The 57671-nt window shown below is 63.3% G+C and carries 45 protein-coding genes and 6 pseudogenes (2 of these 51 running past the window's edge); 12 read left to right on the top strand and 39 right to left on the bottom strand.

Annotated features, from left to right (window positions below):
- Positions 1 to 1579, bottom strand: the 5' portion of a protein-coding gene (locus AB0O58_RS01105; protein WP_366237750.1) for an alkaline phosphatase D family protein. 41 nt of this gene lie to the left of the window's left edge; the window shows 1579 of its 1620 coding nt (coding positions 1–1579); it begins with the start codon at positions 1577 to 1579; its stop codon lies beyond the left edge, outside the window.
- 78 nt (positions 1580 to 1657) lie between these two features.
- Positions 1658 to 2152, bottom strand: a complete 495-nt coding sequence (locus AB0O58_RS01110) for a MarR family winged helix-turn-helix transcriptional regulator (RefSeq protein ID WP_283314430.1) — start codon at positions 2150 to 2152, stop codon at positions 1658 to 1660.
- Between the two features lie 68 nt (positions 2153 to 2220).
- Between AB0O58_RS01110 and AB0O58_RS01115 the strand changes: the two are divergent.
- Positions 2221 to 2544, top strand: a pseudogene (locus AB0O58_RS01115) (nuclear transport factor 2 family protein); the annotation flags it as partial.
- Between the two features lie 77 nt (positions 2545 to 2621).
- On the opposite strand, the gene soxR reads toward AB0O58_RS01115, so the two are convergent.
- The gene (soxR, locus tag AB0O58_RS01120; RefSeq protein WP_283314816.1) at positions 2622 to 3059 is read right to left on the bottom strand and encodes a redox-sensitive transcriptional activator SoxR; all 438 of its coding nucleotides are present in this window, start codon (positions 3057 to 3059) and stop codon (positions 2622 to 2624) included.
- Between the two features lie 67 nt (positions 3060 to 3126).
- On the opposite strand from soxR, the gene AB0O58_RS01125 reads away from it, so the two are divergent.
- Positions 3127 to 4512 (top strand): MFS transporter, encoded by a 1386-nt coding sequence (locus tag AB0O58_RS01125; RefSeq protein WP_366237751.1) that lies wholly within the window; start codon positions 3127 to 3129, stop codon positions 4510 to 4512.
- A gap of 17 nt (positions 4513 to 4529) precedes the next feature.
- Here the strand turns inward: AB0O58_RS01125 and AB0O58_RS01130 are convergent, their stop codons facing one another.
- The 3 genes from AB0O58_RS01130 to rpoB form a co-directional block, all read right to left on the bottom strand.
- Positions 4530 to 4919 carry a VOC family protein gene (locus tag AB0O58_RS01130; protein WP_283314425.1) on the bottom strand — a complete coding sequence of 130 codons (390 nt, stop codon included), beginning with the start codon at positions 4917 to 4919 and terminating at the stop codon, positions 4530 to 4532.
- 166 nt (positions 4920 to 5085) lie between these two features.
- Positions 5086 to 9042 carry a DNA-directed RNA polymerase subunit beta' gene (locus AB0O58_RS01135; protein ID WP_283314423.1) on the bottom strand — a complete coding sequence of 1319 codons (3957 nt, stop codon included), beginning with the start codon at positions 9040 to 9042 and terminating at the stop codon, positions 5086 to 5088.
- Between the two features lie 97 nt (positions 9043 to 9139).
- Positions 9140 to 12646: a DNA-directed RNA polymerase subunit beta gene (gene rpoB / locus AB0O58_RS01140; RefSeq protein WP_027498214.1), complete on the bottom strand. Its 3507-nt coding sequence runs from the start codon at positions 12644 to 12646 to the stop codon at positions 9140 to 9142.
- 656 nt (positions 12647 to 13302) lie between these two features.
- On the opposite strand from rpoB, the gene AB0O58_RS01145 reads away from it, so the two are divergent.
- Positions 13303 to 15474 (top strand): MMPL family transporter, encoded by a 2172-nt coding sequence (locus AB0O58_RS01145; protein WP_366237752.1) that lies wholly within the window; start codon positions 13303 to 13305, stop codon positions 15472 to 15474.
- Here AB0O58_RS01145 and AB0O58_RS01150 read toward each other — a convergent pair.
- From AB0O58_RS01150 to AB0O58_RS01225, 16 genes are all read right to left on the bottom strand, one after another.
- Positions 15468 to 18044, bottom strand: coding sequence for an aminotransferase class III-fold pyridoxal phosphate-dependent enzyme (locus tag AB0O58_RS01150; protein WP_366237753.1), 2577 nt, complete (start codon positions 18042 to 18044; stop codon positions 15468 to 15470). The genes AB0O58_RS01145 and AB0O58_RS01150 overlap by 7 nt on opposite strands.
- Positions 18045 to 18267: 223 nt before the next feature.
- Positions 18268 to 19197 carry a hypothetical protein gene (locus AB0O58_RS01155; RefSeq protein WP_366237754.1) on the bottom strand — a complete coding sequence of 310 codons (930 nt, stop codon included), beginning with the start codon at positions 19195 to 19197 and terminating at the stop codon, positions 18268 to 18270.
- A 58-nt stretch (positions 19198 to 19255) separates the two neighbouring features.
- The gene (locus AB0O58_RS01160) at positions 19256 to 19975 is read right to left on the bottom strand and encodes a hypothetical protein (RefSeq protein WP_366237755.1); all 720 of its coding nucleotides are present in this window, start codon (positions 19973 to 19975) and stop codon (positions 19256 to 19258) included.
- Between the two features lie 84 nt (positions 19976 to 20059).
- Positions 20060 to 21307, bottom strand: coding sequence for an MCE family protein (locus AB0O58_RS01165; RefSeq protein WP_366237756.1), 1248 nt, complete (start codon positions 21305 to 21307; stop codon positions 20060 to 20062).
- On the bottom strand, positions 21304 to 22572 hold the full coding sequence (locus AB0O58_RS01170) for an MCE family protein (protein WP_027498220.1): 1269 nt from the start codon (positions 22570 to 22572) through the stop codon (positions 21304 to 21306). The genes AB0O58_RS01165 and AB0O58_RS01170 overlap by 4 nt, the downstream gene beginning before the upstream one ends.
- Before the next feature lie 29 nt (positions 22573 to 22601).
- Positions 22602 to 23885 carry an MCE family protein gene (locus tag AB0O58_RS01175; RefSeq protein WP_027498221.1) on the bottom strand — a complete coding sequence of 428 codons (1284 nt, stop codon included), beginning with the start codon at positions 23883 to 23885 and terminating at the stop codon, positions 22602 to 22604.
- On the bottom strand, positions 23885 to 24883 hold the full coding sequence (locus tag AB0O58_RS01180) for an MCE family protein (RefSeq protein WP_008713869.1): 999 nt from the start codon (positions 24881 to 24883) through the stop codon (positions 23885 to 23887). Before AB0O58_RS01180 ends, AB0O58_RS01175 begins: the two co-directional genes overlap by 1 nt.
- On the bottom strand, positions 24880 to 25947 hold the full coding sequence (locus AB0O58_RS01185; RefSeq protein WP_027498222.1) for an MlaD family protein: 1068 nt from the start codon (positions 25945 to 25947) through the stop codon (positions 24880 to 24882). The genes AB0O58_RS01180 and AB0O58_RS01185 overlap by 4 nt, the downstream gene beginning before the upstream one ends.
- A complete protein-coding gene (locus tag AB0O58_RS01190) occupies positions 25944 to 27299 on the bottom strand; it encodes an MCE family protein (protein ID WP_008713865.1) in 1356 nt (451 codons plus the stop codon). Before AB0O58_RS01190 ends, AB0O58_RS01185 begins: the two co-directional genes overlap by 4 nt.
- Positions 27296 to 28156 (bottom strand): ABC transporter permease, encoded by an 861-nt coding sequence (locus tag AB0O58_RS01195; RefSeq protein ID WP_027498223.1) that lies wholly within the window; start codon positions 28154 to 28156, stop codon positions 27296 to 27298. The genes AB0O58_RS01190 and AB0O58_RS01195 overlap by 4 nt, the downstream gene beginning before the upstream one ends.
- Before the next feature lie 5 nt (positions 28157 to 28161).
- Entirely contained in the window at positions 28162 to 28956 is a 795-nt protein-coding gene (locus tag AB0O58_RS01200) for an ABC transporter permease (RefSeq protein ID WP_027498224.1), read from the bottom strand.
- Positions 28957 to 28961: 5 nt separating this feature from the next.
- Positions 28962 to 30137, bottom strand: coding sequence for an ABC transporter ATP-binding protein (locus AB0O58_RS01205; protein WP_366237757.1), 1176 nt, complete (start codon positions 30135 to 30137; stop codon positions 28962 to 28964).
- 443 nt (positions 30138 to 30580) lie between these two features.
- On the bottom strand, positions 30581 to 30967 hold the full coding sequence (gene rplL / locus AB0O58_RS01210) for a 50S ribosomal protein L7/L12 (protein ID WP_008713856.1): 387 nt from the start codon (positions 30965 to 30967) through the stop codon (positions 30581 to 30583).
- A gap of 90 nt (positions 30968 to 31057) precedes the next feature.
- The gene (gene rplJ, locus AB0O58_RS01215) at positions 31058 to 31639 is read right to left on the bottom strand and encodes a 50S ribosomal protein L10 (protein WP_008713855.1); all 582 of its coding nucleotides are present in this window, start codon (positions 31637 to 31639) and stop codon (positions 31058 to 31060) included.
- A gap of 328 nt (positions 31640 to 31967) precedes the next feature.
- The gene (locus AB0O58_RS01220; RefSeq protein ID WP_228139272.1) at positions 31968 to 32444 is read right to left on the bottom strand and encodes a class F sortase; all 477 of its coding nucleotides are present in this window, start codon (positions 32442 to 32444) and stop codon (positions 31968 to 31970) included.
- Between the two features lie 155 nt (positions 32445 to 32599).
- Positions 32600 to 33376 carry a CHRD domain-containing protein gene (locus AB0O58_RS01225; protein ID WP_027498227.1) on the bottom strand — a complete coding sequence of 259 codons (777 nt, stop codon included), beginning with the start codon at positions 33374 to 33376 and terminating at the stop codon, positions 32600 to 32602.
- A gap of 144 nt (positions 33377 to 33520) precedes the next feature.
- On the opposite strand from AB0O58_RS01225, the gene AB0O58_RS01230 reads away from it, so the two are divergent.
- Together AB0O58_RS01230 and AB0O58_RS01235 are read left to right on the top strand one after the other, a co-directional pair.
- Positions 33521 to 34054 (top strand): sigma-70 family RNA polymerase sigma factor, encoded by a 534-nt coding sequence (locus tag AB0O58_RS01230; RefSeq protein WP_045840763.1) that lies wholly within the window; start codon positions 33521 to 33523, stop codon positions 34052 to 34054.
- Positions 34051 to 34767, top strand: a complete 717-nt coding sequence (locus tag AB0O58_RS01235; RefSeq protein WP_027498229.1) for a hypothetical protein — start codon at positions 34051 to 34053, stop codon at positions 34765 to 34767. Before AB0O58_RS01230 ends, AB0O58_RS01235 begins: the two co-directional genes overlap by 4 nt.
- Here the strand turns inward: AB0O58_RS01235 and AB0O58_RS01240 are convergent.
- The 6 genes from AB0O58_RS01240 to AB0O58_RS01265 form a co-directional block, all read right to left on the bottom strand.
- Positions 34749 to 36968 carry an MMPL family transporter gene (locus tag AB0O58_RS01240; RefSeq protein WP_366237758.1) on the bottom strand — a complete coding sequence of 740 codons (2220 nt, stop codon included), beginning with the start codon at positions 36966 to 36968 and terminating at the stop codon, positions 34749 to 34751. The two genes, AB0O58_RS01235 and AB0O58_RS01240, sit on opposite strands and share 19 nt — an antisense overlap.
- A complete protein-coding gene (locus AB0O58_RS01245; RefSeq protein ID WP_121873415.1) occupies positions 36969 to 38123 on the bottom strand; it encodes a hypothetical protein in 1155 nt (384 codons plus the stop codon).
- Complete coding sequence (locus AB0O58_RS01250; RefSeq protein WP_228139274.1) at positions 38120 to 38824, bottom strand: phosphatidylserine decarboxylase; 705 nt, start codon at positions 38822 to 38824, stop codon at positions 38120 to 38122. The genes AB0O58_RS01245 and AB0O58_RS01250 overlap by 4 nt, the downstream gene beginning before the upstream one ends.
- Positions 38825 to 38859: 35 nt before the next feature.
- On the bottom strand, positions 38860 to 39057 hold the full coding sequence (locus AB0O58_RS01255; RefSeq protein WP_027498233.1) for a hypothetical protein: 198 nt from the start codon (positions 39055 to 39057) through the stop codon (positions 38860 to 38862).
- Between the two features lies 1 nt (position 39058).
- Complete coding sequence (locus tag AB0O58_RS01260; protein ID WP_366237759.1) at positions 39059 to 40297, bottom strand: SDR family oxidoreductase; 1239 nt, start codon at positions 40295 to 40297, stop codon at positions 39059 to 39061.
- Positions 40298 to 40641: 344 nt separating this feature from the next.
- Positions 40642 to 41346 (bottom strand): TetR/AcrR family transcriptional regulator, encoded by a 705-nt coding sequence (locus tag AB0O58_RS01265; protein WP_027498235.1) that lies wholly within the window; start codon positions 41344 to 41346, stop codon positions 40642 to 40644.
- Between the two features lie 186 nt (positions 41347 to 41532).
- On the opposite strand from AB0O58_RS01265, the gene AB0O58_RS01270 reads away from it, so the two are divergent.
- Entirely contained in the window at positions 41533 to 43026 is a 1494-nt protein-coding gene (locus tag AB0O58_RS01270) for an MFS transporter (RefSeq protein ID WP_080736373.1), read from the top strand.
- Between the two features lie 16 nt (positions 43027 to 43042).
- Here the strand turns inward: AB0O58_RS01270 and AB0O58_RS01275 are convergent, their stop codons facing one another.
- A complete protein-coding gene (locus AB0O58_RS01275; RefSeq protein WP_366237760.1) occupies positions 43043 to 43597 on the bottom strand; it encodes a PaaI family thioesterase in 555 nt (184 codons plus the stop codon).
- A gap of 572 nt (positions 43598 to 44169) precedes the next feature.
- Here AB0O58_RS01275 and AB0O58_RS01280 point away from each other — a divergent pair.
- Positions 44170 to 44685, top strand: a pseudogene (locus AB0O58_RS01280) (transposase); the annotation flags it as partial.
- Between the two features lie 31 nt (positions 44686 to 44716).
- Here the strand turns inward: AB0O58_RS01280 and AB0O58_RS01285 are convergent.
- A complete protein-coding gene (locus AB0O58_RS01285; protein WP_094629853.1) occupies positions 44717 to 45469 on the bottom strand; it encodes a TetR/AcrR family transcriptional regulator in 753 nt (250 codons plus the stop codon).
- Positions 45470 to 45602: 133 nt separating this feature from the next.
- Between AB0O58_RS01285 and AB0O58_RS01290 the strand changes: the two genes are divergently transcribed.
- Positions 45603 to 45995 carry an AMP-binding protein gene (locus AB0O58_RS01290; RefSeq protein WP_141214700.1) on the top strand — a complete coding sequence of 131 codons (393 nt, stop codon included), beginning with the start codon at positions 45603 to 45605 and terminating at the stop codon, positions 45993 to 45995.
- On the opposite strand, the gene AB0O58_RS01295 is transcribed toward AB0O58_RS01290, so the two are convergent.
- From AB0O58_RS01295 to AB0O58_RS01315, 5 genes are all read right to left on the bottom strand, one after another.
- The gene (locus AB0O58_RS01295) at positions 45973 to 46896 is read right to left on the bottom strand and encodes an alpha/beta hydrolase (RefSeq protein ID WP_094629832.1); all 924 of its coding nucleotides are present in this window, start codon (positions 46894 to 46896) and stop codon (positions 45973 to 45975) included. The two genes, AB0O58_RS01290 and AB0O58_RS01295, sit on opposite strands and share 23 nt — an antisense overlap.
- The gene (locus tag AB0O58_RS01300; RefSeq protein WP_032370854.1) at positions 46886 to 47956 is read right to left on the bottom strand and encodes a ferredoxin--NADP reductase; all 1071 of its coding nucleotides are present in this window, start codon (positions 47954 to 47956) and stop codon (positions 46886 to 46888) included. Before AB0O58_RS01300 ends, AB0O58_RS01295 begins: the two co-directional genes overlap by 11 nt.
- On the bottom strand, positions 47953 to 48822 hold the full coding sequence (locus tag AB0O58_RS01305; protein WP_027498241.1) for an SDR family oxidoreductase: 870 nt from the start codon (positions 48820 to 48822) through the stop codon (positions 47953 to 47955). Before AB0O58_RS01305 ends, AB0O58_RS01300 begins: the two co-directional genes overlap by 4 nt.
- Before the next feature lie 39 nt (positions 48823 to 48861).
- Positions 48862 to 50376, bottom strand: coding sequence for an NAD(P)/FAD-dependent oxidoreductase (locus AB0O58_RS01310; protein WP_032370853.1), 1515 nt, complete (start codon positions 50374 to 50376; stop codon positions 48862 to 48864).
- Positions 50377 to 50534: 158 nt separating this feature from the next.
- The gene (locus tag AB0O58_RS01315; protein ID WP_027498243.1) at positions 50535 to 51503 is read right to left on the bottom strand and encodes a diiron oxygenase; all 969 of its coding nucleotides are present in this window, start codon (positions 51501 to 51503) and stop codon (positions 50535 to 50537) included.
- A 132-nt stretch (positions 51504 to 51635) separates the two neighbouring features.
- Between AB0O58_RS01315 and AB0O58_RS01320 the strand changes: the two genes are divergently transcribed.
- Complete coding sequence (locus tag AB0O58_RS01320) at positions 51636 to 51977, top strand: DUF4873 domain-containing protein (RefSeq protein WP_027498244.1); 342 nt, start codon at positions 51636 to 51638, stop codon at positions 51975 to 51977.
- Positions 51978 to 52192: 215 nt separating this feature from the next.
- On the opposite strand, the pseudogene AB0O58_RS01325 reads toward AB0O58_RS01320, so the two are convergent.
- Positions 52193 to 52366: pseudogene (locus AB0O58_RS01325) on the bottom strand (IS3 family transposase); the annotation flags it as partial.
- A gap of 107 nt (positions 52367 to 52473) precedes the next feature.
- On the opposite strand from AB0O58_RS01325, the pseudogene AB0O58_RS01330 reads away from it, so the two are divergent.
- The 3 genes and pseudogenes from AB0O58_RS01330 to AB0O58_RS01340 all read left to right on the top strand — a co-directional run.
- Positions 52474 to 53499 (top strand): annotated as a pseudogene (locus AB0O58_RS01330) (helix-turn-helix domain-containing protein); the annotation flags it as partial.
- 109 nt (positions 53500 to 53608) lie between these two features.
- Complete coding sequence (locus tag AB0O58_RS01335) at positions 53609 to 55384, top strand: IS481 family transposase (protein WP_045840685.1); 1776 nt, start codon at positions 53609 to 53611, stop codon at positions 55382 to 55384.
- A gap of 51 nt (positions 55385 to 55435) precedes the next feature.
- A pseudogene (locus tag AB0O58_RS01340) lies at positions 55436 to 55802 on the top strand (IS30 family transposase); the annotation flags it as partial.
- 221 nt (positions 55803 to 56023) lie between these two features.
- Here the strand turns inward: AB0O58_RS01340 and AB0O58_RS01345 are convergent.
- The 3 genes and pseudogenes from AB0O58_RS01345 to AB0O58_RS01355 form a co-directional block, all read right to left on the bottom strand.
- Positions 56024 to 57304, bottom strand: a pseudogene (locus AB0O58_RS01345) (IS3 family transposase).
- A 49-nt stretch (positions 57305 to 57353) separates the two neighbouring features.
- The gene (locus tag AB0O58_RS01350; RefSeq protein ID WP_155288583.1) at positions 57354 to 57521 is read right to left on the bottom strand and encodes a hypothetical protein; all 168 of its coding nucleotides are present in this window, start codon (positions 57519 to 57521) and stop codon (positions 57354 to 57356) included.
- A protein-coding gene (locus tag AB0O58_RS01355; protein WP_027498250.1) for a hypothetical protein crosses the window boundary here: on the bottom strand, positions 57505 to 57671 show its 3' end. The gene runs 529 nt beyond the window's last position; only the last 167 of its 696 coding nucleotides appear in the window; the start codon falls outside the window, past its right edge; it ends in the stop codon at positions 57505 to 57507. The genes AB0O58_RS01350 and AB0O58_RS01355 overlap by 17 nt, the downstream gene beginning before the upstream one ends.

A 57671-nucleotide genomic window follows, 5' to 3' on the forward strand; every position in this document is an offset into this window, starting at 1 on the left:
CCGTCATGGCTGTGCGAACCGGCTTACCCGGCGTCGACACGGCATCGAGAACCCTGACCTCCGAACGCCATTCGGTGTTCGTCAGCGTGCTGCGAAGATAGCCGCGACGGGCATTTCCGTACTTGACGTGCGGCGAACCGTCGGCGATGGCAGCTCCGGTGGAGTCGACATCGGCACCGTCCTTGCCCGACGCTATGGACGTGGTTGCGATCTCGACACCTTGGATCGGCGACACTTGATCCTGGTAGTCGCGGCGCAATTCCGACACGATCGTGCGGTGAATGTCGCCCACGATGGATGCCACGTTCTTCGTGCCCCGATTCCGGGCTCCGTCGAGAATGCGATGACGCGAGGCCTCGTACCCGCTCCACGGATCCATCCCGACCTTGCGATCGTCACCCTGTCCCCGCGCCAGATCGGCGATGACCGTCTGGTGCGCCAGGAAGTTCCACTTCGACGGTGAAGCGAATCCATCGAGAATCCATTGTTCCTGTGCCGCACCGGTAATGGTGCGCGACGAATCGGCCGTCTCGGCATCCTGGGCATGCTCGCCGTCCCCATGCGCCTGATCGCTGCGATACTGCCGGGTGTCCAGCACCGAGAAGTCCACCAGATCACCGAACGAGAACCGGCGATAGACCTTCATGTCCGGGCCTACGGGCTTCAGATTCGCGCGCACCGGGGTGTTCTCCCACCACGCCTTGAACGCATCGGCCCTGCGTAGCAGGAACTCTCGTGGATCGTCGTTGTCCTGGCTGATCTGCGAGGCCCAGTTGTTGTCCACCTCGTGGTCGTCGAACGTCGAGACGAACGGTGCCGACGCATGTGCGGCAGCCAAGTTCTCGTCTGCCTTGTACATCGCGTACCGGTCGCGATAGTCGCCCAGCACCATGGTTTCTCGAGCGGCCGACTCGGTGCGAGGCTCGCCCGCCCGCGCACCCTCGTTCTTGATCGCGTACTCGTAGATGTAGTCGCCCAGAAAGAACACCACATCGAGATTCGAGGCCGCCAGGTCCTGGTACGCACCGAAGTAGCCGTCCTCCCATTTCTGGCACGACGCCCAGGCGAAATCGAGCTTGCTCAGCGGCTGCCCAAGTGCAGGTGCAGTTTTGGTGCGACCGACGGGACTCGCATGTGGGCCGACCAGGAAACGGTAGAAGTATTCGCGCGCCGGCTCGAGCCCGCGCACGTCGACGTGAATGGACCAACCGTCGAATTCGGTCGCCAGCTCGATGCCCTGCGCCACGATGCGGCCGAATTTCTCGTCGGCGGATATCTGCCACTGGACGGGCACCACGCCCGGCGTCATCCCGCCCAGCGGGGCGAACGGGTCGGTGGCGAGTCTGGTCCACAGCACCACCGAATCGGGCAACGGATCGCCGGAAGCAACACCGAGACGGAAGGGATAGTCGGGGGTGATCACCGACTGCGCACCTACCGTCGCAGATGTCCCCGCGATCTCCGGTGTGAAGGCCAGCGCCCCCACCAACGCACTCCACGTCAGAAACTGTCGACGCGTTGCGCCGGCCCGCAGAGAAATGTCGCGACCGATCCTGACGTCGTTACCTCGGTTCACCATTGTCCGAGACTCTCGTGCGACCGACAACTGGATTCGTCATCGATCCGACGGGCAGGTGAACTCCGTGTGTCGCCTCGGTCACTGCGGCCGCGGCAGCGTCCCGTTGGCTCGCACATGGTCGCGCAGACGAGTGAGTAGCGGTTCGAGAGTGGCGATGTCCTCGGGTGCGAGCCCGTCGAAGAACAATCGCCGAACCACGTCGACGTGACCCGCCGCCGATGCGTCCAGAGCGGCCCTGCCCGCCTCGGTGAGCACTGCGTCCGTGGCGCGCCCGTCGGTAGTCGACACCGTGCGATCGGTGAGCCCTCGTGCGGACATCCGCGCGAGATGATGGGAGGCCCTGCTGCGCTCCCAACCGATCTCCGCAGCCAGTTCGGCCACCCGGCGACGCCCGTCGGGACTGTCCGCCAGTGCGACCAGCACCGAATAGTCGGCCAGGGACAGACCGTGATCCTCGGTCAGCTGCCGGTTCATCTCGAACGTCATCTGCAGCGACAACCCCATGTAGGCGCGCCACGCCGATTCCTCGGTGGGCGTCAACCACGGAGTGGTTTCAGGGTTACTGGGTGACATGTCACGTACTTTCTGCGATGCTGGGTCCGGGGCACCGAACCCCCCACCACCAACCCTAGGGGTACACCATGGATCGCAGCACTCCCGCAGAGCTGGCACGCCGCAACGTCGTCGAAGTATTCAACACGAACGACGACGCGAAACGACGCGAACTCATCGAGTCCATGTATCACCAGGACGCGGTGTTCTACGACGCCGAGAACACCGCCACCGGGAGAGAGTCGGTCATCGAGGCGATTCGAGCGCTGATCGGGCCGTCCGAGGGTCTGACATTCGCCGTCACTGCCGAGCCCACCGCCCTGGGTGACGTCGCCCGAATCTCCTGGGCACTGTCGCCGCCCGACGCCCCCGCCGTAGTCTCGGGCCAGGACTTCGTCGTCGTGAAGGACAACCTGATCACCGAGCTGTACACGTTCATCGACCAGGCGGCGCCCGCTACCCACAAGACTCGACACCGCCGACGTACGCGTCAGATGAGCCGCGCCCCGGGGCCCGCCTTGCCCAGCTCGTCGCCTGGATTGAGCAGACCGCATTTGTTCAGGGAGAGACATCCGCAGCCGATGCAGCCGGTGAGTTGCTCCTGCATCCGCGCAATCGACTGCTTCCGATCCTCCAACCGCTGGTTCCATGCAACCGAAATCTTGGCCCAGTCGCGCTTGTTCGGGGTGCGCCCCGACGGTAGGGACGCAAAGACCTCGGCCACCTCGGCAAGCGGTATTCCGAACCGCACCGCCACCTGAATCAGCGAAATCCGCCGAATTGCGTGACGGGGAAACTTTCGGACGTTGCCCGCCGTCCGCTCGGCGGGAACGAGCCCGAGAGTCTCGTAGTACCGGACCGCAGACACTGCGGCACCGGTTCTGGCCGCGACCTCCCCGATGGACAGCAGTTCGTCACTGATACGGATCATGCTGCCTCCCAGCCGACACGACGATTTGACCTCGAGTGCACTCGAGATCCTAGCCTTCCACACCATGCACTCCCCCACCGAATCCACGACCGGAACCTGGCGACAGCTACTCGGCGCTCGCTACCTCGGCACCGCAACCGTTCTCGCCGGCGGCGTCGCGCTGTACGCCACGAACGTCTACCTGACGACCAGCCTGCTTCCCACGGCCATCGACGAGATCGGCGGCCAACGCTACTACGCCTGGACCGCAACGGTTTTCCTCGTTGCGTCCGTCATCTCCTCGATGTTGGTCAGCAAAGTTCTGGCCACTCGCGGACCTCGCGGTGCCTACCTGATCGGCCTGACGGTCTTCGCTCTCGGGACCGTCGTGTGTGCCGTCAGCCCCACGATGGAACTCTTACTGGTGGGCCGCACAATTCAGGGCGCAGGAGGTGGCCTACTGGCCGGACTCGGCTACGCCGTCATCAATGCCGCACTGCCGCAACATCTCTGGACGCGAGGTGCGGCTCTGGTCTCGGCCATGTGGGGCGTGGGAACGTTCGCCGGACCGTCCGTCGGCGGCATCTTCGCGCAATTCGGAGCCTGGCGAATGGCCTTCGGCGTGCTCGTTCTCGCAGCTCTGGCCATGGCCGCCCTCGTCCCGCGAGCACTGCCCGCCCACACCGGTCAGGCCACCGAACCCAGCCCGGTACCGACACTGTCGTTGACCCTGCTCACCACAGCTGCCCTGCTGGTGAGCATCGCCGGAGTGGTCTCCAACCTCGCGATCACCGCCGCAATGGTCCTGGGAGGAGTACTCCTCCTGATCGCCTTCGTGGCCGCCGACCGTCGCGCAGCGCACGGCGTGCTCCCCCCGTCGACCTTCGGCGCGTCCACGCTGAAATGGATATACCTGACCATCGTCGTCCTCGCCGTCGCGTCCACGGTGGAGACCTTCATCCCACTGTTCGGTCAGCGCCTCGCCGGATTGGCACCGCTGGCCGCCGGATTTCTCGGGGCCACACTGGCGCTCGGATGGACCCTCGGCGAAATACCGAGCGCCTCGGCCACCGCTCCACGCGTCGTACGACGCATCGTCATGGCCGGCCCGATCCTCGTCGCGGCCGGATTGTGCATCGTGGCAGCGTTTCTCACCGACCAGGCAGGTCCCGGTTCGATCGCCACGTGGGTAGTGGGTCTGATCGTCGCGGGCGTCGGCATCGGAATTGCGTGGCCACACTTGGCAGTCGGAGCCATGACATCGGTCGCCGAACCGGGCGAAGGCGCACGAGCCTCGGCCGCCATCAACACTGTTCAGCTGATCGCCAACGCCTTCGGAGCAGCTCTGGCGGGAGTACTGGTGAACCTCGGAGAACCATCGACGCTGCGGTCGGCTCAGTTGCTGCTGTTCACTTTCGCGGCGCTGGCATTCATCGGTGTGGCAGCGGCGGCGCGATCGCAGCGCGCATAGGTTGTCGGCTGACCGGATCAGGTCTGTACGACCCAGATCGAATTGCCGTCGAGGTCTCGCAAGGCGAACATCGGCGGCACACCGTCCACCTCTTCCATGAAATCGTCGAGATCGACGCCGCCGAGAGCGCTGAGCCGCTTGTGCTCGGCCGCGACGTCAGCTGTCTCGACACCGATGGACCCGCCACCGGGCGTACCTCCCATCGGCGGGTTGAGAGCGAGCCGCGCCGTCGATCCCGGCGGGGCCACTTCCAACCACCGATACTCGCCTTCGGGGCCGAAGCGCAGATCACCGCGAATCTCGAACCCCAGAACGCGGGAGTAGAAATCGAGGGCTGCGTCCTGATCGGCGACGGTGAACATGGCCACGCCGATGTTCACGATGGTGCTGGGTGTTTGATCGGTCATACCGGTACCGACCCGAGTGCCGCGGGAAACTCACCGCGTCCCCTCCACTTAGAACAAAGCCCCGCACCGACCGAGGTCGATGCGGGGCTTTGCCTGCTGACTATGTCGTCGTGAGTGGAAACTCGTAGTGGGCTACGAGTTTCTGCTCACGTGCGACGGAGTCGCTCTAGCGGTATTCGTTGGAGAAACCGTAGTCGTCGAGCGGCACAGCAGCGCCGGTTCCCTGGCCGAAGCCGTCCGGGCTGTAGTACTGATCGTCGTACGACGGCACCGCGTATGCCGCGGCACGTGCCTCTTCGGTCGGCTGCACCGTGATGTTCCGGTACCGGTTGATGCCGGTACCAGCCGGGATGAGCTTACCGATGATGACGTTCTCCTTGAGACCTATGAGCTTGTCGCTGCGGCAGTTGATCGCCGCATCGGTGAGCACACGAGTGGTCTCCTGGAAGGACGCAGCCGACAGCCACGAGTCGGTGGCCAGCGACGCCTTGGTGATACCCATCAGGACCGGACGTCCGGCTGCGGGCTCGCCACCCTCGGAGACGACGCGACGGTTGCTCGACTCGAATTCGCTGCGCTCGGTGAGTGAACCGGGCAGGAATTCGGTGGAGCCGCTGTCGATGATCGTCACGCGACGGAGCATCTGGCGCACGATCGTCTCGATGTGCTTGTCGTGAATCGACACACCCTGCGACCGGTACACCTCCTGGACCTCGTTGACGAGGTGGATCTGCACCTGACGGGGACCCATCACGCGCAGGACCTCGTGCGGATCGGCAGCACCTTCCATGAGCTGCTGGCCGACCTCGACGTGGTCACCGTCCGCCAGAAGGCGCTCGGTGCCGTCGTCGTGCTTGAAGACGCGCAGACGCTGACGCTTGGAGAGCTTGTCGTAGACAACCTCTTCGCCGCCGTCGTCCGGGACGATGGTGATCTTGTAAAAACGATCGCCGTCCTCGAGCTGGATGCGTCCCGACACGTCCGCGATCGGAGCCTTGCCCTTCGGCACACGTGCCTCGAACAGCTCCTGCACGCGAGGCAGACCACCGGTGATGTCATCTCCGGCGACACCACCCTGGTGGAAGGTACGCATGGTCAGCTGGGTTCCGGGCTCACCGATCGACTGTGCGGCGACGATACCGACGGCCTCACCGATGTCGACCAGCTTGCCGGTGGCCATCGAGCGGCCGTAGCAGGTGGCGCAGACGCCGGTGCCGGTGGTGCAGGTCAGCACCGAGCGAACCTTGACCGACGTGATGCCCGCAGCGAGCAGCGCGTCGATGGCCGGATCACCGAGATCGTGTCCGCGAGCGACGATGACCGTGCCGTTCTCGTCGACAGCGTCGTTCGCCAAGGTGCGGGCGTACGTGCTGGTCTCGACGTGAGCGTCGCGGATCATCTTGCCGTCGGCGGTCTTCTCGGCGATCGTCGTGACGATGCCGCGCTCGGTGCCACAGTCGGTTTCCCGAACGATGACATCCTGCGAGACGTCGACCAGACGACGCGTCAGGTAGCCCGAGTCGGCGGTACGAAGCGCCGTGTCGGCCAGACCCTTACGAGCGCCGTGCGTGTTGATGAAGTACTCGAGGACCGTCAGGCCTTCCTTGAAGGAAGACTTGATCGGACGCGGGATGAACTCACCCTTCGGGTTCGTCACCAAGCCCTTCATGCCGGCGAGCGAGCGAACCTGAGTCATGTTTCCGGCTGCGCCGGACTTCACGATCATCGGGATCGGGTTGTCGTCGGGGAAGTGGGCCTCCATGGCCTTACCGACCTGCTCGGTCGCGTCCTGCCAGATCTTGACCAGTGCGGAGTTGCGCTCGACCTTGTCGAGTGCGCCACGCTGGTACTTCTTCTCGATCTGATCGGCCTGAGCCTCGAAGGTCTCCATGATCTGCGGCTTCTCCGGCGGCACGAGGACGTCGGAGATCGAGATGGTGACACCCGAACGCGTGGCCCAGTAGAAGCCTGCGTCCTTGAGCTTGTCGACGGTCTGAGCGACGACGATCATCGGGTAACGCTCGGCGAGATCGTTGATGATCGTCGACTGACGCTTCTTCGGCATCTGCTCGTTGACGAACGGGTAGTCCGCCGGAAGCAGCTCGTTGAAGAGCACGCGTCCCAGAGTGGTCTCCGCGGTCCATGCCTCGCCGCGGTTCCAGCCCTCGGGGAACAGCTCGTTCTCGATGTCACGCGGCGGGCGCTGCGTGGTGAGACGAACCCGAATCTGCGACTGCACCGTGAGCGATCCACGATCGACGGCCATCTGAGCCTCGGCCGGGGAGGAGTACGCCCCGAACTCGGCCTGATCGGTCGATGCGTCGACGCGCTCGCCGACAGCACCGGCGTCCAGACGCGTCAGGTGGTACAGACCCGTCACCATGTCCAGACGCGGCATGGCGAGCGGACGGCCCGAAGCCGGCGAGAGGATGTTGTTCGACGACAGCATCAGCACGCGTGCCTCGGCCTGAGCCTCGGCGGACAGCGGGAGGTGGACAGCCATCTGGTCACCGTCGAAGTCGGCGTTGAACGCCTCACACACGAGCGGGTGCAGCTGGATGGCCTTGCCCTCGACGAGCTGCGGCTCGAACGCCTGGATGCCCAACCGGTGCAGGGTGGGTGCACGGTTCAGCAGCACGGGGTGCTCGGCGATGACCTCTTCGAGAACGTCCCACACCTGCGGACGCTGACGCTCGACCATGCGCTTGGCCGACTTGATGTTCTGCGCGTGGTTCAGATCCACCAGACGCTTCATCACGAACGGCTTGAACAGCTCGAGAGCCATCAGCTTCGGCAGACCACACTGGTGCAGCTTGAGCTGCGGGCCGACGACGATGACCGAACGGCCCGAGTAGTCGACGCGCTTGCCGAGGAGGTTCTGACGGAATCGTCCCTGCTTGCCCTTGAGCAAGTCGGAGAGCGACTTCAGCGGACGGTTACCCGGTCCGGTGACCGGACGTCCACGACGGCCGTTGTCGAACAGGGCGTCGACCGACTCCTGCAGCATCCGCTTCTCGTTGTTGACGATGATCTCGGGAGCACCGAGATCGATCAGACGCTTGAGGCGGTTGTTGCGGTTGATGACGCGGCGGTACAGGTCGTTGAGGTCGGACGTCGCGAAACGGCCACCGTCGAGCTGCACCATCGGACGAAGCTCCGGCGGGATGACCGGGACAGCGTCGAGAACCATGCCCATCGGCGAGTTACGGCCGGCCTGGAACGCAGCGACGACCTTCAGACGCTTGAGCGCGCGCAGCTTCTTCTGACCCTTGCCACTGCGGATGGTCTCGCGAAGAGACTCCGCCTCGGCGTCGATGTCGAAGGTCTGCATGAGCTTCTGGATCGACTCGGCACCCATGGCACCGGTGAAGTACTCGCCGTACCGGTCGATGAGCTCGCGGTAGATGAGCTCGTCGACGATGAGCTGCTTGGGAGCAAGCTTGGTGAACGTGGTCCAGATCTCTTCGAGACGATCGAGCTCACGCTGCGCGCGGTCACGGAGCTGACGCATCTCGCGCTCGCCGCCGTCCTTGACCTTGCGGCGCACGTCGGACTTGGCACCCTCGGCTTCGAGCTCGGCGATATCGGCTTCGAGCTTCTGCGCACGAGCCTCGAGATCGGCGTCGCGCTGATCTGCGACGGCCTTCTTCTCGACCTCCATCTCGGCCTCGAGCGTCGAGAGCTCGTTGTGACGGAGCTCGTCGTCGACCGTGGTGATGACGTAGGCAGCGAAGTAGATGATCTTCTCGAGATCCTTCGGAGCCAGGTCGAGCAGGTAGCCCAGACGCGACGGCACACCCTTGAAGTACCAGATGTGCGTGACCGGAGCGGCCAGTTCGATGTGGCCCATGCGCTCACGACGCACCTTGGCGCGAGTGACCTCGACGCCACAACGCTCACAGATGATGCCCTTGAAGCGGACGCGCTTGTACTTGCCGCAGTAGCACTCCCAGTCCCGGGTGGGGCCGAAGATCTTCTCGCAGAAGAGGCCGTCCTTCTCGGGCTTGAGCGTGCGGTAGTTGATGGTCTCCGGCTTCTTGACCTCGCCGTAGGACCACTGACGGATGTCGTCCGCAGTGGCAAGGCCAATGCGAAGTTCATCGAAGAAGTTGACGTCGAGCACGTAACTTCCTTTCCCCGTTATGGGTGTTGTGATACCGAATCAGAAAAAGCGTGATCACCCCCGTGCCTGCGGTGACGCAGGCACGGGGATCACAGAACTACTGAGCGAGGTCGTCGACCGTGGCAGCTTCGTTGCGGGAGAGGTTGATTCCCAGATTGGCTGCGGCACGCTCGAGGTCTTCGTCGTCACCGTCGGCCATCGTGATGGCAGCGCCGTCCGAGGACAGCACCTCCACGTTGAGGCACAGCGACTGGAGCTCTTTGAGGAGCACCTTGAAGGACTCGGGGATACCGGGCTCGGGAATGTTCTCGCCCTTGACGATCGCCTCGTACACCTTCACGCGGCCGACAACGTCGTCCGACTTGATGGTGAGAAGCTCCTGCAGCGTGTACGCGGCACCGTAGGCCTGCATGGCCCAGCACTCCATCTCACCGAAGCGCTGTCCACCGAACTGAGCCTTACCACCGAGGGGCTGCTGAGTGATCATCGAGTACGGCCCGGTCGAACGAGCGTGGATCTTGTCGTCGACCAAGTGGTGCAGCTTGATGATGTACATGTAGCCCACCGACACCGGGTACGGGAACGGCTCGCCGGAGCGGCCGTCGAACAACGTGGCCTTTCCGTCGGATCCGACCATCTGCTCGCCGTCGCGGTTGGGAATCGTGCTCTCCAGCAGGCCGGCGAGCTGATTCTCCTTGGCACCGTCGAACACCGGGGTGGCGATGTTGCTGTCGGCCGGAGCCGCCAGCATCTCCTCGGGCAGACGTTCGGCCCAATCGGGCTTGCTGCCGTCCGCGGCGATCTGCACGTTCCAACCGGTCTTGCCGATCCAACCCAGGTGGGTTTCGAGGACCTGACCGATGTTCATACGACGCGGAACACCGTGGGTGTTGAGGATGATGTCGATCGGGGTGCCGTCGGGCAGGAACGGCATGTCCTCCTGCGGGAGGATCTTGCCGATGACGCCCTTGTTGCCGTGACGGCCGGCGAGCTTGTCGCCGTCCTGGATCTTGCGCTTCTGAGCCACGTAGACGCGGACCAGCTCGTTGACGCCGGGAGGCAGATCGTCGTCGTCGTCGCGCGAGAAGACGCGGATACCGATGACCTTTCCGTTCTCGCCGTGCGGAACCTTGAGCGAGGTGTCGCGAACTTCGCGAGCCTTCTCACCGAAGATGGCGCGCAGCAGGCGCTCTTCGGGGGTCAGCTCGGTCTCGCCCTTCGGCGTGACCTTTCCGACCAGCACGTCGCCGTCACGAACCTCGGCACCGATACGGATGATGCCGCGCTCGTCGAGGTCTGCGAGGACCTCGTCGGAGACGTTCGGGATGTCGCGAGTGATCTCTTCGGCACCGAGCTTGGTGTCGCGAGCATCGATCTCGTGCTCCTCGATGTGGATCGAGGTGAGAACGTCCTCTTCCACGAGGCGCTGCGACAGGATGATCGCGTCCTCGTAGTTGTGGCCCTCCCACGGCATGATCGCCAGCAGCAGGTTCTTGCCGAGTGCCATCTCACCGTTCTCGGTGCAGGGGCCGTCGGCGAGGACCTGGCCGGACTCGACGCGCTGTCCCTCGTCCACGATCGGACGCTGGTTGGCGCACGTGCCCTGGTTGGAACGCGCGAACTTACGCATCCGGTAGGTCTTGCGTGATCCGTCGTCGGCCATGACCGTGACGTAGTCGGCGGAGACCTCTTCGACGACACCGGTCTTCTCGGTGATGACGACGTCACCGGCGTCGACAGCGGCACGCAACTCCATACCGGTACCGACGATCGGAGCCTCGCTGCGAACCAGCGGGACAGCCTGACGCTGCATGTTCGCACCCATCAGGGCACGGTTTGCATCGTCGTGCTCGAGGAACGGAATCATCGCGGTGGCGACGGACACCATCTGGCGAGGCGAGACGTCCATGTAGTCGATGTCGTCGGACGAGACGAACTCGACCTCTCCACCCTTACGACGGACGAGAATCTTGTCCTCGATGAAGTGACCCGAATCGTCGACCGGAGAGTTCGCCTGCGCGAGCGTGTGGCGATCTTCCTCGTCGGCGGTTAGGTAATCGACATCGTCGGTCACCTTGCCGTCGACGACCTTGCGGTACGGGGTCTCGATGAAGCCGAACGGGTTGACGCGTGCGTACACCGACAGCGATCCGATCAGGCCGATGTTCGGGCCTTCCGGGGTCTCGATGGGGCACATGCGGCCGTAGTGCGAGGGGTGCACGTCGCGGACCTCGAGGCCGGCGCGCTCACGAGAGAGACCGCCGGGTCCCAGTGCCGACAGGCGACGCTTGTGCGTCAGACCCGACAGCGGGTTGTTCTGGTCCATGAACTGCGAGAGCTGGGAGGTTCCGAAGAACTCCTTGATCGCAGCGACGACGGGACGAATGTTGATCAGGGTCTGCGGCGTGATCGCCTCGACGTCCTGAGTCGTCATACGTTCGCGCACGACGCGCTCCATGCGGGACAGGCCCACGCGGATCTGGTTCTGGATGAGCTCACCGACGGTACGCAGACGACGGTTGCCGAAGTGGTCGATGTCGTCGACCTCGACGGGAACCTCGACGCCCTCGGGTGCGGTCATCGAGGTCTCACCTGCGTGCAGACGCACCAGGTACTCGATGGTCGCAACGATGTCTTCCTCGGTGAGGGTCGACGCCACGATGGGCTGGCCCGAGTTGAGGCCGAGCTTCTTGTTGATCTTGTAGCGACCCACGCGAGCGAGGTCGTAGCGCTTGTCCTTGAAGAACAGGTTCTCCAGCAGGGTCTGCGCCGACTCCTTGGTCGGCGGCTCGCCCGGACGCAGCTTGCGGTAGATGTCGAGGAGAGCCTCGTCGGTACCGGCGGTGTTGTCCTTCTCCAGCGTGGCCATGAGGATCTCGGAGAAGCCGAAGCGCTCCGTGATCTGCTCGGTGGACCAGCCGAGAGCCTTCAGCAGCACCGTGACGGGTTGGCGACGCTTGCGGTCGATACGCACACCGACGGTGTCGCGCTTGTCGACGTCGAACTCGAGCCAAGCACCGCGGCCGGGGATGACCTTGACGCTGTGCAGGTCCTTCTCGGTGGTCTTGTCGATCGAGTGATCGAAGTAGACGCCCGGAGAACGCACCAGCTGCGAGACGACGACACGCTCGGTGCCGTTGATGATGAAGGTGCCCTTGTCGGTCATCATCGGGAAATCACCCATGAAGACCGTCTGGCTCTTGATCTCGCCGGTGTTGTTGTTGATGAACTCGGCGGTGACGAACAGCGGAGCTGCGTACGTCATGTCCTTGTCCTTGCACTCATCGGTCGAGGCCTTGACCTCGTCGAATCGTGGGTCGGAGAAGGAAAGCGACATCGAGCCCGAGAAGTCCTCGATCGGAGAGAGCTCGGTCAGGATGTCCTCGAGTCCGCCGGAGACACCACTGTCTCCGCGGGCGGCGGCACGGTCGCGCCAACTCTGCGCACCTACCAGCCATTCGAACGAATCCGTCTGTACATCGAGGAGACCGGGTACCTCCAACGGCTCGCGAATGTTCGCGAACGAAACCCTCCTCGGGGCTCCCGGTGTTCCGACAACTGCCTTGGTCTGGCTAGAGACTGCCAAGATGCGTCCTTCCAGCACCTCACGCGGGTCGCGCCGTTCCGTCGACTGACAGGACCTGTCAGCTGACACGACATGGCGACCGCCGCTGTATCTGTTTGCTATATGTGGGGCGAATTTCGGCTGGTCGCAACCAGACCGAATCCCCATCACAGCGGCCCGAAAACGTGCTTTCGGGTAACAGCGATCGAGAGGTGGACAGGAGGCAGCCAGCGCAACGTCCAAAGGTACCCCAAATGTGCGCACAGCGCAACGGGGGCATCAAAAGTAGCACCCGAGGTCCGTTCGCGCGCCGAGTCGGCAGCAGCGTGTCGGCCTTCCTCGCCGAGGCCCGAACGAACAGCAACGGTGACAGAAGACTGTGGCTGACGACCGGCAACGGTCGGTCACCACGGGGGTGCTCCTTCACGACAAGAGTGACCCCTGCGCCTTCCTTCGTCAAGAGGTCCGCGGGAATCCGCTGCCGCTATGGCAATCAGCCGCTGCTTCTGATTGTATTTCTTCTGTCGCAACCGGGGGCGGCGTCGTTCTGTCATCGGACGTGCTGTGTGACAGATCTTCCTCTGTGCCACAGACAGATTCACGGAGCACTCACATCACGTCTCGCGGGGGGACAACATGGTCACGGTGGTAAAAATCGGCGCTGCATGCAGGTGTCGAGCCCTCGGCAGCCCCGCGTGAGCAGGGGTTCGCCCGTCGTCGAGTTCGTCATCGCCCGTGCGCGCTGGGTCCTCGCTGCCGTGGTGGCAACCGTCCTGCTCGCCGGAACCTGGGGCCTGGGCGTCGTCGACGAACTCAGCATCGGTGGCTACAGCGATCCCGGGAGCGAGTCGGCGAAAATCGACGCACTCGTCGAATCCCGGTTCGGTCGCGACGTTCCGGACATCGCGGTGATCTACACCCAGACGGACGGGCGGACGGTCGACGGGATCAGGGACGCGGTGGCGGCAAGCCTGGCCGGAATCGACGCGGGTGTACTGGCCCGCGACCCCGTCACCTACTGGACGGTGCCCGACGCCTTTGCTCCCGGACTTCGATCGTCGGACGGCAACTCTGCCCTCGCGGTGCTGACTCTGACCGGCGACGAGGATCGGCGCGTCAAGTCCTACCAGGACCTGCGTGAGAAGTTGACGATCGATGGCGCGGACGTGCAGCTCGGTGGATTCTCGGCCGTCTTCGACGCGTACAACGAGCAAGCGCGGGCAGATCTGGTGCGAGCCGAGATCATCACCTTCCCGATTCTGCTGGTCCTGCTCCTGATCGTGTTCGGCGGACTCGTCGCCGCAGGAACTCCGCTGGTGATCGGCGGACTGAGCGTGCTGGCCTCCCTGGCCGTGCTGCGAGCGGTGAACAGCGTCTCCGAGGTGTCGGTGTTCGCGACCAACATTGCATCCCTCGTCGGACTCGGAATGGCCGTCGACTACAGCCTGTTCGTGATCACGCGGTTTCGCGAGGAGCTGCGCAACGGGCACGGAACGGTGGATGCGGTACGCTGCACGATGTCCACCGCCGGCCGAACCGTGGCGTTCTCGGCACTGCTGCTGATCTGTGCATTCATCGGCATGCTCATCTTCCCGCAGGCAATGATTCGCTCACTGGGCATCGGCGGCATGGCAGCGGTGGCCGTCGCCGCCGTGATCTCGCTGACCGCGTTGCCCGCCGCACTCGCCCTCCTCGGCCCCCGCATCGATTCGCTGAGCTGGCGCACTGGTGCGATCGACCGCGGCGAGGCACGGGCGCAGAGGTTCTGGGGCACAGTCGCAGACCGCGTGATGCGCAGGCCCGTCCTCGTGGCCGTTGCCATCATCGGCGTGCTGGCCGTCCTCTGCGCACCCATCTCCGGAGTAGCTCTGGGCGACCTCGACCACACGGGTCTGCCGGCGGACTCACCCGCCCGGATCGCCACGCAGAAGCTGATCACCGAATTCACCCTCGCCAACAGCAGCGTCACCGTCGTCGTCGAATCGGTCACCGACCAACCGCCGAGCCCTGCCGCGGTCTCCGAAGTCACCGCTGCAGTCGGCCGCGTGGACGGAGTCACGGCCGCGTTTCCCAGTGGCAGCACCGACAATCTGACCGTGGTCGATGCCATCATGAACTCGGCCGATCGCACCCCCGCTGCACTCGCGACACTGGATGCGATTCGATCGATCCCCGCTCCTGCCGGGACGACGCTCGGCGTAGGCGGCAGCACCGCGCAGAGCGAGGACGGCATCGACGCGATCTACTCCACCATTCCCTGGATGCTGGCCATCATGGTGCTGGCCACATTCACGATGACGACACTGGCCTTTCGTTCGATCGTGCTCAGCCTCAAGGCAATTGCCATGGCGATGGTCAGCCTGGCGGCCACTTTCGGTGTGCTCACCTGGATCTTTCACGACGGCTACGGTGCCGGGCCGATCGGCGTCACTGCCGGCCCTCTACAGTCCACGATGAGCATCCTCGTCATGGCGGTGGTGTTCGGCCTGTCCACCGACTACGAGATCTTTCTGCTTTCACGCATCGTGGAGGCCCACGACAACGGAGCCGGCACCAGAGAGGCAGTCCGCCTCGGGGCCGCTCACACCGGACGCATCGTGACGGCCGCAGCGCTGCTGCTCATCACCGTCACCGCGTTCTTCTCGTTGTCCGAACTGTCGATGATGCGACTGGTGGGTATCGGCATCATCGTCGGTCTCGTCATCGACGCCACCATCGTGCGGATGATGCTCGTGCCCGCCATCGTCGCGCTGATGGGAAACGCGAACTGGTGGCTGCATCCCACCCCGACACGACCGACTGGGACTGGGCGGGACGGGGCCGGGGTTCCCGAACTCCCGGGAACCCCGGCCCCCGCCGACTACTGACTACCTTCGCGCCACCGAGTGGCCTCGGCGAGCGCGAACCCATGGACGTCGGCCAGCTCACCCAATCGTTCGACGCTGTCACCGTCGAGAGTGGTGCCGATGCTGCGGAGGTCGAACTCACCCGACAGGGCGATCAACATCGTCTCCGCCATGCAGGCATACGTCAGACCCGGAGCCAACCCGTAGGTCAACCCGAAATCCGAACCCGACGGCACCCTGACGATGCCGCCGTCGAACACCGTCACGTCCGGCCGCTCACCGCGCACGTCTCGGCCGATGTTCGGCGGCTGCGCAACATCGCAGACGATGGCACCCTCCATCAGGTCCGTCGGATCGATCAACGCATGCGGCGCCGATGTGGCTGCGATAACGATCAACGAATCCTGCACCGCAGCAACGGGATCGGTGAAGAACTCGAGGTGCCGCGACTTGATCAGATCATCCATGTCGCCGTTCATCTCGTGTGCAGCAACGGCAAGATTCCCCGTGCCGGACCCGCCCGTCGCACTCGCCACCATCTCCTGCGCGGCCGCCCACAACTTCGGCGCGACGACCGTGCTCTCACCCCGCCGACCGACCAGGGCGATACTGCCGACCTCGCCGGCCAACTGCTTGCCGATGGTCCGACCGATGGCCCCGGCAGCACCGAGAATCGTCACTCGGGCCTGCGCTACGTCGATTCCGCGTTCCCGGCACACGCGTCGAACAGCCCGCAGACTCGCTGCGGCGGTGAACGTGTTGCCGGTGGTGATCGGACGCGACCTCGCGCCGAGGCCCAATCCATTACCGGTGATGACCGACGAATAGCCGCCCAACCCGACGACCGTCGCACCGCGCGAGATCGCGAGTTCGACGGCGCCGCCCACCACGCGCAGCGCCTGCTCGGTCGGCAAGTGCAGCAATTGTTCCGAGGTGTAGGGCAACCCGATCAGGTCGCCGTGTGCCGTGGCGTCCCCTCCCCCGACGACCCGGCCACTGCCGATGACGAACGACGCAGGGTCGAGCTCGGATGTCGACGCAGCGAACCTCTCGAGCAGATCCTGTCGCTCGCCATGATGGAAGACGTCGAGCGCCGGGTCGAAGGCGGCGAAGAACTCCAGATTCAAGGGGTGCGCGATGAACGCGAACCGCCGATCGGTGCGACGAACGGCGATATCGGGGATGCGGCCCGGGCGGAGCGCAGCGAGCGACGGTGGGGTACCGACGGTCGGACGGCCCAGAAGGTGCCCGAACAATCCGTCCATGTCCCCCATCGCCGCGTAACCCAGCGCACGGTCGAGTGCTGCAATCAGCCGCGAGCACTGCACCGCCGACACAGTCAACGGCGGTTCGATCCGAATCACCCTGTTACCGAACAGAGTCGGAGCCACCCGGATTCCCTCGACGTCGAGCAGGTACGAACAGATGACCGCCGTCAGGTTGTGTTGCTGCGCAATCGAACCCAGTAGCGACTGACGTCCCACGAAGTTCACGTCGGCGGTGAGCTCGATGCCGAGCAGGAGCCCGCGACCACGAACACCGGTGACCACGGACGGATACTTCTCGGCCAACGCATTCAGATCCTTCGACAATTGCCGGCCGAGCACGGCAGCGTTCGTCACCACTGCGCCGTCGTCCCGGGTCAACTCGTCGATCACCGCGATGCCCACCCGAGCCGCCAACGCGTTGCCCGCAAACGTCGACGTGTGGCGCAGCGCAAAGCTCTCGTCTACCAACTTCGGTGCACACAACACCGCACCCACCGGCACGATCCCGCCACCGAGCGCTTTCGCGACGGTCAGAATGTCGGGCACCACCCCCTCGTGTTCCGACGCGAACATCCGGCCGGTCCGGCCGAGTCCCGTCTGCACCTCGTCGAGCGCCATCAGCACTCCGTGCCGATCACAGATCTCCCGCACTCGCCGCAGATAACCGTCGGGCGGACACACCACTCCGCCTTCACCCTGAATCGGCTCCACCAGGAACACCGCGTAATGGCCCGGCGCTGCCGACAGGGCCGCGTCGAGCGCGCCCGAATCACCGAACTCGATGTGATCGAAACCCTCGACCGGTGCGCCGAACCCGGCCTGATACTTGACGCTTCCGGTCGCAGACAGTGCTCCGAGCGTCTTGCCATGGAAACTGTTCCCGGTGGTCAACACGCCCAACCGTCCGGTATGCGACCGCGCGATCTTGAGCGCCACCTCCGTAGCCTCGGTACCGCTGTTGACGAACGTCGTTCGCGTCAACCCGTGAGGTGCGATGCGCCCCAACCGATCCGCCAGTTCCCCTGCCGCCGTCAATACCGAGGGCTGCACGAAAATTGGCTCCCCACTGCACCGAACATCATTGATCGCCTGCCAGATCGGCGTAGGTCCGTGCCCGAACGGCAGTGCGCCGTACGCCCCCGCGAAGTCCAGATAGCGCCGGCCGGAGGCGTCGAACAGGACTGTTCCGTCGCCGCGCACGTACTCGCGATCCAAATTCAGGGCCGACAACAATCGGTACAGTTCGGGATTGACGTTCTCGGCGAAGCCCGACCGACCGGACCTCGATTCCAGCACGGACAATTCGATAGTTGTGTCAGTCATGACCAGCATGCTCCGTATTCATCGGATCCATCCCTGGCTGTCGAGCGTCGAAATGGTTGTCCCGAACAACCAGGGCTCGTCACAAGCCAGGACGCAATCGCGATATTAATCCCGTCGTGCACCGGCGACAGATGAGCGACGAACGCACGAAAAAGCCCCATCCGCGCAGCGTTACTGCGTCGAACGGGGCCGATCCGAAAAGCGGGGCCAGCGAATCCCGGTACTACTGGTCGTCGATTGCCGACAGCTTCCAGGTGCCGTCGACCTTTTCCATGTTGACCGTCAACGGGCCCTCGGCACTACCCGAAGCAACGCCGTTCTGTGTGGCGCTGATGTTCACATTGGCGATCAGCTCGGCACTGCCGTCCTCCAACCGCGAGGCGCCGATGTCGGTCACCATGGCCTCGGTTCCTGTCATCGTCTGCACCACAGCAGATTTGGTGGTGTCGGCGGTGGAGTTGAACTCGTCGAGCATCGACTGATTGAGGACCGCACGGGCGGCATCGAAATCGGCATCGATCGTCTCGGCCTTGTACGTGTAGAGAGTCTGAAGCGCATCGGTCGCGGCAGAGGTGACTTCCTGAGTGGCTGCAGAATCCACCCAGGCTGCATTGTCGATCGTTGCGAATGGCTTGAACGACGCCACAGCAGCGAAGGCACCGAGCACCACGGCAACGGCCGCGACGACAAACACGTGCTTGTAGCCGATTCCCGACATCGACCTGCTTTGCGTGGTATCCGCAGAATTCGCGTCGGACGCTCCGGACTCGATGAGAGCAGGCTCCGAGTCGGCCTTGCCGGTTGCGGTCTCGCCTGCGGCCGGCGTGTCGGTTGCGGTGTCGTCGACGGCGGGCTTGTCGGTTGCGGCCTCGTCGACAGCGGTCTTACCGCTGCCTGCCTTGCCGGTACCGGACTTCTCGAGCGAGGGTTTCGCAGCGGAGGACTCGTCGGCGACAGGCGTGCTCGATGCCGGTGTGGTGGGCGCGGGTGTGGTGGGCGCAGGAGTGGTGGGCGCAGCGCTGTCGGTTGCATCCGAACCCTTCACGGCGCTCGAATCCGCGTCGGGCGCTGCCGACTTCCCGGCTCCGGCGACCTTGCGACGGACTTTGCTGGTGGTCGTGGGTGGAACGATCTTGCGACGCTGGGGAGGCACTACAGAACTCCTTCGAAACTCACTGCACTACAGACGGAAACGACACTGCCGGGCAACGTCAGTTACCGCCGGAATCCGGCTGTGGAGCCGGCGTTGCTTCCGCGCTGGGGGTGCCCGCATTCGGGTCTGCCGCATTCGGATCTGCAGCATTGGGGTCTGCCGCATTCGGGTCGGTAGCACCAGGCTCCGTCGGGATGACGGGGTTGGTGTTCGGGTTGTCCAGCGAGATCCGTGAACCGATCGGGTCGACCTTGTTGGTCTTCCACACCCCGTCGATCTCTTCCATGGCCAATCGCATCGTCAGCTTGCTCCGCTCGACGCGATCGGGCCAGGTGGTCGTCGTCGCGATGACAACGAGCGCCTCGGCGGTGTTCTCGTCGGTACTGAGCTCGGTGATCGCTGCGTGCAGAACCTCTGCCTCACTCTTGGCACCGGACTGACGAACCTGGTCGGTAATGCCCGACCGCGTCTGCTCGAGGTCGTTGAGCATCAGGTCGCCGGTGATGGACGACTTCATGTTGTCGAACGACTGATCGATGGTGGCCGCGTCGACCGTGTTGAGGTTGACGGCCGCTTGCTGAGCGCCGGTGAGAGCCGCGTCGCGGGTGTCCGCCATGGGCTTCTGGCTGAACAACGCCTTGCCCCAGCCGTAACCGAAGAACACTGCCGCTGCGAGCGCAACCACGGCGATCACGGTCACGACCGCAAGCAGAATCTTCGCTGTCTTGTTCTGCCCCGGAGTCGCTGGGGACTCCGGGGCTTCGGTGCTCGAGTTCACACTTTCCACCCTACTACTCGGTAATATCTGGCCGAACCGCTCTCGGCCCGACGATAGTGCTGAGCAGCAGTTTCTCCGATTTCACTACTTCGGCGTGACGCCGATCAGCGGTGCCAACTGGGTGGCGATCGGGTTGAGGTTCAACTTCTCGGGATCGACCTTGGGCTTGAGGTCCCACGGCTGCGGCACATCCGGATCGGCGAACACGATGCGGTTCGCACTACGAACGCCCGTCACGCTGCCCTGAGGTGTGGCGCAGTTCGCGTCGAGGTTCAGCGGGTAATTCTCCCGAGTCGGATCGAAGTTCGGGTTCTTGCGCTTCTCCTCGTCGAGGATCGCCTGGCTGCCCTCGTAGCCCACCGTGCACGGGGGCGGGTTGTTGGTCTCGAGCAACAGGCCCTGATGGATCGTGCCGTCGTCCGGGACGATGGTGGAGATGCCGGCACCGAGGGCAGGCAGGAACGTCAGGAACGGACGAAGCGCGAAGTACCGGGGTTCGGCCTGCGCAGCAACAAGTGCCAGGTTGTTGATATCGGTCGTCAGAGCCGGACCGGCATCGGTGATGAGACCACCGAGCTGATCGCCCGCCGCTGTGCCGGTGTCGATCAGGCGATGGATGTCCGGATCGCTGGACTTCAACTGAGCCGTCACCTCATCCAAGCTGGTGCTGAACTGCCGAATCAGATCCGACTGCTCGGACTGCGTGTTCAGCACCGGCACCGCGTCGCGCACCAGCGCGAGCGTCTGCGGCAGCGCCTCGTTGCCTGCCTCCGAGATGTTCCCGAGCGAATCGACGAGAGACGCAAGATCCGTGCCCTTTCCGTCGAACGCCACACCGAGCTCGTTGACGACTCGCGTCAACGTATCCAGCGGTACCGACCGAACCAGCGTGTTCGTGTTGGCGAGAACCTGTTCCACCGGCACGGGTGTGGTGGTGTCGGCCTCCGCGATCTGCGAACCGTCGACCAGGAACGGGCCCTGGTCGGTCTCGGGTTGCAGGTCGACGTACTGCTCACCGATGGCCGACCTGTTGGCCACGACGGCCTTGGTGTCGGCAGGGATGTCCGGGCCGCCGTCGTCGAGCATGAGCGCGACTCGGATCCCGTCTTCCGTCAGTTCCAGATCTCCGACGGTTCCCACCGGGACACCTCGGTAGGTGACCTCGGCGTTGGAGAAGATGCCACCGGAATCGGCGAGGTTCAGATCGACCTGGTACTGCCCGAAGCCGAGCATGTTGTCAAGTCGCACGTACTTGGCACCGACATAGACCGACCCCAGTACGGCGACCACGACGAAGAGGACCAATTGAATGCGAACCAGTCTCGATCTCACTGTCCAACTCCGAATCGCTCGAGCAGATCGTTCAACGGTGCGAACGGATCGGCCGGTGCGGGCGCGGCGGCCGCCGCTGCCTGCTCGTTCGCAGGTGCACCCGGACCGGGAACCGGTGACGGGATGATCGGCGGCAACGGCAGCAGCGAGATCGTCGGCCAACCCGGGCGCGGTCCGTTGCCGTTGTAGTACGGATTCGACGGGTCGACGACGGGCAGCGTGTTGCCGTACTTGGGCTGGATGTAGACCGGATCGCCCTCCCCGACGCCGAAGTTGCGCAACGCAGTTCCGATCGACAGGTCGAGCGAAAGGAACAGGTTCGCCGAGTTGCCCTCGATGATTTTCTCGGTGCCGTCCGCGAACGGCAGGGTGGGGATCACCGCGAGCGAGCTCACCACGTCGTCCGCCGAATCGGCCAGGGCCTGGAGCGTGGGGCGTAGTGCCCGCAGGTCCGCGATGAGATCGTCCTTGGAACGGTCGATCACGTCGGTGCCGACGGCTCCGAGACGGTCGAGCGCTCCGAGCATCTCGGTCAGCTGCGGGCGCTGCTGCTCGAGAACCTCGGTGGCGATCGGCAAATCCTTCAGCACTGCGTCGATCTTGTCGGTCTGCGTGTTGACGCGGCCGCTGAGAGTGTCCAGCCCGTCGATGGCGCGGGTGATGTCGTCACGCTGCTGGTTGAGGCCGTCGATGAGGGTGTTCGCTTGCTGCAGAAGCTCTTTGGTTCTGCCTTCGCGACCGTCGAACGCCGTGCTCAGTTCCTTGACGATCGGCGAGAGCTGCCCGACACCGCCGCCGTTGAGCAGCAGCGAGAGCGCACCGAGTACCTGTTCGATATCGGTGGCATGGCGGGTGCGATCGAGCGGGATCGTGGCCCCGTCCTGCAGACGCGCTGCTTCCTCGTCGCCAGGAGGTGCCGAGAGCTGCACGAACTTCTCGCCCAACAGGTTGGTCTGTTGCACCGATGCGATCGCGTTGGCCGGAAGGTCGACGTCGGAATTCAAGATGACGTTGACGTCGGCGGTCCAGCCGTCGTTCGGGACCGTTATCGAGTCGACGCGGCCGACCGAGACGCCGTCGACCTTCACGGTCGACTGCGGGACGAGGTCCAGTACGTCGTCGAACTGCACCGTCAGGTTCAACGGGTTCTCACCGACGTCGGCACCGCCGGGCAGCGGTATCGCGTAGATGCCGGCCGACGAGCATGCTCCGGCCGACAGCGCCACCACGCACGCACCGGCTCCGACCACCAAAGAACGCTTCACTCGAGCTCGATTCCGATTCACAGAGGCTCTCACTGTCCCCCACCTCCGATGTACGACTGCTCCAGTCCGGGCATCGAGCTGTTTCCGAGCCTGGGCGAGACGACGCCAGGCACGGTGCCCGGCACGGACACGTTCTGCTCGATGTCGTTGGTGAGAACGCCGAACGGCAGCACGATCCGGTTCTGGTCTTTGATCGGGGCCTGGATCATCGTGGTGATGTTGGAGCACTGATCGATGATCGGCTGAATCTGCGCACCGAGTGCTTCGAAGCGCGGATCACCGGGAACCAGCTTTCCGAGATCGATGAGCTGACACAGGGTGCCGAGCGGATCCTGGGTCTCGTTCTGGAGATTGGCGCGCGTGGCGAGCGTTCCCGACTCGGCGTCGTAGGCGTTTACCAGGTTGCTGATGGCCAGCGGCAGCAACGTGAGCGTTTGCACCAGCTGCTCGCGGTTGTCGGCGAGTGTCTGCGTCGGAACCGTGAGACCGTTCGCGGCATCGGTCAGTTGGGTCCGGTTGTCCGCGACGAACGTCGCCACGTCGCCGAGCGAGACCGACAGCTGTTGGAGTGCAGCTCCGAGGTCCTCTCGCTGCCCCGACAGGAAACCGGTCAGGTCGGCCAACTGGGTGTTGAAGTTGCGTACCTGCTGATCGTTGACGGCCAAGGCGCTGACGAACGTCTGCAGGTTCTTGATCGTGTCGAACACGTCGGTGCGCGAGTCACTCAACGTTCGACCGGCGGCCGAGAGCTGGGTGATGCTGTTGCCCAACGCTTCACCGTTGCCGTCGAGGTTGGCTGCACCGGTGTTGACCAGATCTGTGAGAGCGCCGTCCTTGTTCGCGCCGTCCGGACCGAGGGCGGTGGACAGGTCGTCGATGGACTTGTACAGCTCGTCGACCTCGACGGGTGTTGCGGTGCGATCGCGACCGATCGTCGCGCCGTCGGCCATGGTGTCGCCGCCGGTGTAGGCGGGTGAAACCTGGACGTAGCGGTCGGCGACGAGCGACGGGGTGACCTGCACGGCCTTTGCGTCCACAGGAATGTCGACCCCACGGTCGACGCGGAGGACGACCTCCACGTCTTCGCCTTGCGGCGTCACGGAGTCGACCGTACCGACCTTGACGCCAAGCACGCGCACCTCCGAGCCGGAATAGATGCCGATCGACTTGTCGAAGTAGGCGGTGATCTTGGTCGTTCCGGCCCTGGTGAACAGCCACCAGCCGGCGACCGCGAGGACGAGCGCCACGGTCACGACGACGGCGATCAGCGCGAGCTTGTTCTTGCTTCTCGGTGCTGTCTGCGTGTCTGTCATCAGTTCCCCGCCAACGTATCGAGCGAGGGCTGGCGGTAACCAGGTATCAACGGAACTCCGGGCGGTGTGAGGTTTGCCAGCGTGATGTCTATCCACCGGCCGTTGCCGGTCAGATTCGTGTACAGCCGAATGAACGGTTCGTACAGCTTCAGCGCACGGTCGAGGTTGTCGTTGTTGCGCTGCAGGATCTCGATGGTGCCGTTGAGCTGCTGCAACATCGGGTTGATGGTGGCCTCGTTGTCGCGAACCAGGCCGGTCAGCTCTTGCGACACTCGCTGAGTGCCGGTGAGCAGCTGCGAGATGGCCTGCTGCCGATTGTTGAGCTCTTCGAGAAGCGGGCCCGCGTCGGTGATCAGTTGGTTGAACTGCTCGTTGCGGTCGGCCAGCACCTTCGAGGTCTCGCCGGTGGCCTCGAACAGCTTCTTCAGTTCCTCGTCACGGCTGGCCACGGTCTGCGATAACCGAGTCACACCGTCGAGCGAGGCACGGATGTTCGCAGGCGTCTCGGAGAACGCCTCGGACAGGGTCCGCATGCTCGTCGCCAGCTGATCGGTGTCGATGTCGCTGATGGTCGAGGCCGCAGCGGAGAACGCGTCGATCACGTCGTACGGGGACGTGGTGCGCTCGAGCGGAATCGGGTCCTTGGGGCTCAACGTCTCCGGACCGCTCGGGTCGAGCGCCAGATATTTCTGCCCCAGCACAGTCTTGATGGCGATGGCCGCTCGCGACTCGTTGCCGACCCAGGCGTCCTTGACCGTGAAGTCCACGAGCACCCGGTCGCCGTCGAGACGCACATCGGTGACCTTGCCGACCTTCACGCCCGCGATACGGACCTCGTTGGGCGGCTTGAGCCCTGCTGCCTCGCTGAACTCGGCGGTGTACACCGAACCCGCACCGATGATCGGGAGCCGGTCGAGAAAGAAGACCGACATCGTGGCGAGCAGGATGATTGCGATACCTAGCGCACCGATGGTGGCCGGACTACGACGAGATTTCATTGCTTGATCCCCCCAGCTTTGCAACGCGCTGCGGAGTTCGTGTACAGCGGCTGGTTGACGGTCGGCAGCCCGGTCGGCAGATTCAGATTCGGCGAACTACCCGGTCCGGCGACGATGTCGATACCGCACAGATAGAAGGTGAACCAGGATCCCTGCTGGGCCGTGCGAATGAGCTTCTCGAGTTTGACGGGCAGAATTCCGAGGACCGTGTCCACGTCGTCGCTTCGTCGGTTGACTGTCTCGGCCAACGTGTTCAACGCAGTCACCGAACCCTGGATCGACGGCCTGGTCGGCTCGAGCAGGTCGGCGGTCGCGTTGGTCAGGCCGGCGAGCGACGTCACGGCGGAGCCGACGACACCACGGTCGGCCGACAGGCCCGAGACGAGCTGCTGCGTGTTGACGATCAGGCTGTCGAGCTGCCCGTCGTTCTGGTTCACCGTCTCCAACACGTTGTTCAGATTGGTGATGACCTGCCCGATGACCTGATCCTTGTCGGCGACGGTGTTGGTCAGGGTCGCCGTATTGGTGACCAGTTCGTTGATGGTGCCCGACTCCCCCTGGAACACCTGAATGATCTGGTACGACAGCTTGTTGACGTCATCGGAGCTGAGCGTGGTGAACAGCGGGCGGAAGCCGTCGAAGAGCGTGGTCAGGTTCACCGCAGGCTTGGTCCGCTCCAACGGAATGGTGGCACCGTCGGTGATCTTCCGACCCTGATCTCCCGAACCCTGCTCGATGGCGATGTAGCGCTGGCCCACCAGGTTCCGGAATCGGATGGTCGCCGTCGAACTGGCCGGGAGCCAATCACGACTGCTCAGAGTGAAGTCCACCTTGGCTTCGCGCTCGTTGGCGATCTCGATCTTGTCGACCTGGCCGACACGAACGCCCGCGATACGAATCTCGTCGCCCTCGTTGAGAGACGTGACGTCCGTGAACACAGCCGAGAACTTGGTGCCGCCGCCGCCGCTGGAATTGGCGATGGTGAAGGCAAGGGTGGCCGTAGCAATGATCGTAATCACGGCGAACACGACCAACTTGATGATCGGCGCGAGAAGGCCTCTCATGGCACGGTCACCTCCACTCCTCTCAGTGCCGGTGCGCCGATAGCGGCCGCCCACGACGGAATACTGTCCGGTGCAACACCACTCGCCTGTCCGTAGATCACGGCCAGAGTGTCGCGCTCGAAGTCGGAGCCCTCGTAGCTCGCCGGCTGCGCGGATGCGGAGACGGCGGGAACGATGGAACTCTGGGCAGACTTCGGTGGTCCCTGTCCTTCGATCACCTGCGGGCCCGGGTTCCGGGTCGGCACCTGGTAGGAACCGTCGTTGATCGAGCCTCCCGGATACTGCGGGAAGAACTCCCCCGGCGCCGCGGGCTCGAAACAGGTGGCTCCGCGATCGTCGAACAAGCGCGGCTCGTCCTGGTTCGGCAAGTAACGACCCTTCGGGTTGACGAACGGTGCGGAGACGTTGATGCCGGGGTACTCGTCGCCCTCACCGAGTACGACTTTTCCGCGCCTGGCACCTTCGGCGAAATAAGTGAACGTGCAGCCGAACGTCGGGGAGAACTCGGCCAGCAGCTCGAGCGCTTCCCGAGAGTTCGCGGCCAATCCGATCAGGTTCTCGGAGTTGGTCTGTAGAAAGTCCGCAGTGGTGTACGACGCCGAGGTCAGGGAGCCGTACAGCGTGTCGAGGCTGGACTGCCGCTCGACCACGGTGTTGCCCGTCGTCCGCAAGTTGTCCAGCGCCGAGACCAAGTCCGGTGCCGCGTCTGCGTAGGTCTGCGAGAAGTCGGCCAGCCCGACCAACGTCTGCTGGATGTTCGGCAACTCCGTGTTCAGACCCGACACGATGTTCGTCAGGTTGTCGATGGTCTGGCCCAGTTGCTCACCGCGCCCGCTGAGGCCCTGCGCCAACGACCCGAGGGTGTTCGCCAGATCCTGTGGCGGAATCGCCTGCAGCAGTGGAAGCAAGCCGTCGAGCAACTGCCCGACCTCGATGGCGTTTCCGCTGGTGTCCTGTTTGAGGACCGTGCCCTCGGAGATCGGCGACGCCGCATCGTTCTCGGGCACGATCAACGAGACGTAGCGCTCACCGAACAGTGTCTTGGGAAGCAACCGTGCCGTCACGTTCGACGGAATCAGCGGTGCCTTGTCCGGATCGATGGCGAGCTGCGAGGTCACGACGCCGTCGACGGTGGACGCCGAGCGCACCTCGCCGACGATCATTCCGCGCACCTTGACATCCGCGTTCATCGGCAGCGCGTTGCCGACCGAGTCGGTTTCGAGGCTGACTTTCACCACATCTTTGAACGTCTTGTTGTAGGACGTGATGCTCCACCCCAGGAACAGGATGAGCACCAGGAAGAACGCCAAACCGAGGAGTACTCGCTTCAGTCGCGACGGCGAGTCGATCATCCCGCAACCCTCACTGTGGTGGTCGTGCCCCAGATGGCGAGGCTCAAGAAGAAGTCCAGTACGGCGATCGTGACGATCGCGGTACGAACGGCACGGCCCACTGCGACGCCGACACCGGCAGGTCCGCCAGAGGCGTGGTAGCCGTAATAGCAGTGGATCATGATCAGGACGAAGGCGAATATCAGCACCTTCAAGAACGAATACAACACGTCTTCCGGAGGTAGGAAGAGGTTGAAGTAGTGGTCGTAGGACCCCGTGGACTGCCCGTTGAAAATGGTGCTGATCCCTCGGGATGCGACGTACGACGCCAACAGCCCGACGATGTACAGCGGGATGACGGCCACGAAGCCTGCGATCATGCGGGTGGTCACGAGGAACGGCACGCTGGGTACGGCCATCACCTCGAGCGCGTCGATCTCCTCGGAGATTCGCATGGCACCGAGCTGGGCGGTGAAACCACAGCCGACGGTGGCCGAGAGTGCCAGTCCTGCGACAATCGGCGCGATCTCACGGGTGTTGACGTACGCGGACAGGAATCCGGTGAGCACGGAGCTACCGAGCTGTTCGAGGGCTGCATAGCCCTGTAGACCGACGACGATGCCGGTGAAGCCGGACATCATCACGATCACGCCGATGGTCCCACCGATGACGGCGAGCGCACCGCTGCCGAAGGTGACCTCCGCCAGCAGGCGGAGCACCTCCTTCTTGTAATGCACTGCGGTCTTGGGAATCCACCCGATGGCCCGCAGGTAGAACGACATTTGCTCGCCTGCGCGGTCGAGCACGTTGAGCGGGGCGTTGCCGACGCGCTTGACGCGCATCAGCGTGCGGTCACCGCGACCTCTTGCGATCGTCATCGCGGTTACGCTCCCTTCGCTGGGACGACCTGGAGATAGACCAGGGTCAGGATGAGGTTGGCGAAGAAGAGCAGCAGGAACGTGATGACAACCGTCTGGTTCACTGCCTCGCCGACGCCCTTGGGTCCGGGGTTGGGATTGAGGCCCTTGTAGGAGGCGATGATGCCCGCGATGAGTCCGAAGATTGCTGCTTTCGCCTCGGCGACATACAGATCCGGCAGCTGGGCCAAAAACGAGAACGACGCCAGATATGCACCGGGGGTGCCGCCCTGAAGGATCACGTTGAAGAAGTAACCGCCGGCGATGCCGACGACCGAGACCAGGCCGTTGAGCAAAAGTGCGACGAGGATCATCGCGAGCACTCGGGGAACGACGAGACGATGTACCGGGTCGATACCCAGCACTCGCATGGCGTCGATCTCCTCGCGGATGGTGCGCGAGCCGAGGTCTGCAGTCACAGCAGAACCGGCAGCGCCGGCCACCAGCAGTGCGGTCACGATCGGACTGCCCTGCTGGATGACCGCGAGCACGCTGGCCGCACCCGTGAACGACTCGGCACCGAGCTGCTTGATGAGCGATCCGGTCTGCAGCGCCACGACCGCGCCGAACGGAATGGCGACGAGCGCCGTCGGCAGAATCGTGACGCTGGCGATGAACCAGGCCTGCTCGATGAACTCGCGGAACTGGAACGGCCTACGGAAGGTGTTGCGAACCACCTCGACGAACAGTTCGACGATATTGCCGGCTTGTGTCAGAGCGGCGCTCGCCGGAGCGAACGTGGACTTCTTCGATCCCCCCATGTCTGCTATTGACCCCGACCTTGTGTTGGAGCTTGGTAGCCCTGCTGATCATGACCTTGCCCGCTGTAACTCTGCTGGTCGTAACCCTGCTGGTCGTAACCCTGGTGGTCGTAACCCTGGTGTTCGTAACCCTGGTGGTCGTATCCCTGCTGGTCGTAACCCTGCTGCTGGTCTGCATACGCGGGGTAACGCTGACCCGGGTCGGTGGTGTCGAGGCTTTCCTGGATCGCAACCTGGGCATTGTGCGGCAGGGTGTGCATGATCTGGCGGACGCGCTCCTGCCTACGCCCGACGGCTTCGCGCACCGGAGTTCCGGGAGTGGCCTTCATCTGCGGCACGATGCCTTCGACGTCGTCGACGCCGCCGGCGTGGTGGCCGGCGTCGACCATGGCCTGCTCCTGCGCCATCTGCGCCTCGTCCTTCTCCTCCGACATGCCGATCGGACCGATCATCGTTCCGTTGAGGAACTGCTTGACTACCGGCTCGTCGCTCGTCAGGAGCACCTCGCGGGGGCCGAACATGACCAGCTGGCGACGGAAGAGCATGCCGATGTTGTCGGGCACCGTCCGAGCGAGGTTGATGTTGTGCGACACGATCAGGATCGTGGCGTCGATCTCGGCGTTGATGTCGATCAGGGTCTGCGAGATGTACGTAGTGCGAACGGGATCGAGGCCGGAGTCCGGCTCGTCGACCAGGATGATCTCGGGATCGAGAACCAGAGCGCGGGCGAGACCGGCGCGCTTACGCATACCGCCGGAGATCTCGCCGGGCAGCTTGTCCTCGGCACCGAGCAGACCCGTCAGTTCCAACTTCTCCATGACGATCTTGCGGATGTCGGACTCGGACTTCTTCGTGTGCTCGCGGAGCGGGAACGCGACATTGTCGTAGAGGTTCATCGAGCCGAACAGTGCGCCGTCCTGGAACAGCACCCCGAAGAGCTTCCTGATCTCGTAGAGCTCACGGGAGGAGCACTGCAGGATGTCGGTTCCGTCGATGAATATCTTGCCCTGTTCGGGACGCAGGAGGCCGATCAAGGACTTCAGGAAGACCGACTTGCCGGTACCGGAAGGACCGAGGAGCGCACTGACCTCACCCTTCGGCAGGGTCAACGTCACGTCCTGCCAGATCTTCTGTACCCCGAAAGACTTGGTCAATCCCTCGACCGAAACCTCGACTCCCACGCTGACCTCCACAATTCGTACACATCGACCCGGATGTGGGTTGTGTCACTGTATCCCATGCACGTGTCCGCACCGACACGGGAGCTTACCGCCCAGTAAGAACTTCCCCGAGTCAGGCTGTAGAGCTTGCATCAGTGTGGCTCATCTCACGCGACACGGTCGGCGACTCGCCAGAACTGTGACAAGTCCCTGCGTCACAAAGCTGTGACACGCCACAAACAATGACCGCCGAAACCCTTCGGAATGCTTTGGACTTCGGCGAAACCGAGTAAACAGGGGCACAAGGCCGGTGTCACGCGATTTGCAGGAGTCCGTGATCGATCACAACGGTGCACCCCGTGCGGTGTCCGAGAACAGAAGAAGGGCCGTCCCCACCGAGGTGGGAACGGCCCTTCTTGCGCTCGTGCGTTCAGAGCACGAAGCACGACTGCAACGAAGCGGTCCTACTTGACGGAGATCTTCGCGCCGGCAGCTTCCAGCTTCTCCTTGGCGGCGTCGGCTGCGTCCTTGGCAACCTTCTCCAGAATTGCCTTCGGAGCGCTCTCGACGAGATCCTTGGCTTCCTTCAGGCCCAGGCCGGAAACGACCTCACGGACGACCTTGATGACCTGGATCTTCTTGTCGCCGGCCGACTCGAGGACGACGTCGAACTCGTCCTGCTCTTCAGCAGCCTCGGCGGGGGCTGCGCCGCCGCCTGCAGCAGCAACGGCGACGGGGGCAGCTGCGGTGACCTCGAAGGTCTCCTCGAATGCCTTCACGAACTCGCTGAGCTCGAGGAGAGTGAGCTCCTTGAACTGGTCGAGCAATTCTTCGGTGCTGAGCTTCGCCATGGTGGCGGGTCCTTCCTGTAAGTACCTAACCGCTGATCCGCGGCATGGTGTTGATGGTGTGGAGCTGAGCTGTACGCCAATACCAGCGGATCAGCTTTCGGCGGGAGCTTCCGCCGGTGCTTCTGTTTCTGCAGGTGCCTCGGCTGCGGCGGGTGCGCCGGCAGCCTTCTTCTCCTGCAACGCGAACGCCAGACGCGCGAACTGCGATGCGGGAGCGTTGAACAGGCCTGCAGCCTTCGACAAGTTGCCCTTCATGGCGCCGGCGAGCTTGGCCAACAGGATTTCGCGCGACTCGAGGTCTGCGATCTTGTTGATCTCTTCCACGGACAGCGTTGCGCCGTCCATGTAGCCGCCCTTGACGATCAAGGCCTTGTTGTCCTTCGCGAAGGCCTTGATGGCCTTCGCTGCGTCGACCGGCTCGCCCTTGATGAATGCAATGGCGGTCGGTCCGACGAACAACTCGTCGAGGCCGGTAATACCTGCCTCGGCCGCTGCGCGCTTGACCAGGGTGTTCTTGGCGACGGAGTACGTGGCACCTTCGCCGAGCGCACGCCGGAGCTGAGTCAGACCGGACACCGACAGGCCACGGTATTCCGTGACGACGGCAGCCGTCGAACCCTTGAACTGTTCGGTGATCTCCGATACTGCTGAGACCTTTTCGGGCTTTGCCATACTTCGCCTCCTCTCGTGGGAAGTTGTGTCGATCGCGAGAGGGCCGGAAAACGACGAACGCCCCGGCGCAAGAAGCACACGGGGCGTGAACGAGCAGGCAGTCGCGAGGACTGCAGACAGGTTCCCTACCTCGTTCTCCTGCGTGGGCCGTCCGACACGATCTCGGACCTTCAACCGCGCAACTCCCGGAAGTGAATCCTTCGAGAAGGCGGTGACCAACGGTCTTGGGTAGAACTTGATTGGGCGGTCTGGACCGGAGTGCGAGCACTCGTGATCCGAACCGTTGTTCAGGTTACAACATACTCCGCGTCAACTCCAAAACGCTGGGCTATTGCCGCACTCCGTAGACGACGAGGTTGCGCTCGTAACTGCCCACCGAGGCGTCGAAGTCGCCCGAGCACGTGATCAGCCTGATCTCGTCGGTGGGCACCGCCCCGAAGACCTGCACCGTCGGGAACTCCACTTTGCCGTAGTCGCCGACCCGATCGATGCGGTAGTCGACTCGACCACCCGTCCCGTCCCCCACCGTCACGACATCTCCCGGTCGAAGCTCCGACAACCGATCGAACACTGCGGGACCGGTCGTGGAATCCACGTGCCCGGCCAGCACGGTAGGACTACCGATCACGCCCGGTCTGCCGCCGCCGGTGAACCACCCGACGTCGTCGTAGTCGCTCGGCACCTCCATCTCGCCGTTCTCGGTGAGACCCAGGCCGATCAACGGCTCGTCGAGGTCGATGGCCTCGACGCTGAGCCGGGTCGGTGCCTGCGCCGCGAAATCCGCCGTCGGGCCCGGTCCCGGCAAATCTCCAGCGGTCGAGGACTCGGTCGCTGGTGCGGCAGGTGGTACCGAGGTAGGTGTTGGTGCGGCAGGTGGTGATGGTGCGGCAGATGGCGGCGGTGCGGACGTACAGCCCGTCACCACCACCACTGCCGTAACAGCAACCAGGAGCCGAGATCTCAGCTGCGTGCCGTTCCGCTGCGGCGAGCAACCAACGTCACTCCCGCGATCGCCGTTGCACCCAGGACTACTGCGCCGAGGGCAACCGCGCCGACGACGGGCACCGCATTACTGGAGGCCGAATCGGACGCCGCGGCCAGAGCCGAACCGCCACCTCCGGTGGCGACGGAGCCGACCGGAATCTGCGTCAGCTGTCCGCGTACCGCTCCGGCCACGAAGTCGACGGTGTGGGTGTCGGCCGCGAAGCCCGCCGGATTTGCTTCGATCTGGTCCAGCGTGAATCCGGTTCCACTGTCGGCGTCGGCACCGGCCGGCGTCAGGCCGGTGGTGAACGGTCCCTGCATGCAGCCGGTGCTCGAACGTGGGCCGTCACCGATCGGCGTCGGGTTCGGGAACGCCAGACGCGGAGGTCCCGCAGCACCCGCCGCCGCCTCGTGAATGTGCGTGGCGGTCTTGGCCGGGCTCATGTAATCGCCGGTGACGCCGTCGAGCGCGATGTCGTAGCAGACGATGTCGAGATCGGAATTGATGCGCAGCGTGAACGTGCCCGTCGCGCCCGGCTGGCCCGGAGTGGCGACACCGTCGCCGTTCACCACCTGGTCGGGAGTTGCCATCGCGGTGAACGCGCTGGTGAACGAGTCCGGTTCGGCAACGGGGGTATCGGCACCGGCCGGGGCCGCGGTGAACAGCATCAGTGCAGCGGCCGTGCCGCCGACGACTGCGGTGGCGGTGCCGCGGACGGACATGGTCGGGCGGGTGATCGAGCGTCTGGTCATCTCGTGGGCCTTCCGTGGGAGTATCGGGCAGGCGAGCCCGTGCAGAGGTGTACGACGGTCGATGCCACGATGTTCAAAATTCGGTAAAGAAATACTCCAGTCTCGGATATGAACGTCCGGGGGTCCGTCGACGTAGTCACTGTCATGAGCATCGGGAGCGTGATCGAACTGCACTTCGACGTCGCTGCCGCGTACGACGAGCATGCGTCGGCCATGCTCGGTTTCGCCGTCAACGCACTGCGCGACCGAGCGCTTGCCGAGGACTGCGTCCAGGAGACGTTCCTTCGCGCATGGCGGGCCCGGTCCCGATTCGAGCCCAGCCGAGGAGCGCTGCGTACCTGGCTGTTCGCCATCGAGCGCAATGTGATCGTCGACGTCCAACGGTCTCTGAGCAGAATGCCGAAGCCGGCGTCGGAAAGGATCGAGGACCTCGACCGACGATCGGTCGCGATCTCGCGTGACACCAGTCCCGACGTGGACGAGCGACTGCGCATCATCGCCGCGCTCGCCCTTCTCTCTCCCGATCATCGGCAGGTCGTCGTTGCGGTGCACCTGGCGGGAACCACCTATGCGGAACTGTCCGAGTCGACGGGCGTTGCCGTACGAACATTGCGCACTCGCGCCTTCTACGCACTGAGGGCGCTGCGAGACCATCTCGACGGACAGGAGGAAGCATGAACGCCCGAGACGATCGCCGAGCCGAACTGATCGCCGCTGCCGTCGGCGACGACCTCGACGACACCGAGGCCGCCGAGCTACGCGAGCTCGCAGCATCCGATCCCACCGTCGACAGGGACATCGCCGAACTGCGCGCGCTGACCGGGACTCTCGGTCGTCGCGGTCCGACCGAACCGTGGCTCGAAGCATCGACGTCACCCGACCTCCGCGCCCGAGTTCTGGGTACGTCACCCGGCTCTGCGTGGCCACCCCAGCGGACACGTGGACCGCGCAGATCGGCCGGCCTGGCGGCCGCCGCCGCGATCGCGGGGCTGGTCGTCGGCAGCGGCGTCGTGCTCGGTATCGACGCCTCTCGACCGCAACCCGAGGATCCACCGGCCGCGATCACCGGACCTCCGGGAACCCTGGGTGCCTACGAGCAGGTCGCTTTCACCACGAGCATGCCGAGCGTGGACATCGAGGGCGGCCTCGTTGCGCACACGTGGGGCACCGAGACGTTCCTCGACATGGACGGCGTGTCCGATCGAGGCCCGTACGAGGTCGTCCTCGTCGATCGGTGGGGCACCGAACTCCCGTCCGGCACGTTTCTCGGTAGCGACGTCACCATCGAATGCCGCATGAACGCGGCGGTACTTCGCGGCGACGTCACCGAGATCGAGATCCGCGGCGCGGACGGCTCGCTGCTGGCGTCGGCTCAGTTGCCGACCACCTGACGATTCCGCGTACCGGGCCACCAGTTGCGCTCGCCGAAGAGCTTCATCATCGCCGGCACCAGCATCATGCGCACCAGCACGGCGTCGAACAGCACCGCGATGGCAAGAGCGAAGCCGAACTGTTTGAGCTCGAGCACGTCTGCGGTGAGGAAGCTGGCGAACACGGCGATCATGATTGCGGCGGCGGCGGTGATCGGCCTGGCGGTGTGTTCGATGCCGTCGACGACGGCGACGTCGTTGCTCGCTTCCCGCACGAACACTTCTCGCATACGGCCGATGAGGAACACCTCGTAGTCCATCGACAGACCGAAGACCACGGCGAACACCGTCACCGGTAGATACACCTGGATGTAACCCGGGCTCTCGAAGCCGAGAATGCTCGAACCCCAACCCCATTGGAAGACGGCGACGGTGGCACCCAGCGCTGCCCCGGTGACCAGCAGGTTCATGGCGACGGCCTTGAGCGGGATCACCACGCTGCGAAACACGACGGCCAAGTAACAGAGAGAAAAGGCCAGTACCGCGGCGACGACCCAGACGAACTTGCCGGAGATCTCCTCGGATGCGTCGACCACCAGCGCGGTGGTACCGCCCACGGACACGCTGGTGCCGTCCACGTCACCGGCGAGAACTGCCTGAGAACGCAGGGTTTCGACGAGGTCGGCGGCCTCCGTCGAGTCGATCGGGACCGACGGGACCACGATCAGCAACGACCGGCCGCCCTCGGGTTGCGCCAACGCGTAGGCGACGCGATCGTCTCCGCGCACGGAGTTCGCGAACGCGTCGACCGTGGCGATCTGTTGCGGTCCCAATGGACTGTCGTCCTCGCCGGTGAACACGATGGTGATGGGCGAGATGGTGCCGGGCGCGAACTTCTCGGTCAGGACCGTGTTGGCTCGTCCGGACGGTTCCGCGCTCAGCGCCTCGGCACCGAGATCGACCCCGTACGAGATCGAACCGATGGGAACCAGGCAGACGATGAGGACGGCGGCGGATGCGACCGTGTAACGCCAGGGGCGCTCGATGACGTGCTGCGCCCACCGCGACCACCACGTGGGAACTGCGGCGTCGTGCTCGTCGACCGAGGGAGGTTGGAATCGTCGCGGCAGCGACCAGGCCCCGATGCGCGTTCCCAGCACCGCGAGAAGTGCCGGCAGCAGGGTCCACGCGACCACGACGACGGTGGCGATGGTGAGCGCGACGACCAACGAGATGCTCTGCACCGCAGGGACATCGACGATCGCGAGGGCTCCGAGTGCGATCAACACGACCAGACCGGAGATGACGATGATGTGTCCGGCGGTGCCCATGGCCGCCCCCACCGCGCGCTCGGTCCTGTCCGAATCTTCACCGGGTCCGGCCCGCCCGATCTCCTCCCGGAACCGACTGACGATGAAGAGTGCGTAGTCGATTCCCAGACCCAGACCGAACATCGCCGCCACCGTGGTGACGAGAACATCGAAGGTCATCACGTTGGACAGCAACGCGAACATGCCGAACGCCGCCAGCACTCCGATTCCGGTGGTGACCAGCGGCACGATGCCCGCGACCACGGAACCCAGCGCCAGAACCAGCACCACGAAAGCGATGGGCAGACCGATGCTCTCGGCCCGCACGGCGTCCTCGGATTCGACGCGGGTGAGATCGACGGTCATCGGCGAGTAGCCCGTCACCGCCACCTCGACGCCATCACCGGACGCACCGCCGATCATCTCCTGCACGCGTTCGGCCACTGCGATCCGATCGCTGGCCTCTCCGCCGATGCCGACGAATGCGAGCGCCGAGGTCCCGTCGTCGGAGATCGTCGGGACGAATCCTGCGCTCTCGTAGGGGTCGACGACACGCAGTACGTCCGGTGACTGCCTCAGTGACGAGACGACCTCGGCCACCCGTGCGCGAAAGGCCGGGTTCCGGCTGTCCACCGAATCCGAGGTGAACGTGACGACGAGCTGTTCCGAGCCGAAGGACGCGAAATGCTGCTCGACCAGTTGGTCGGCGCGGCTGGATTCGGTTCCGGGAACGGAGAAGTTGGCCCCCACCAGGGAGTTCTGCAGCGCTGGGTACAGAATCGCGGATCCCACCGCCAGCAGCGTCCAGATCGCCAGCACCACCCAGCGTCGCCGCGCGACCAGTCGACCCCACCGGTCGCCGATGTTTCCGCAGCTCACCTGCGGGTCGATTCGCGAGATCGTGTCGGTCATCTACGTCAACTCCCGGCTGAAGATGCGGTACGTGCGGTGCGGAGCGAGTTTCGTCCGGGACAGGACCGAGCCCTTCATCCACGGACTGTCGTCGAGCACGGGAGCCGCTTCGACGCGCGTGAACCCGAGATCGCGCATACGCACCGACATCTCCATGATCAGCAGAGAGGACACGGCTCGATCGGGGCAATCCGGATCGACGAACAGCATGTCCACCCGCACTCCGTCGATGACCTCCGTGCGACCCGGACGCTTGACGTGCCACAGCGTCACCAGGTCTCGTGCCCAGCGCGACTTCAGGTGCGACGCCTTCGCGGCGGCCTGATTGACGTCCGGGATTCCCATCAGAAAGCCGACGGGCTTGCCGTCGAGTTCGGCCAGCAGGGTGAGCCGACGATCGATGACCGGAAGCATCATCTTCAGCAACTCGAACAGTTCCGTGTAGGACAGCGGCGAGAAGCCCCAGAAGTTCACGAACGTCTTGTTGTAGAGATCCCGCACGATGCGCGCGTCGCGTCGCAACGTCCGGTATTTCATCGACCGGAACGTCACCTCGGATCGCGCCTTGATCTTCTCGAAGATCTGCATGTGCCGCGCGTATTTGGGGTCGTTGTAGATGATGCACGGGTCGTCGAAAAGGTAACTGTAGAAGTCCTTGACCGCCATCAGACCCCACTTCTCGAAGTGGGCCGCGTAGTAGAGCGGATTGTGCGGCATCCCCACCAGGGGCAGCGCCGGGACCTCGTCGACGACGATGCCTGCGCTGTAGAACATCGACGGACCGAAGGGCCCGGAAATCGTCGCGAGTCCGCGCGCCGAAAGCCAGTGCGCCGCAGCGTCGAGCAGCGCTTCGGCGACGTCGTGATCGTCGACCGCCTCGTAGAAGCCGAAGAAGCCGATCGGCTCCCCCGTGTACTCGGTGAACGACAGATCGTGGATGGCCACGACGCGACCGACGGCAATCCCGTTCTCGCGAGCCAGAAATGCTTTCGTGACGCGGGTGGCGGCAACCGAGGGCGGCGGTGCGATGAGAATTCGGCCCAGGTCCATCGACTCGTCGGGTAGGCGGTACGGATCGCCCTGGTAGACCAGGTCCGAGACGGACTCGAATTCACGCCAACCGGCTTTGCCGTCGACCTCTTCGATCGTGATCATCGTTCCTCTTCGCTCGGTTGTCTGCCGTCGACGAGGATCGGTGAACGCACCACCGTCGTCTCGCCGGCGAACACGTAATTGCCTGGCCGGACAGTGATCTCGTCGACGAGTGCGTCGGGCACGAACACGTCGCACTGAGAACCGAAGCGGATCATTCCGTACTGCTCGCCGCGCTCGACGGTGTCACCGACGGCGACGTGCGCGACGATGCGATCGACCCAGAGATCGGCAATCTGCGTCACCGTCACCACGGCACCGGACTCGTGCTCGATCGAGATGGTGAGCCGCTCGTTGGTGAGCAGGTAGTCGCAGCCCTCGTCGTAGGGAGTGCGCCGGGTCAACAGGTTCGCACCGACTCTGGCCATCGACTTGTTGAACGGTGCCGCGGACCGATGACGACGCATACCGATGGTGCCCGATACCGGAATTCGGTTGCGGTGCACCGAGTATTCGGACATGTAGATCCCGATCAGGTAGCCGCTGTCGGTCGAGGCGACCCCAGCGATCTCGTCGAGGACGATCGTCCGCCCCTTCTTGACGGCGAACGCGGCACTGCCCGCCTCCACACGCTTGACGTACGTGACGAACCCGTCCGCCGGAGCGAGCACCGCCCGCGGATCGGCCGGCGGTTCGCGGTGCGGATCGCGGAAGAAGAACCGGGTCCGCCAGTACACGAACAACGCGAAGAGAGCCGCCGGCACCGCAGCGAGGCCGAGGGCCCACCGACACCACGACATCAGCTGTGCCGCTGTTCGTCGACGCTCTCCGACCAGGTCACGAAGGCATCCGCTGCCCAGTTCCGCACCGGGCCGGGCAGCAGTCCGATCAGCCCACACACCACGTAGAAGCCGAGCGAGAGAACGCCGTTGGTCACCTCGCGGCCGATGGGTACGTCCCGTAGGCGCACCGAGGTGGGCTCGAATCCGTCTGCCACGTCAGTTGACGGCGGCGGGCGTGAGCGTCTTGAGCTGTGCTTTCTCGAAATAGAGCTCGAACAGTCGGCGGTGGTCGCACCACGAGATGTCGTGGTCGAGTGGGAGTATCGCCTCGGGCTTGTGCACCAGGCGCATGAGCTGGTCGATGTTGTCGGCCAGCATCGTCTCGGCGAAACGAGGAGAGATACGCACGCTGACACGCTCCTTGAACTCCTCCCAGCTCACCAGATCGAGCCCGAGCAGCTCGGCGTAGAGGTCGTGCCCGTATCCGGTGGGATTGCTCGGCAACAGCCTCGTCAGAGGATGACTGCGCAACGAGTTGCTCGCCATGACGTCGCACATCACGTCGACCGGGACGTAGTTCATGCCCGGGCCGTCCCAGATGGCACCGGCTGCGATCGCCAGTTCGATGATGCGCCAGAAGCTGTACACGCGACCGGGATCTCGGCCGAGCTCCGTGCTGCCGAGGATGTACGGAGCCTCGCACAGAGTGACGGAGTAGGTGTCCGACATCGACAGCCATCCGAGCAGAGTTGCGTTGACCCACTTCATCTGCGCGTATCCGGAGTACCACCACGAGTCGGGACGACGGAAGTCCTCGGGCTTCTGATAGAGGTGGGCACCGATGCTGCCCACGTACGTCAGGTGCTTACGGGGGGAGGTGATGCTGAATTCCAGGATCCGCAGCACGCTGACGAACCAGTCGTCGCGCAGTTCGGCATAGCTCTCGGTGTAATCGGTGGAGCTGGCGCAGTTGAAGATCTGCCCCACTCCGGCAGCCAGGTCGTAGTAGGCGGCCTTGTCGAGGCCGAACCGGAACGTCGTGGGAGTGCCCTCGACGATGCGAATCTTGTCGGCGTCGACCTCGATCTCGTACTGGTCGAAGGTGCGCTGCAGGCGCTCGAACGCCGTCTCCTCCTCGGTGGGGCGCACCATCGCATAGACGACCTCGACGGCGGAATCACGAGTGAGTCGGCCGATCAGGTGCGCGCCGAGGAATCCGTTGGCTCCGAACACCAGCGCCGTGTCGGTGCGCGGCGGTGCCATGCTCGCCACCCGGCGTCGGGTGTCCTCGTCGACGAACGGCCGCAACGCGGTCGGATCACCGTTGCTCAGAGCGACGACGTCGGCGTACTTGCCGGCGAAGCGAAGCCCCGGGCATTCGCTGGTGATCAGTGCATCCGCGTGCGGCCAGACCGGACGCAACGAACCATCTCCGAACAGTGCTTCTACGTGCATTCTCGCTCCCCTGCAACGATCGGTGTCCCATGTCACTTCGGACCGGCAGAACGTAGCAATTTCGAGGGCTCGAGATCGGGTGACCGGGAAAGTCTGGTACGCCCCATAGCGTTGCTCAACTTTTGTTGAGAGGGTTCCCAACAGAACACAGTCGAACGGGCGGATTATTGGAGCAGATTACGACCGATTCGCGTTCCTCGTGTCAGTTTCAGAAGACGGCTGCACGATGTCAGAAGTGCACTGCAGTGCAACTCCGAGTTATCGAGCACACGTCCGGCCGTATCCAGTGAGCGCTGCGATCCCTGACTGGATAGCGCATTGATGGTGAAATTTCGCATCAAGTTTTATTGGCCGTCGGTGAGCTGCGGGTCTAGCGTCGCGGCCGGCCGTGGACGGCTGTGGTCGCGCGAAGTGCTCGATCGGACACTTGCGGCATGGGCGGCGAGAAAGTTGTCGACGATTTGGATGCAGTCGTCGGCGTGGATGTGGCGCAGTCCTGTGAGGCGAGCGAACACTATCGGTCCGAGGAGCTGAATGAGGGCGAAGGTGGTGTCGATCTCGCCGAGTACAGCGCGAGCGTCAGGGGCCGTCAGGATCTGATCCAGGGACCTGCGGTATTGCTCTATGACACGGGCCCGAAGCGAGACCACCGCGCCAGGATCGAGATCGCGCCGGCTGGCGTCGCCGCTGTTGACGGGTCCCATTGCCAGCCAGGCCAGCGTGGTCATCTGCACCGGAGCTTGGTCGATGAGGTCGGCTTGGGTGGTGAGCAACGAAATCAGACGTTCACGTAGCGGACCGGTATCGATATCGGTGTCGACTGGGGGTAGTAGTCGCTCGAAGGTTGCAGCAAGCAGGTCAGTGGTACTTCCGAAGTGGCGGTACAGAGTGGCACGTGCAACCTTCGACATGCGGGTGACCGCCTCCACGGTGACCGCCTCGACACCGCCGGTGGACAGCAGCTGGCCCGCCGCTTCGAGCAACCGGTTACGTGAGCGCGCCAGCCGGGGGTCGGCCGGGCCCTCGGCTGCAACGAGAGGGTCGACCATGAACGGGCTCCGCTCCATTTTGACTGACAAAACATGTCCTCGCTTGACCATTCTGTCACACCCGCAAAGTTATGATACTAATAGTCTCGTACCGAGACGATCAGTCTCTAACTGGGAGGCTGGCCGTTGAACGAACGTAGATCCGACTCTGCCAGCGTCGCTCGATGGAGCGGTGCCCAGTGGTGGATGTTGATTGTGTCGTGCATGGCGGTCGCGTTGGTGGTGGCCGCAATGGCGGCATTGTATTCAGCGTTGCCACAGATCGCGGTCGCGACAGGGGCGACGCAAGCTCAACTGACCTGGATAGTCGACGGTTATACGCTGGTATTGGCGTGCTTCGTTCTGCCTGCCGGTGCGATCGGTGACCGGTACGGTCGCCGCGGGGTGCTCGTGGCGGGGTTGGCGTTGTTCGCTTTCGCGTCGGCCTTGCCCTTGTTTCTCGCCGACCCGGCGTGGCTGATCGCTGCTCGCGCGTTGGCTGGGGCGGGTGCGGCGCTGGTCATGCCCTCGACGCTGTCGATACTGACCGCGGGATTTCCACCGGCGCATCGCGGCCGCGCTGTAGGTGTGTGGGCCGGGGTTGCTGGATCCGGGGCGGTCCTGGGCATCCTCGGGGCTGGTGTGCTGCTCGAACAGTGGTCGTGGACCTCGGTGTTCGTCGGGTTGACCGTCGCCGGAGCGGTTCTGGCCGGGTTGGCATGCAGTATCGCGGAGTCCCGCCAGCAGGAGCATCCACCGGTCGATTGGGTGGGCGCGGTGACCGTAGTTGTCGCGGTCGGGGCGATCGTCTTCGCTGTGATCGAGGTTCCGGCCCGTGGCTGGTCGGATTCGCTCGTCGCCATCAGCACTGCGGTGGGCTTGTTCGCAGTTGTGGTGTTCGTCGTCGTAGAACTACGTTCCTCGGCACCCCTACTCGATGTCCGGTTGTTCGCCCGCCGTGGCTTCGGTGCCGGCGCACTGTCGGTCTGTATCCAATTTCTGGTGACCTTCGGGGTGTTCTTGCTGTTGGTGCAGTATCTGCAGTTGATTCTCGGTTATGGACCGCTCACCGCCGCGTTGGCGTTGACCCCTATGGTCGTGCCGCTCATCGTGATCTCGGTGATTGCACCCTGGCTGTCGAACATTGTTGGCCTGCGGGTGATGACCACTGTAGGTCTGCTCACCATCGCGGCGGGACTGGTGATGGTGAGCAGATTGACCGTCGCGGCAACTTACCCTGACCTGCTGTGGCCCTTGCTCATCATGAGTGCGGGTTTGGGGTTGTGTACCGCCCCTGCGACTTTCGCCATCGTCTCGGACACTCCTGAGGCCAAGCACGGGGTGGCTGCCGCGGTCAACGACGCAGCTCGCGAAATCGGTGCCGCGATTGGGATTGCGGTAGCCGGTAGCGTGCTCGCGGCCGGTTACGTTCAGCACATTCAGCCGGCTCTGCCCCAGCTACCCGAGCCTGCCCGTGGTCCGGTGGCCGATTCTCTGGCCGCCGCGTTGCAGGTCGCCGACCGCGCAGGACCAGCTGGTCAGCCGCTGGCCGAGTTCGCCAGAGCCGCATTCGTACACGGAAGTGGTCAGGCGACGCTGTCGTTGGCGGCGCTGACCGCCGCTGGGGCACTCGTCCTCGCCGTCTTTGCGCCAGGTAGACGCAGCCGTACGACAGCCACCGCGGGTGACGGACGTCGGTGAAGGTCGGCCAGGGTGTCTATTCTTCGGTGTGATTCGTGTCTGTGGCCTGGAGTTGGGCTCGGGCTTGGGACTGCATGAAGTGTTCGACCTCGACCACCACGAACAGGGCAGTAGCGGTGGCTACCGAGCGGCCCTGCGCATCGTCCATCGTGGCCGTGAGATCCAGTTTGCGCCCATCACGAGACCGAACGGCAGCACGCAATACGTATGGAGTGCCGAGCAGAACCGGCGCTAGGTAGTCGAGCTCGAGACGCCGCGTCACGGCGAGCTCACCCACTGTGTAGAGCAGGAAGCCGAACAGATCGTCGAGAACGGTCGCCACCGCGCCGCCGTGTGCTATCCCGGGTGCCCCGACATGACGTTGATCGAACACATGGTGAGCCACCACGCCGTTCTCGTCACGCTGGACCGACAGGGCATGGCCGTGCGGGTTCTGCGGCCCACAACCAAGACAGTCGGGGTGGTGGGGCGGTAGATCAGGCGAATCGAAACTCGTGCTCCAGAACGAGCGCGCCCAGTTCTCGATAGCGGGGCCGGCCGACCCGCTGACCTCGTCTGGAATTCTTTTCATGGTCGGACCTCTCTGTCGTGAAAACATTGTGCCGAGTCTGTCGCGTCTTCGTGCGCTCGGCCTGCACCGCTGTTAGTTTCGAAAGATAAACTGCACTATGTCAGAAGTGAACCGCACTAAAGGATCGACCAAGCCGACATAGCTTTAAAGAGAGAAGTGATCTGCCGCGAGGATTTCGGACCTGGAGATGACTATTCTGAGGCCGCGTTTGCGGACTGCCCGTAACTGAGTTCTTGTCTAGGGAACATTCCAGCCACCACGAAGGGCATCTCGCGAATGCAACTATCTCACACCCGACCTGCCTCGGCCGAATGCTGCGACGACCCCAATCTCTGCCGCTCCGCGGCGGCAGGCGAGGCCCGCGCGCCTCGCATCAAGATGACCGCGCTCTGAGGTCGATTTGTTGCGCCCAACGCTTGAAGGAGCGCGTCCAGCGCGATGTCCTCGTTATCGAATATCAAGATTGCATGGAGGTCGTCGCGGAGTGCGCAGCGGGCGCAGAAACGGGATCGGAAGCGTTCGCCTTTCGTGGTTGCAGGCGTTCGCAGCGCAGGTCGAGCGCGATGCCGGGCGCACTCTTGGCGTTGATCGCGGAGTTGAACCGTCAGATCGGCGACCTCGAAGCCGATCTGACCCGCCATTTTGAAACACACCCGGACGCTGACACACAACGCCGCCATCTACCTCTCCCTGCCAGGAATCGGTGTCATCCTCGCCGCCCGGGGCTCGGTGAATTCAGCGACGACGTCGACCGCTACACCAACGCCAAGTCTCGCAAGAATTACGCCGGTACGTCACCCCTGACAGTTGCGTCGGGCAAGAAGCGGGCCGTACTGGCTCGACATATCCGCAACCGGCGGCTCTACGATGCCATCGACCGGTGGGCGTTCTGCGCCCTCAGCCAGAGTCCGGCCGCTCGCGCGTTCTACGAACAACACCGTGCTACCGGAGACCTCCACCACCAAGCGCTCCGCGCACTCGCCAACAGACTTGTCGGGCTCCTGCACGGGTGCGTACGCCACTGCACCGAATACGACGAACACACCGCTTGGGCACACCGCACCGCGCAACAACCCGACGCAGCTTGACAAGTTACAATTATTGGATATCTAGGGTGATTCAGTCCATTTTGTGGCGGGACGCGAAACCGGGATGGCTGAATGGCAGACTGCGTGAGAAGGCCACGCCTACGGTTGCGGCCGCGCCGTCGATGATTCCCCACGTCGTCTCTGATAGGTGTGCGACGAAGAACGTATCATCCACCCCTTGCTCACGACCGTTGTCGATCCACCACTGAGTCGCAGATAGACCAGAACCCAGAATGGACGCCACGGCCAAGGGAATGACCGAAGTATCTGCGTGAACACGCTGAAGACTTTCAGTGAACCGATCGGCGACGACCTCCATCACCGACCTCAGTTCGTCAGCAACTCCGCCATTTCCCGATCCGGAGTACTGAAACAAGTGATTCGCCATAAGGAATCTGACGACCGTGGGATACCGCCCGACGAGCGTGACGTAGCTCTGGACGGACGAGCGAACCATATCGTCAACCGAAAGATAATCTTGGTCGGCGAGAATAGTGACTTTCGCCGAATCCCACATCAACGCACCGAGTTTCGCCGCCACCGCCGCGTTCAAGCCCGCTTTGTCGCCAAAGTAGCGATACAGCTTTGGTTTAGATACACGGGCCTCCGCAGCGATGTCGTCCATGCTGACGCCTGCACCATACCGTTCGATGATCCGTATGGTCGCGTCGACCAGCTGCGCGCGTACCTCGACTCTATGCTCATCCCAGCGGGTGCTACGGGCATCGGCCACTCGACGCTGCACCTGAGATGGAGTAAATGAAACGCGGCGGACGAATGACATTATGGGGTTAACAATACCCGGAAGGGTCCTCTCAAGCGAGTCGGGCTGGAGAGCCGTTCGCTGAAACCACTCGGTTCGCTCGCAGCGGTTCGGCACCCTCCCTCAAGCAGCCGATCGTCCGCCGGATCGCACCGTGTCGATCACATACACCGGCGGCACGACCGGAAAGCCGAAGGGAGCCATCGGAGGCTTCGGCAATGTTCACGATGACGCAGATTCAACTCTCCGGAGTGAGAATGGCCGGGTACCCCAAATTCTCGTTGTGCACCCCGCTGTCGCATGCTGGGGCCGCGTTCTTCGTACCGACCCTGACGAAAGACGGCCCGATGATGGTGCTGCCGAAATTTTATCCGCCGAGGTGCTGCGCACCATCGACGCAAAAAAGATCACCGTGGCGATGCCATCGATGCTGTACGCCTCGATGGACCCCTCCCAACTCGGACACGCGCGGCCTGTCGACGATCGTGGCCGTCTCACGAGCTCATGTGTGTCCGGTCGACGGTTCAAAAGCCATCGCCTACCGTGACTGCGTCCAATCGGGCCGCTGCTTCGTTGAAATAGTTTGGCGCCTCCATGTTGATCATGTGACCGATCTGTGGCAACGCCACGAACTCATGCAACCGGCGGCGCTGCTGCAGTCGGTCGGCGAGATCAATGGAATGAACCGCGGGTGTCAACTTGTCGGCCGAGCCCACGATCACGGTCGTCGGAACCGTAAGTGAGTCGATTCCTTTGCTTACATCGATGGTGGCCAGGACCCTGCCCCACATTCCCCGAACCTCAGGGGGGCACCGCAGTACTATGTCGGAACACTCAGCCACAACGTCTGCTGGCGCGTGTGGACCCATCGTCCCGTATTTCACCAACCGTCGGTTGAAGCGAGTGTCAAGCATCTCCGGTCCCGCGGTGGCGAGCCCGGCTGCGAATGCCCGCTCCAGTGAGGCGCGGAATCGACGTGGCGACCCAATTAGCGTCGATCTACTCACCAACTGCGAGGGGCCGGTACTCGCCAAGACGGCACCACGGGATAAGACGGGCACCGACTCCGGGTGCTCGGCAGCCCAACCCATGATGGACATCCCGCCCATACTGTGACCGGTCACCAATGCCTTACGATTAGACGTGACGACAGCGCGCAAGACAGCCTCGAGATCGTCGCCAAGCACCGACGAAGAGAAGGGCGCGCGACCCCGGTCGCTCCAGCCATGCCCTCGTTGGTCATACACCACCACACGGTGTGTGGTGGCGAAGTGCTCGATCTGAGGTCTCCAGAACCGACCTTGGCAAGCCCACCCGTGGCTGAACACCAGCAGCGGCGCATCATCACCGAGCCCGTACTCCTCGACAAACAGCCTCGTGCCGTCACTGGAGAGAACCTCCCGCGACCGCCGCGACAATAGGCCAGCTTTCGAGGAGTCAGAGGTCATCGAAACTCACCGTCACAGCGTCGGTGAGCGGAAGTGCCTGGCACGCGAGTCGCTCGCCGTCCTCAATGTCGTCGTCTACGAGGATGTTGTTCTGCACCATCTCGACATCGCCATCGATGAGCTTGCACACACACGCGCTGCATGCGCCCTCTCGGCACGAGTACGGGGCGTTGTGCCCTCGCGAGAGCAGCACATCGAGCAGAGGCGTGTTACGTGGCCACTCCGTGGTGATGCACTCTCCGTTCAGATAAACCGTGGCCGTAGCTACACCCTCGTCGTCACTGAGTCGACGCAGTGTTGCGGTGTCGAACGGGTCACCCGTCAGCGACTGGAATACCTCTCGATGTACATCCGAATGATCCACTCCGCATGCGGCGGCAGAGCTTTCCACAAGATCCATGAAAGGGGAAGGCCCGCAGGTGAAAATTGCCGATCCCTTGTGTTCACGAATAATCTTTTCTACAGCCTCTGATGTGGGAATCCCGTTCTCCGACTCAAGCCAGTCAACCAAAGTGAACCGCTCGGCGAATTCAGATCTAATCTGCTCAAGCTGGCACTCGTACATGATCGAATCGGAGTCACGGTTTGCGTAGAACAGGACAACTTCCCCACTGCCCGACACCAGAGCCGACTTCACCAGCGACAGAACCGGAGTGATGCCGCTTCCGCCAGCGAAGAAGAGCAAGTCGACGTCGAGGCTCTTAGCGGTAAACTTTCCCGATGGCGTGAGGACGGTCACCTCCATGCCGATGGAAACGTTGTCACACAACCAGTTCGACGCATACCCCCCAGCGGTGCGCTTCACCCCGATCTCGAGGCGGAAGTCATCGACATGAGGCGAACTGCTCAGCGAGTAGCATCGTGCGACGTGGCCCGTCTGGTCGGACGGGATCTTCAACGTAATGAACTGCCCGGGTAGATGCTTGAAATCGTCGACGATCTCGTCAGGCACTTCGAAGGCGATGCTCACGGAGTCCTTGGTCTCCTGCACGACCTCCGACACGGTCAGCGTTCGCGATCGCGCGGTGGTGCCCGGCCGATTCTCCTGTTCGAGGGTCATTTGATGATCCCCCGCTTACGAGCCAAGGCGTAGCCCGCGCGTGTGACAGGCGCAGAGATGTCCTGGTAGCGCGGACCGACAACGCGTGCGACAAAGTCGAAGCCACGTGCGTCTGCGCCGATCAGCACTCGGGGCTTCTTCTTGTCCATTCCCTTGAGGATGGCGCACGCAGCTTTCTCCGGAGTGGTCCTGGCGATGTTGTTGAACATCGAGGCAATGGTGGCGGTATCTGCCCCCATATCGGATACACCACGAGCGTTGTTGACGATATTAGTCTTGACGCCGCCGGGGTGAACGCATGTCACCGTGACCGGATGCCGACTGATTTTCATCTCTTGCCGAAGCGCTTCGGTGAAGCCACGCACACCGAACTTCGCGGCGTTGTAAGCGCTTTGACTGGGGATCCCGACCAGACCGAAGACGCTGGAGGTGTTTACCAGATGACCATCACCAGAGGCGATCAGATAAGGCAGGAACGCCTTGGTCCCGTTGACGACACCACCGAAGTTGATGCCCATCAGCCAGTCGAAATCCTCCCAGGACATGTCGACAACGTCGGCGCCGAGGGCGACGCCGGCATTGTTGAACACCATGTTGACGCGCCCGAAAGACGACTGCACGCTCTCTGCGTAAACCTGGAACGCAGCACGATCTGCCACGTCCAACACCGCGGTCTCCACGGTCGCACGATGCGCGGTACGGCACATGTCCGCCGTCTCCTCGAGATGCACTTCGTCGACGTCGGACAAGGCAAGGCTGGCCCCGCGTTCGGCCAGTTGGAGGGCAAGGGACCGACCGATCCCTGAGGCGGCTCCCGTGACGACTGCGACCTGGGTCGCGTAATTGCCTGCTGTCGAACTACTCACTGTCGGATACTCACTTCTCGATGACCTACGGTTGGATTGTCAGGCGATCTCGTACTCGGCGGGATCGAAGTCTTTCGTCGCTCGCCAGTACTGCCAGGTGAACCCGGGCCATACCGTACGGTTGACACCTTGCGAGTCCAGATACCAACTCGTACATCCGCCGTTGGTCCACACGCCCTTGGCGAGCTTGTGTTGGATGCTCTTGTTGAAGTGTTCTTGAACCTCGGCCCGCACATCAACACGCTCCGCACCTCGACTGTCGACGGCGTCGATGGCCTTCATGATGTACTTGATCTGCTGCTCGATCATGAACACGACAGAGTTGTGCCCAAGACCCGTGTTAGGTCCGAGCAGGAAGAACAGGTTCGGGAAGCCCTCGGTGGTGATGCCGAGGTGGGTATTGATGCCCGTCCGGTGCCAGTGCGACGGCAAGTCCTCGCCCCGAGCGCCCTTGAGCGCGAGTTGATCGAACCCGTCCGTGACATGGAACCCTGTGGCGTAAATGATCACATCCACAGGGTGTGACACGCCGTCAGGGGTGACGATCGAATCGGCAGTGATCTTTTCGATCCGATCGCTGATCACTGTCGTGTTGGGGGCGGCGAGCGCAGGGTAGTAGTCGTTCGATCCCAGGATGCGCTTGCATCCGATGCGGTAGGACGGCATCAGCTTCCGGCGGAGCTCGGGGTCGGTGATAGAACGCTCGATGTTCCATTTCGCCACCTTTTCGATCGGTCGCATAAGGTTGGAGTGGCCGTTGAGCCCGAAGGCCAGGCTCTCTGCGCCCCAGTAGACCGACCACCGAGCGAGGCGGCGAGTAATGGGGATCTTGCTGAGCAGCGTCCGAAGTACCGGCGGCACCGCGAAGTTCTTGCGTGGAAGTACCCAAGCCGGGGTTCGCTGGAAGACCGTGAGTGTGCCGGCGTCCTTCTGCACGAACGGCACGAACTGAATCGCGCTGGCACCGGTGCCAATGACGGCCACCCGCTTGCCCTGGAGATCCACCGTGTGGTCCCACTGTGCCGAATGGAACGCCTGGCCGGCGAACTCGTCGATTCCGGGGATATTCGGAAAATTCGGGATGTGCAGAGCGCCGACACCGGACACGATGTACTGCGCGACGTACTCCCGGCCCGACTCGGTACGCAGGTGCCACCGAGATTCGGACTCGCTCCAGTATCCGGAGACCAACTTCTGCCCGAAGTGGATCTTCTGAGTGACACCACGCTTGTTGGAGATATCTTTCAGGTACTGCTCGATTTCGGGCTGCGAGGACCACACCTTCGACCAGCTACCGCGACTCTCGAACGAGTAGGAGTACATCAGTGACGGTACGTCGCACGCGCATCCCGGATAGGTGTTGTCGCGCCACGTCCCACCGACGGAGTCGGCCTTTTCTAGAACGATGAAATCACTGTACCCGCGTCGTCGGAGCTGGACGGCCATACCGAGGCCAGAGAAGCCGCTGCCGATGATGAGAACTTTGGTAGTGATGGGCTCGGTTATTCCCGGGTCTGTCGCCGTGGCGGCGGACTTGGCGTTGGAGGACGGCATTGTGAAAATCTCCTGATCGAATGCAGAAAACGGACCCGCACGGCGCGCCGTGACGCGTGGCAGGTGTGGGAATGTCATCCGCCCAAGCCCACGAACCGAGGAATCCGGTCGTGGGGTCGAGGAATGGGCTGTGGGACGCGCGGACCGGGCCGGGCGTGTTAGCGCAGATCGTCGGGCAGGCTGCGCGTTGCGCGCCACATCGCCATCGTGAACTTCCCCTCCATCATTCCGGCCTCGTGGAAGAATCGGATCATCGGCTCGGACATGAACTGCAAGTTGACGCGATAGTTCGGGCTCGTCTGCTGCGCCCACAGGCCGCGCAGACGGCTGATTCCGACATCGGGATATACCTTCGGATTGATGAGCAACGGGTATGCAAAGTTCGCAATGGCCGCCAACGTGCCTCTATGCCAGGCGCGCGAGATGCGTCCGCGACGCTGCATCCCTTCCACCATTTCCAGCCGCGCGAACGTGATGTGACGGGCCTCTTCGAGAACGTGGATCTTCATGAGCTGGCGCAGCTGCGGCTGCATTTTCGGGTCATTCATCGCCTCGCGCTGAGCGCGGTCGAGGATCTCCTCGATGAGCAGAGTCGCGCCGGACACGGACGGGCCGAGAGGCACAAAGTGCAAGATCTTCGCGATGCTCAAGAACCCCTTCGGCAACTTGTACGGTGCCAGGCCCGTCTTGTTGATCAGTCGGGCGAACATCGTCGAGTGACGTGCCTCGTCGCCGATCTCGTTAAGGGCGTAGAGGGACCTTTGATCTGTCAGGGCGCCTTTGGCGGATGTTCGGAGCAGCGCCGAGCTGAGCAGATTCTCCGCGTAGATACCGAAGCTGAGGATGCTGACGATTTCGTGGCGCCCGAGTTCCGCCTTTTGCTCATCGCTCATTCTCTCCCACAGCTTGGTGCCGTAGAGCGAGACCCGATGCTCTGGCAGGTAGTACTTTCCTTCCTCCCAGGGTGAGTCCCAATCGATGTCGATCTCCGCGTCATAGAATTTTTCGGCCGCCGCCCGCAGCAGTCGGCCGGCAGATCTCTGCATGTCGACGGGCTTGCGGGCGCTGACACGCGCAGCGCCTTCCGTTGAGACGTCGGGCTTGGTCTCCACATTTTGAACGGTCATGTGACACCTCCGTTGCGTTCCGGGCCGAGCTGAGTCTCGACTTCATACCCGTACTCCGGGTACCAGATACTGATAGTGTCTGCGCCAATGCGTTCTTTTGTCAATGTTCGATGTGAAGAAAGTGAGCCTTGCGTGTCTGACGACCACGATCTCGACTACTCCGGCGAGGGCACCTTGGTGTGCCGTGGCAAGGAGATTGCTGTCGGGGTGAAGATCAAAGGCTATTTCCAGCCCCTCAACGGCTTATACACCTGGTACGGCAGGATCGACAAGAATGATGCGCTCCACGCCGCCCTCTCGGGAAGGCGCACGGTTGCCGTCTTTGCGACACCAGAGGGACGCGCCGAGTGCGTCGTGGGCGACCCTGATTTCTGGGACCGCTATCGCATCTCGGGCACGAGCAGACCGCCGTACCACATCCCCACCACGCTCGAGGAAGTTGAGTCGATAGCAGAGAGTGAACATCAGGGTTGACCGACCCGCTTTGCGCCCTGGGTCGTTCCCCAGCATCCAGTCCGATAGCGCCCAGGCGGGTGAAGCAACGCCACCAGACGGCGCGCCGTGTCAGTGAACCGTCCCGGGTTTCTTGCCGCTCCTACGCTTGCAACATCTCCGGGCGGAGAGCCGATTCTTGACTGTGGTAGGCCTTCTCGAATTCGTCTGGTGTGAGGTAGTCGAGGGTGCTGTGGGAGGCGGCGTTGGTTGAACCAGTCGACCCATCCCATCGTGGCGAACTCGACATCGTCGATGGTCTTTAGCGGGCCGTTCAGGAACGGGCCTCTCTTCGATACTCCCTCGGTCTTGAACAACCCAATTGTGCTCTCGGCCAACGCATTGTCTTACACATCCCCGACGCTGCCGATCGGTGCCGCGATCCCCTCGAGCGCAAGCGTTCCCGCGAACGCGATCGACGTGTACTGACCAGGTTCAACCGGTCGACGCAACACCTCAAGGGATGGAGGGTGTTTCGATGGGACGACCACCAGAATGGGCGGCGACGTTGACTGGGCGGGCGGTGATGAAATCTCCGGGTCGTCCGCCGGTACGCCGAGATCTCGAACGCGAGTTCTGGGCGCAGATCGCGTTGGGGTTGACCAGTGAAGACGCGGCACCGCTTGCGGCGTGTCGGGGCCGGTGGGTTCACGGTGGTTCCGTCACGCTGGAGGTATGCCGCCGATTGACTTGGCCCCGCCCACGGGGAGGTATCTGACCTTCACGAACGTGAGGAGATTGCCCTGCTTCGCGCGAACGGTATGAGCATGCGAGATATCGCAGACCAGATCGGGGCGATCACCGTCGACGATCTCGCGAGAACTCCGCCGCAACGCTGCCACCCGCGGCGGCAAGGTCGAGTACCGCACATCAGTGGCGCAATGGAAGCCGATCTTGCGGCAAGGCGACCCAAGGTAGCCAAACTCGTTGAACACGAACCTCTTCGAGAGTACGTACAGGAAGTGCTCTCGGGCGTGATCCGCGACGAAAACGGTGAGGTTGTCGGCCCGTTCGCATCGTGGAAGGGACGCAACAAGGCACGGAGAGCGGACCGACGATGGGCCAGCGCATGAGCCCGGCACAGGTCGCCAACCGCCTGCCGATCGACTTCCCGGACGACGAGTCGATGCGCATTTCCCACGAAGCGATCTACCAATCCCTCTGCATCGAAGGACGTGGAGCGCAGGATAGAGAGTTGGTGGCGTGCCTGCGCACCGGACGAGCATTGCGCGAGCCGAGGGCGCGAGCGAAGAAGCTCCGCACCGGATTCATCACCGATGACGTCACCATCGGCTCGCGGCCAGACGAAGTCGCTGATCGCAAAACGCCAGGGCATTGGGAAGGAGGTCTGATCATCGGGCTGGGCAGGTCCACAGTGGGTACGCTTGTCGAACGCACCAGCAGATTCACCACGTTGCTGCATCTGCCACGTAAGGATGGGTACTGGGATGCGCCCCCGGTGAAGAACAGGCCGGCGTTGTCCGGTTACGGATCGGAGTCGGTGACGTGTAAAGGTTCAACACATCTTTGACGGAACGTCATCGGCACATATCTGACGCTTCACCAGCTTTGGTGATCGTTGGGTGTGCCTTCCCCTCAGCCCCTCGAATCCGATGCCAACATCGCCGAACGACTCACTGTCCAGGTCCGCTTTCCGAGCAATTACCGAGGTCAACGACGGCTCACCGGTCAGCGACGTCGCCGAGCGATTCGGCGTCTCCAGACAGACCGTCACAGCGTGGCGCAAGCGATACGAAAACTCGGGTATCGACGGACTTGTCGACTCGTCGAGACGACCGCATGCGAGCCCGAACCGTATCCAGCCCGACATCGAAGCCCTCATCTGCGAGATGCGACGACATCACCGGCGGTGGGGCGCACGCCGCATCTGCTTCGAGCTAAGCAAAGAAATCGGAGACCGAACCCCATCTCGCGCGACCGTCCACCGAACGCTCGTCCGCAACGGCTTGGTCAATCATCAAGAGCAACAACATAAACGAGTCTACAAACGTTGGCAGCGCGAAGCGCCGATGCACCTATGGCAGCTCGACCTCGTCGGCGGAATGTTCCTCGTCGGCGGACGCGAGTGCAAAATGCTGACCGGAATCGACGACCACTCACGATTCATCGTGACCGCAACCGTCCTCGAGCACCCCTCCGGGAACGCAGTATGTGAAGCATTCATCGCTGCCATCCACAAGTGGGGTTCGCCGTTCGAGGTACTCACCGACAACGGGAAACAATTCACCGGTAAACACACTCGGCCGCTGCCGGCCGAAGTGCTGTTCGAGCGAACATGCCGAGAATTCGGGATCACCGCACGACTGACCCGACGCCATTCACCCACCACAACTGGCAAGATCGAACGATTCCACAGAACCCTTCGTCGTGAATTCCTCGATGAGGCAGGCGCATTCGCCGACATCGCTGCTGCCCAAGCCGCCCTCGACGAATGGGTGCACGCCTACAACACCCTGCGGCCCCACCAGAGTCTGGACATGGCAACACCCGCGAGTTTGTTCCGTGCGCGAGCCCACCACGAGCATCACGACGGAACAACCGACAACGGCCAGTCCGATTCGTCATCAACTCTCACCGCTGCAAGCTCCAGCCTGACAACGGTGGGCCGTGAAAGAAGCAGCAGTGCAATCGAGCTCGACACCCAGGTACCACCGAGCGGCGTGACCAATGTCGCTGGAGCGCAACAATTGTGGATCGGAAGCAACCACGCCGGACGGACCGTCACCCTGTGGATCGACCTGGTCAGCATTCATGTCATCCTCGACGACACCGTGATCAAGACAGTGCGCTCGCGACTGACCCACACCGACCTCGAACGCCTCGCCATGCGCGGCACACGCCAGGGCCGACCATCTCCGGCAACAGCGGCAGTAGACACCGCAGTCCTGCCCACCAAACCGAGACCGATCGAGGTCGACCGAACCGCAGGACGAGACGGAACCGTCATCCTCGCCGGTCACCGACTTCACCTCGGAGCCGACAGAGCGGGAACACGAGTGACGCTGCGAATCGCCTCAGGGCTGATCCACGCCAGTGTCGACAACGTCCTGCTCGCGACACTGCCGAACCCGCTCGATGCCAGCCAGCTCGCGGGTCTGACCGGCGCACGGGAAGCTACGGGAACGTTGCCCGCGCCGCCGCCGGCCGGACCGCAGACCGTACAGCGACGCGTCCCGAAAGACGGCCGGGTCATGGTGACCGGTCAGCTGCTCAAGGTCGGCCGTACCCATGCCGGAACCATCGTGACTGTCGTGGTCGAAGACAACTACTTTCGGGTCCTCGACGGAACCACCGAGCTCGGCGTCTACGCGCGAACCTCAACCAAACCCATTCGGAACTTCAACGCCCACCGCCCCAGAAGCGGGTAACGATGTGTCGATGACAATCGGTCAAAGATGTCCTGGGCCCATACATGTCAGTCGGTCTGCGATGCACTCCAGGCTGCGATGACACCGCTGCCGGAGCACCTGCGCAGATCGGTGACCTGGGACCGCGGCGGAGCTTGCACGTCATGCGGAGTTGACCGCAGAAACCGGGATCCGTGTGTACTTCTGCGACCCGTACAGCCCCTGGCAGCAGGGAACGAACGAAAACACCAATGGATTGTTGCGACAATACTTTCCGAAGGGAACCGATCTCGCTCGATACCGTCGAAGTGACGTTCAGGCCGTGACGGATGCACTCAACAACCGCCCGCGCAAAACACTTGGGTGGCGAACCCCAGCGGAAGTGCTTGCAGAGCAGATGAACTCGGCTTCACGGCACTGTGTTGCGACGACAGGTTAAATCCGCCCTGACTGCCGGCATCGCTGTGATGGATGAGCCCTGAGCCGACGCGGTGTCCACCGTGATCTCGTCGCCGCAACGCCGTCTTCAGCGCCGTGGTGACCATCGCTGTGTCTTCGACCGTCGGCACGGCGAGGAGGCCTGCAAAATCCCGACATTCCCGATTCTGTCGGTGTTCGACCACTCGCAAACTGTGATCCGTCCCGGCATTTCCGGAGGGCTCACTGCGTGAGTGCCTCCTCCGGATTGAGGGTGCGCGTGCGATCGTAGTGGAGTTGCTCGGCGTGGTCGGGCGTGAGGTCGTGGCAGTAGCTGTGGGGGCGTTCGCGGTTGTAGAACGCGACCCACTGTGCGGTGGCCAACGACAATTCCGCGGCACCGGGGAAGCGAGGGCCGTTGTCGACGAGCTCATTCTTGTAGTCGGCGTTCACCGATTCGGCAAGGGCATTGTCGTAACTGTCGCCGACCGTTCCGATCGACGCCGCGATGCCCTCCTGCGCCAAACGCTGCCCGAATGCGATCGCCGTGTACTGGGATCCAGCGCCACTGTGGTGGATCAGATTACTCAAAGCAGTTACACCAGAACGTTTTCGGGAATCAATCGCGTTAGTGATGGCGGTGTCGACGAGGCTGGTGGTCATCTCCGATGCGACCTTCCACCCGACGATCTTCCGGGCGAACACATCGACGACGAACGCCGTGAACGCCCACCCCGACATCGTGCGGCATTAGGTGAAATCGGCGACCCACAGCCGGTTCGGTGCCACCGCGGTGAACCGGCGCTTCACCAGATCCTCGGCCCGCGGGTGGGTCGGATCGGCGACGGTGGTGCGGACCCGCTTTCTTTTTGAGCGCACCGTGCCACCTCATTTCCCGCATTAGTCGTTCGACGGTACATCGAGCTACCTCGATACCGCTGCTGCGCAACATAATCCAGGTCTTCCGCGAACCGAGAACCCGTGCGAGCGGTTGCCGCGTCCGGAGCATGTGAATGGCATCGATGACATGTGCATCGGACAGTATTCGGGCACACGGCACCCGAGTGACATGGTCGTAGTACGTGGACGGGGCGATGTGCATACCGTGCTCGGAGAGCACCGTGCACATCGAGTCGACACCCCAGACAAGACCATCGGCACCCACCCGGTTTCCCTGGTGAGTGCCGATGAAGTCCACAATTATCGGTGTGGCCGGTCGATTTCGGCCGCGAAAAAAGCTGACGCCGCCTTGAGTATCCCGTTGGCCCGTTTGAGTTCGGCGTTCTCCTGACGCAACTTCCTGATGACCTCGGCGTCGGCACGTAACTCGACAGTGCTGCCCGGGCCGTCGACGGGTACCTTCCGAACCCACTGACGAACGGTCTCAGCGGCGCCCACACCGAGCAAATCCGCGGTCTTGCGCATCGCCGCCCACTCGGTATCGCCCTGCGCCACCAACCGAGCCACCATGTCGACGGCATCCTTCTTCAACTCCGCCGAGTACCGCTTCGATCCTGCTGCCATGAGGTTTCATCTTTCCCTGAGACGAACCCTCCGGAAACACCGGGACGGATCACTGACCCGATCGAGGGGGCACCCGCCACCCGAAGAGATCACCCAACTCCTCACCGGCGTCGACCCCGCCGACATCTGCGACCGCGTCGAAGAATGAGTACCGTCCTGCATCTTGCTCTTCGTGGAACTCCTTCTGCGGAGCAGCCGTCTCATTCAGCTGGGCCATAGTCCTGAATCTGCCAGCCCTGGGCGGTTTTCGTCACGACCACCTTCAACAATGTCGGCAGTTCACTCGGTTGTGGATTCTGCACGTTCTGCGTCTTCTGGCTCGCGAAGACCATCACCGTGTATTCTCCGTCGGCGTCACCGGTTTCAC

This window comes from Rhodococcus sp. NPDC080181 (assembly GCF_040702225.1).
GTDB classification, from domain to species: domain Bacteria; phylum Actinomycetota; class Actinomycetes; order Mycobacteriales; family Mycobacteriaceae; genus Rhodococcoides; species Rhodococcoides fascians.

What these genes read in the sequence shown, in the direction of transcription:
- AB0O58_RS01270 (WP_080736373.1), top strand. Translation starts at nt 41,533, where the DNA reads ATGTTGATTGTGTCGTGCATGGCGGTCGCGTTGGTGGTGGCCGCAATG.
- AB0O58_RS01265 (WP_027498235.1), bottom strand. Translation starts at nt 41,346, where the DNA reads ATGGTCGACCCTCTCGTTGCAGCCGAGGGCCCGGCCGACCCCCGGCTG.
- AB0O58_RS01110 (WP_283314430.1), bottom strand. Translation starts at nt 2,152, where the DNA reads ATGTCACCCAGTAACCCTGAAACCACTCCGTGGTTGACGCCCACCGAG.
- rplJ (WP_008713855.1), bottom strand. Translation starts at nt 31,639, where the DNA reads ATGGCAAAGCCCGAAAAGGTCTCAGCAGTATCGGAGATCACCGAACAG.
- AB0O58_RS01300 (WP_032370854.1), bottom strand. Translation starts at nt 47,956, where the DNA reads ATGACCCTCGAACAGGAGAATCGGCCGGGCACCACCGCGCGATCGCGA.
- AB0O58_RS01235 (WP_027498229.1), top strand. Translation starts at nt 34,051, where the DNA reads ATGAACGCCCGAGACGATCGCCGAGCCGAACTGATCGCCGCTGCCGTC.
- AB0O58_RS01295 (WP_094629832.1), bottom strand. Translation starts at nt 46,896, where the DNA reads ATGACCTCTGACTCCTCGAAAGCTGGCCTATTGTCGCGGCGGTCGCGG.
- AB0O58_RS01285 (WP_094629853.1), bottom strand. Translation starts at nt 45,469, where the DNA reads ATGTCATTCGTCCGCCGCGTTTCATTTACTCCATCTCAGGTGCAGCGT.
- AB0O58_RS01125 (WP_366237751.1), top strand. Translation starts at nt 3,127, where the DNA reads ATGCACTCCCCCACCGAATCCACGACCGGAACCTGGCGACAGCTACTC.
- AB0O58_RS01195 (WP_027498223.1), bottom strand. Translation starts at nt 28,156, where the DNA reads ATGACGATCGCAAGAGGTCGCGGTGACCGCACGCTGATGCGCGTCAAG.
- AB0O58_RS01230 (WP_045840763.1), top strand. Translation starts at nt 33,521, where the DNA reads ATGAGCATCGGGAGCGTGATCGAACTGCACTTCGACGTCGCTGCCGCG.
- AB0O58_RS01190 (WP_008713865.1), bottom strand. Translation starts at nt 27,299, where the DNA reads ATGATCGACTCGCCGTCGCGACTGAAGCGAGTACTCCTCGGTTTGGCG.
- AB0O58_RS01225 (WP_027498227.1), bottom strand. Translation starts at nt 33,376, where the DNA reads ATGACCAGACGCTCGATCACCCGCCCGACCATGTCCGTCCGCGGCACC.
- AB0O58_RS01260 (WP_366237759.1), bottom strand. Translation starts at nt 40,297, where the DNA reads ATGCACGTAGAAGCACTGTTCGGAGATGGTTCGTTGCGTCCGGTCTGG.
- AB0O58_RS01185 (WP_027498222.1), bottom strand. Translation starts at nt 25,947, where the DNA reads ATGAGAGGCCTTCTCGCGCCGATCATCAAGTTGGTCGTGTTCGCCGTG.
- AB0O58_RS01335 (WP_045840685.1), top strand. Translation starts at nt 53,609, where the DNA reads ATGCCAACATCGCCGAACGACTCACTGTCCAGGTCCGCTTTCCGAGCA.
- AB0O58_RS01130 (WP_283314425.1), bottom strand. Translation starts at nt 4,919, where the DNA reads ATGACCGATCAAACACCCAGCACCATCGTGAACATCGGCGTGGCCATG.
- rplL (WP_008713856.1), bottom strand. Translation starts at nt 30,967, where the DNA reads ATGGCGAAGCTCAGCACCGAAGAATTGCTCGACCAGTTCAAGGAGCTC.
- AB0O58_RS01310 (WP_032370853.1), bottom strand. Translation starts at nt 50,376, where the DNA reads ATGCCGTCCTCCAACGCCAAGTCCGCCGCCACGGCGACAGACCCGGGA.
- AB0O58_RS01240 (WP_366237758.1), bottom strand. Translation starts at nt 36,968, where the DNA reads ATGACCGACACGATCTCGCGAATCGACCCGCAGGTGAGCTGCGGAAAC.
- AB0O58_RS01175 (WP_027498221.1), bottom strand. Translation starts at nt 23,885, where the DNA reads ATGACAGACACGCAGACAGCACCGAGAAGCAAGAACAAGCTCGCGCTG.
- AB0O58_RS01245 (WP_121873415.1), bottom strand. Translation starts at nt 38,123, where the DNA reads ATGATCACGATCGAAGAGGTCGACGGCAAAGCCGGTTGGCGTGAATTC.
- AB0O58_RS01275 (WP_366237760.1), bottom strand. Translation starts at nt 43,597, where the DNA reads ATGAAAAGAATTCCAGACGAGGTCAGCGGGTCGGCCGGCCCCGCTATC.
- AB0O58_RS01315 (WP_027498243.1), bottom strand. Translation starts at nt 51,503, where the DNA reads ATGACCGTTCAAAATGTGGAGACCAAGCCCGACGTCTCAACGGAAGGC.
- AB0O58_RS01150 (WP_366237753.1), bottom strand. Translation starts at nt 18,044, where the DNA reads ATGACTGACACAACTATCGAATTGTCCGTGCTGGAATCGAGGTCCGGT.
- AB0O58_RS01180 (WP_008713869.1), bottom strand. Translation starts at nt 24,883, where the DNA reads ATGAAATCTCGTCGTAGTCCGGCCACCATCGGTGCGCTAGGTATCGCA.
- AB0O58_RS01350 (WP_155288583.1), bottom strand. Translation starts at nt 57,521, where the DNA reads ATGGCCCAGCTGAATGAGACGGCTGCTCCGCAGAAGGAGTTCCACGAA.
- AB0O58_RS01200 (WP_027498224.1), bottom strand. Translation starts at nt 28,956, where the DNA reads ATGGGGGGATCGAAGAAGTCCACGTTCGCTCCGGCGAGCGCCGCTCTG.